We start from the raw sequence: 57,671 nt of genomic DNA, 5'->3' as shown, positions 1-57,671 counted from the left end.
ATAGCTGCTTTGCATAAAGAGGCGAAAGCACAAGGTGTCGATTTATGGCGAGTAATTTTTGATCCTAAGTTACAACCTGAGCTTTTCAAAACATCATACGGACCATACCTTAAAAAGCACATTCAATTTTCTAAAAAACGTTCGTGGGTAAGGCATGATGAACATTATCATGTAGATTTTGATATCCCATGTAAGGAATTGAATTGATGAAAAAAGTAATAGTCCTTGGAGGATATGGAAATTTTGGTAAAAGGATTGTTGAGAACCTTACCAGTATTGAAAATATAACCGTACTCATTACTGGTCGAAACTTAAGTAAGTCGTCAGCACTAGTAGCAAATCTAGAAAATACTTCAGCCGCTAAGTTAGAGCCATTAGTCATAGATATTTTCGCTGATGATTTTAAAGATCAGTTAGCTACACTTTCTCCTTACCTTGTTATTCATACCAGTGGTCCTTTTCAGGGGCAAGACTATCGTGTGCCAAAAGCATGCATTGAGTGTGGCGCTCATTATATTGATTTAGCCGATGACAGAAGGTTTGTTTGTGATATTGCTGAGTTAGACAATGAAGCAAAAGACAAAGGAGTATTAATTGTAAGTGGCGCTAGTTCAGTGCCAGGGTTATCTTCAGCCGTGGTTGAGCGCTATCAAAATCAATTTAATACAATTGACTCTATTAATTTAGCGATTGCTCCGGGGAATAAAGCAGAACGTGGATTAGCAACAGTTGAAGCCATTTTGTCCTACACAGGACATCCTCTAAATGTATTTAAAGAAGGTCGTTGGCAAGATGTTTATGGCTGGATGGATTCTAAGGTAAATGATTTTGGTGGCTTTGTTGGTAAGCGCCACTTGGCTAATGTTGATGTACCTGATTTAGAGTTATTCCCTAGCCGATATGGTGTAACGCAACAAGTTAGCTTTCAAGCAGGCTTAGAGCTTCCAATATTACATAAAACAATGGTCGGTATGGCCTATCTTTCAAAAATAGGGTTAGTAAAAAATTGGGCACCATTATCAAAAGCTATTGTTGGCACCAGTAATGTATTTCTTCCTTTTGGTAGCGATAAAGGTGCGATGGAAGTACTTGTTTGCGGTAAAGGCAATAATGGCAATGCGAAAAAAGTAAAGTGGATCTTGTATGCCCCCAAAGGCAACGGCCCATATATTCCAACGCTTTCAACCATTATTTTAGCAAGAAAGCTTTTGAGTAGTGATAAGCAAAGCTCTCAGCAGGGAACAGGCGCTAAACCGTGTGCAGGTCTGTTTGAATTAAGTGAATTCGATACTTATTTTGATGCGTTAGGTATTCACTATGAAGAACAATGGTTTTCAGAAGGAATAAGGGAGGAAGCATGATGGAGCAATATTTAATTCTTAAGCTGATCCACATTCTTGCTGCTGTTGTTGTAACAGGTACAGGTGCTGGCATTGCCTTTTTTATGTTTATGGCTAACCGCTCTAACAATCCTCAAGCGATTTATATAACGGCCAAGCATGTAATTTTAGGCGATTGGATTTTCACTACACCTGCTGTAATTACCCAAATAATAACAGGGGGGCTTTTGATGAACATGCAAGGATATTCATTTTCAGCACCATGGTTTTATTGGGTTGTGGGACTGTTTGCATTCATCGGAATCTGTTGGTTACCTGTACTTCGTATTCAATACAAATTACGTGAGCTAGCCAAAATATCTGTAGACTCAAATCATGTTACGCCTGAATTTAAGTCACTGATGAAAACATGGACGCTGCTGGGAATTCCTGCTTTTACAGCAATCATAGGTATTTTCTGGCTAATGGTTTTCAAGCCATTCCCTGTTACTTAGGCCATAAGTATGAAACAAAATAACCAAGAAAAATTATATAAATCTGCAATATATGCATTGGCCTTTTTATGGATTTTTACAGGGCTAACCTCCATTTATTTCTCCCCTGAAATTGGTTATGAAATTCTAGCAAGCGCCAATATCACAGGTTCAATGGCAGCCTATTCCGTTTATGCTGGAGGTACTTTAGATATTATACTTGGGCTTTGGCTTCTAACCTCAATAAAAACAAAGGTATGCTGCATTGTACAAGTAGCAACGATAGTGCTCTATACGTTAATTTTAACCGTTATCGATGCGAGTTTTTGGTTGCACCCATTCGGACCAATAACTAAGAATATTCCAATTATTGTGTTGATAATTTTCGTATATAGTAGTTTAAGCAAAACAAAGAGAGTTTAGCTTTATGCGTTTAAAAGGGAAGTTAATTAAGTGGGATGATGAGAAAGCATTTGGTTTTATCGTACCAAACGGTGGTGGTGACCATGTTTTCATTCATAAAAGTGCTTTTTCTAATAGACGAAGAACACCTCAAATTAAAGACATCATCACATTTTCTATCACTAAAGATAAACAAGGACGTTATTGCGCAGATGAGGCAACTTTTTCCGGTGAAAAACTAAAGAAGAAGCAAGCTAAAAGTGTTAGTAAATTTTCGATTTATTTATCTGTAATATTCTTAGTGTTAATGATGGCAGCATTAGTTATAGGTCGCATGCCTATAAACTTGGTATTGCTCTATTTAGGTGGAAGTACACTTACATTCATACTGTATGCGTATGATAAATCCAAAGCGAAGAGAGGCGCTTGGCGCACACCGGAAAGTACTCTGCATTTGTTTGCGCTTGCTGGCGGCTGGCCAGGAGCAGCTATTGCTCAGCAAACACTTAGACATAAATCCCAGAAAAAAGAGTTTAGGTTTGTTTTTTGGTTAACTGTTATCGCTAATTTCTGTGCTCTAGCTTGGTTAATGTCATCAAATGGTGAGCAGTTGATGAATATATTTAAGTAATTAGAAGCTTCGCTTTTATTTATAAGGGAATAAAATGAAATGGATTTTTATTGGTTTAATGATCATTGTGTTGTTAACCCAATGTCTCTTTTCATTGTAAGACATCTCCTACAAGAACGTAGGAAATTAATGCTTTGCTAGTGCTCTACAACCCTTTGCATTTTATTAACTAATTAAAATTTAAAGATATTTTGTTGTTTCTGATGTTTTTAAGTGTAGGTGCTTTGAAAATAAATGTAATTAATGGCTTGGTAAATAATCCGCTTTAGCTAGAATTAACAGTGTCAGGAAGACAAAGGATTTAAGAAGAGCAGGAGCTCTTGAGTAGGATGCTTGATGGATGGCCTAGGAAGGCTTATTAATAGGGATGTTGCTTAGGATAGCGCATCAGGATGATATCAGGACGATAGTTGCTAGGAAGCAAACTCAAGGATTAAATTAAGGACATTACAAGGATAGTAACAAGCTTTAGGAAGAAGTTATCACGGAAGAGGCTAGGAGGCCGCCACCTTAGGGTGAGTAACTGCACGGATGTTTCGGTTGTCAGAATGGATACTCTGCGATAAAAAATACGGCAATAGCCGTATTTTTTATGCCTATCCTTTAATTAAAATATAAATTAAGTATCTGATTGTTAAAGTTTTATCTCTACTTTTGCTTTCGTGTGCTATTTCATTCAGTCGTGTTTTTCTTTAGATCCCGAATTTAAAATATCATCAATTGTTTTTAATTCATTTTCACTAAATGTGGTGTGCTCTAACGCGGCAACTGCGTCTAAAATTTGTTCTTTTTTACTGGCACCAATTAAACAAGATGTTACGGCAGGGTTGTGCAATGTCCATGCGATTGCCATTTGAGCTAGGTTCTGTCCTCTTTCCTTAGCAAGCTCATTCAGTTTAAAAATTTTGTCTCGCTTTTCTGGGGTAATATGGTCTTCATTTAAGTGAACAATGCCTTTGTTGGCAATACGTGAGTCTTTGGGAATACCGTTTAGGTACTTACTGGTCAACAACCCTTGCGCTAATGGCGAAAAAACAATCGAACCTACGCCTTGGTCGATTAAAACATTGGTTAAGCCTCTTTCTATCCAACGGTCAAACAAGTTGTATCTTGGTTGATGAATTAATAACGGAGTACCTAAGCGCTGCATAATTTTTATCGCTTTCTCGGTATTATCTGCATCATAGTTTGAAATGCCTGCATAAAGCGCCTTACCTGAGCGAACAATATGATCGAGTGCTTGCATAGTTTCTTCAAGTGGTGTGTCAGTATCTAATCGGTGATGATAAAAGACATCAAAATAGTTGAGGTTAGTGCGAGCTAAGCTTTGATCACAACTTGCGATTAAATATTTGCGTGAACCACCATCTCCGTATGGCCCCGGCCACATGTCATAACCTGCTTTACTTGAAATAAATAGCTCATCACGATAGTGGCGTAAATCTTGTTTTAGCATTTTGCCAAAGGTAGTCTCGGCAGCCCCATAACTTGGGCCATAATTGTTTGCTAAATCAAAATGAGTTATTCCAGCATCAAATGCTGTATGCACTAGCGTTCTGGCATTTTCATAAGAATCGTTTGAGCCAAAATTTTGCCATAAACCCAATGAAAGACGAGACAGTAATACACCACTATTACCACAACGTTGGTAAGGCATGTTTTTATATCTAGATTCAGATGGAACGTAAACTTCGGTGGGGGAGTGAGTGATCATTTTTTATCTTATTTAACCAAGTTATTATTATATTAAGTGCTAGCTATACTAATCTGCATTTACTAGCGAAGGCAATTATAAAACCACAACTGCAATATTTATCAATGAACACGGTTATATTTTTATTACATATTTACTCAAACCCATACTGTGATTACTATATGGCGCCATCTGAAGAGTTAAACGATTAAAGATATGAAGAAGCAAAGTGAACTTAACTGTTTTTATCCAGCGGGTGCTAAAAGTGCTACTGAAATTGCAATCAGTAACGTTGAGCAAACTTCACGTGAAGATGTTTTCATTGGCTATGCTGTTTTGCCGTCGAGTACAACAACTGAAAAAGTTGTTATTTATCAGCTGTTGTTAGATGACAATAGTGAAGACTTAAGGCTTATTTCTGCGCGTTGTCCGCACAAAGGCGCTGATATCAGCCAAGATCCCCTCAAAGCAGATGGTAATGTTTATTGTTCTATCCATCGCCGTCCTATTTGTATTTATAGTGAATACAATCAAGCGTACTCAGTGAGTAAAAGAGGGCAAAGCTTCTTTATTGATAAAACTAATAGCTCTTAATTATCGGGTCCGCTTTAGGAAAAATAAACATTTCTGCTAAGCTATATAAGTACCGATACTAAAGGAGCAGATTATGGTTTCTTCTATTTCCTCGAATACAGGTCAGTCACCTTCTGTCGTTGAAACATTGCGTCAACAAAGCCAGCGTAACGAAGCGCTTAGAGAACAAGAGCAAGAACGTTTGGCTAGGCAAGAGAAAACTCAAGAAGAGCAGCGTGAAAAAATAGAAAACGTGAATAGTTCTCTTGGTCAAAATGTGGATATTAACGTATAAAATGTCGTTGCTTCGATAAAGGAATTCTCGCCTATTATCTTGTCTTTATATTTGCGCGCAAAAGCTAAAAAATAACGTGCGTGATGCGTTTAGTGATATCAATTTACAAACGCAAATGTCATTGGGCTTTATCGTTTTTCTCCGACTTCGGTAAATCTACTTATTTTCTCCTCATTCCTAAGCATTGCTTTGATGCTACAATTTATATAAAGTTGACCTATATAAATTATTGTTATTAAAGGTAATAGTTTATGGCACTAAACTTGGTTACATTCAAAAATAGAAAAATTATTCGAGGCCTGAAATGCTAGATTATATTGCATTGTTTATTTTGATCATTGCCGCATTAATTCTGTTTTACGGCATTATTGTTATTCACGACATCCCTTATGAGATTGCTGAAAAAAGGCAACATCCGCATGCTGATGCAATTCATATTGCCGGCTGGGTAAGTTTATTAACCTTACATGTGCTTTGGCCATTTTTATGGATTTGGTCAACCTTGTATCGTAAAGACCGTGGTTGGGGCTTTTCCAATAAGTCTCAAGCTGTAGCACCAATGCAAAGTGCTGACGGTGACAATGCTGAGCTAGCAAATGATAAAGTTGACGAGCTAAGCCAGCAAGTAAGTGACTTGCTTGAACGTGTTGCAACGTTAGAAACCCAGTTATCCAAGCAGCAAGCAACGAACGTACAAGCGGAGAATAACTAATGGATTTATTATTAATACTCACCTACGGTGCGCTGTGCATTGCCATATTCAAGATATTTAATATTCCCTTAAACAAATGGACGGTACCAACGGCTGTGTTAGGCGGCGTTGTATTGATTGGCACGCTTATTTTTACCATGAATTATAATCACCCTTATTCAGAGTTAAGCCGTGAATATTTTGTTACCACGCCAATTGTACCTTCGGTTACGGGGCGAGTCGTGGAAGTGGCGGTTGATGAAAATAGTGGCGAATTAAAACAAGGCGATGTGCTATTTAAAATTGACCCTGTACCGTTTGAAAACAAAGTTACCTCATTAAAAAGCCGTGTGTTAGTCGCTGAAGAAGATTTAAAACGTGCTAAATCGTTAATACAAAAAGGTGTCGGTAGCAGAAGAGATCGCGATTTAGCGCAAGGTCAGGTTGATGATTTAAAAGCTCAGCTTTCCAGTGCCGAGTATGATTTAAGACGCACTGTTGTTAGAGCACCAACTGATGGCTTTGTCACACAAGTAGCGTTGAGAAAAGGCGCTATTGCCGTGCAAATGCCGCTAAGACCATCGCTTGTTTTTGTGCATAAAGAAAATAACTACTTAATTGGCTGGTATCGCCAAAATAGCACTTTACGTTTAAAAGCAGGCTATGAAGCAGAGGTCGCGTATGATGCGATCCCTGGTACTGTTTTTAGCGCAAAAGTTGTTAAAGTTTTGCCTGTACTCGCAGAAGGGCAAGTTCAGCCTACGGGGAATTTAATCAACCCAATGCAAGCGCGTTATCCGGGACGAGTGCCTGTTTTAATCGCTATTGACGATGAACGTTTTGAACAATATCGCGATGCAGTGCCTGGCGGCGCTTTTGCGCAAACGGCCATTTACAGCGATCACTTTCACCATGTTTCAATTATGCGAAAAATATTATTGCGCATGTCGTCATGGATGAATTACTTGTTTCCATTTCACTAACAATTAAATATTAAGAGTTAGAGCGTGTTGATCTTTGTGGTATGAATTTTGTCCAATTTAAACGCTTTCTGATCGCGGCACTAACTTGAAGGCATAGTGGTTCTACGTCTAAAGTTAGTAACAAAGAGCAGGAAGCGTTTAAATGGATCCTTCGGACAGCGTTTGTTTGCCATTTCTACTGCGTTATCACTCATTTATGTAGAATAACTACACGACAATCGCTCTATCTTGTATAGATGGTAAATAATTCGCTGCAAAAACATACACCAAAGGTCAACACGCTCTAATAATAAAAAGGATATTTTATGCATAGTCACCCAGGAATCGTTTTAATCGTTCTGCTTATTTTGTTGTTTGGTTTAATATCGCAGTTAACGGAAAAGAAACCATTTACCGGGCCTATGTTCTTCATGTTCGCCGGCATATTAGTCGGCTCGTTTGGCTTAAATTTATTTGAGCTAAATATAGAAAGTGAAGGGGTAAAACTGCTTGCCGAATTAACCTTAATTATTATTTTGTTTGTTGATGCGACTTTAATTAATGTTAAAGATATTTTGGGTGAAAAACCTAAATATTCTATCCGGCTGTTAGGTATTGGTCTGCCACTTTGTATGATAATTGGTAGCATTACCGCTTGGTTTTTCTTTCCTGAAATTGGTATTTGGGGGGTATTACTTATTGCGTTTATATTGTCACCTACCGATGCAGCGCTCGGCCAAGCGGTAATTAAAAGCGAGAAAGTACCATTACATATTCGCCGAGTGATAAGTGTTGAAAGTGGCTTAAACGACGGCATTGCACTCCCCCCCATTTTGCTATGCCTTGCGGTACTCTCTCTTGGCACAAGTCAGGCGTTAGCGCCAGAGCAGCATTGGGGAATATTTTTTGCCAAGCAACTAATATTTGGTCCGTTAGTGGGCATTGCTGTTGGTTTAATTGGCGGTATGTTGATTGAAAAGGCAGTTGAAAAAAATTGGATGGAACCTACCTTTCAACGTTTGTCTTGCTTGTCATTAGCTATTTTATGTTATGTGTTAGCCGAATATATTCATGGTAATGGTTTTATTGCCGCTTTTTGCGGCGGTCTGTTTTTAGGCACACGCTCACTCATGATAAAAGAGCGCATGCAAGAATTTGGTGAAGCTGAAGGAACCTTCTTAATTTTATCGGTTTTTCTCATTTTTGGCATGTTAGGTATGCCGATAATTCTCGATAATTGGCATTGGAATATTTTAATTTACAGCGTGTTAAGTTTAACCTTAATTCGCGGCATTAGCGTTGCTATCGCTTTAATTGGCTCACAAGAAAAATGGCAAACCGTTGCTTTTATTAGCTGGTTCGGGCCAAGAGGTATTGCCTCTTTATTGTATGTATTAATGGTGGTTAACGAAATTGGTATTGATGGCAATGAGCAACTACTTGCTATTGTTATGACAACGGTATTTCTTAGCGTGGTTTTACATGGTATTTCCGCGGTGCCATTGGCAGCTAAGTTTGGTAAATGGTTTGATCAAAATCGCATTAAATAAGCGTTAAACGATTTACGCAAGCCACAATAAAAATCCCGATTTATAGCGCTATAAATCGGGATTTTTTGTTATCACTATTATTTCACAGAGATTGTTTCAAAAGCTTATTTTGCCAATAAATTGCTAAGTTCCTTGTTAGCAAGATAGCTATCCATTGTTGAACGTAATAATTTATAAAGTAAAATTGAACCGTCAATTTCTTCTTTGCGGTTGGTTAAACTTTCAATGTTCAAACCAAGTGGCAAGTTATACGGTAATATTGCATCTAAAATCTGCGTTAAACTATTACTGCAAATGCGAATAGATTCAAACAATGGGTTATCTGCATTGAGTATGCGCAAGCTAGTAGCTTCAGGTACGCTTACGCCTAACCAGTCAATAAATTCTAAGGTTTTTTCACTACCACAAGGTGAGAAGGTTAATATAATTCGTTGTGGTTTAATGTTCTGTTTTTGACACTCAATAGCATAGCGCGTTAATTGATCGATCGTCGCTTGTGGATTGTAAATAGCTTGCGAAATAAAGAAGTTACACCCTTGTTGATGCTTTTCAATTAAACGCAGATGTTCGTTACCTTTTCTCGCATGTCGCTCTGCGATGGTGACGCCACCAATAAAAAAGTTATTGTTATTATCAACCAAGGTTTTATAAGCATCAGCCAAAGGTAAACTGATAGAATTTTTGGTTGAAGGGCTGCCCACTAAAACGATATCGCGTACGCCAAATTCTTGCCACGCTTCATTGGCCCATTGGTCAAAATCGTCGCCGTTAGACTGAACCACGCTTTTATAGGTGATCACCGGACGAGATGACTTTTTATTTAATAACGACGAATACAGTCGCGGGTCGTGGGTGGTTTTAAAAGGAAAGGGTCTAGGTTTGCTTGTTCTAGAGTTTTCATCTTGAATATCGTAAACAATTAATCCGTCAAAATCGATGTCGCTCACTCGCTCTAAAAGTTTTTCGGCGATAGTTTCAACTTGCTCGATTGGCGTATCGCTTTTCGGAGGCGTAGTGCCAATGAAGTATACACCGCGGTTAATGTCGTTATATCGTATTCTTAGTTCTGATTCGTTATTCAAAATGATGACTTCTTGTTAGTAGCTGAGTTAAGTAAGTGATTTTTAATTTTAGACGTTTAGCCGTCTATATGATGATGCGAGCACAAATTAAAGTCAACTAACAATTCCTTCTTTCTTGTGCTTTCACGCTATATGATATTCTAACCTTGCACGATGTCAGTGAAATACAGCAAAACACTACTCTATTTGAATGGTTAATCTTGATGATTTTTGCTTAATTTTATTGAGCTGTTTTTCAATGGTTTTGGCAGTAAAAGGTTTAACAATAAAGCCGGTAACTTTTGAAGCGATGATTGATTGGATTTTTTCTTTACTTGCTTCGCATGAAATCATTAATACTGGAAGTCGTGCGAGCTTGGCGTGATTGCGGACACGCTCTAATAGTTGGTGTCCGTCTAATTTTGGCATATGAAAATCGGTAATGAGTACGTCGTAGCGCTTTTTTTGGAGCATCTCAAATGCTTGAATGCCGTCAATCGCTTCGTCGATATCGGTGTAGTCCAAACTGCGCAGAATATGTATGAGCACATGCCTCATTGAGATCATGTCGTCTGCAACGAGTATTTTCATTTTCCAAATCCTTTTGTTTTATTTGTCTAATTAACTATAAATATAGAGTAATTATTGAGTTAACAGCAAATGCATGTGCGATAAACACTAAATAAATTGTTTATGTAAATAAATAGCGTTAGTCTAACTCAGTGTCGCTATTGCCCTAAGTTAAGGCTGGCGTTTGAAGAACTAACGATCTTTGGTGGAGAAGTTATATGGAACATAAAGAGTTAACCACAGTGACGATAATTTTTTATGACAATGGTTCGTTAGAGCTTAAACATGAAATTAAAGACTATCCCAAAAATGGCGCTGGACGCATTATAATCCCTGCTGAATTTAAAGAAGATAAGTCGATTATTGCTGTTTGCTTAGGTGAAGTGACAATTATCAATAAAGTTGGCGACCGAGTGATCGCCGTTGATGTTGCCGAAGAATAACAAGTTAACTAAACAAATCTGCTAATTCATACAACTCAAAAGCGCCATTATTATGATGGCTAATGCTGACCATTTTTCTCGCCACTTTATCACCGCTAATCGGTTGATATTTATTAAGCCCCGGCATTAACGTTAACATTGTAAGTAATGGCGCAGCTAAAGACTCCCCTAATCGAAAGTTCTTTCTTATTCCTGTTAACAGTGACGGGCGAAAAATACTCACTCTTGCAAAAGAGAGCTTAGCAATTTTATCTTCCAACTCACCTTTCATCTGCAAATATTGATTTCGGCTATTACTGTTAGCGCCATTTGACGAAACTAGCAGGTAGTGATGAACACCATTTTCCGCGGCCAATTTAGCGGCTTGATATTGATAGTCTACGTCTATAACTCGTTGTTTTTCTCGGCTGCCGGCAACTTTTTTAGTGGTGCCTAAACATGAAAAAAGCATATCGCCCATAAGGCTTGCTGAATGTTGAGTTAGGTTTTCAAAATCGACGACATGATTATCAACTTTGTTATGGTGAAAGCTTGCCGGTGAACGGGTGATCGCAATCACTTTTTTAATATGTTTTGCCTGTGAAAGCTGCTCAACTACTGCGCGGCCAACTAAGCCTGTTGCGCCAATAACAATGGCAACCTTGCCTGCTTGTTCTATCATTATTTGCTCTTTTGCGTGAAAAAGGGGGCTTGTCTTGAACCATGAGCTAATGTATCAAAATAACTTGGTTAAGTTCGGTTTACTTTGTTATGGATAGGTACAATAAATATAATGAATAACCACAAGCTCGCATGCTATATTACGCTCAATTATTCCTCTTTTTATTGACATAGGTCTCCATTATGCTGTGTGCGGTTTATAAAAGCCTTAAAAAACAACAAACCTACTTGTTTGTTAAAAAACGTGACGATTTTTCTGATGTGCCAGAAGCACTAAAAACTATTTTTGGTACACCTAGTTTGGTGACGATTGTTAATCTCGCCACCAAAGACAAACTTGCCATGGCAGACATTGATAAAGTGAAAGTAAGCCTAGCAAGCGATGGTTATTATTTGCAACTGCCACCTCCTGAAGAAGACATGCTAAAAACCCATAAAGCGCAAATGGATAAATTGGTGAAAAGCAAGGAGCAGCTAGATGAGAAATAAATTGGCGAAAGGCAAGTTACTACTTTGCAGTGGATGTTTATTGGTGAGTGCTCAAGTATTGGCAAAAGATAAAGCGCAAAGCTTTGACCAGTACATCGCAGAAATTAAAACTGAAGCACAGGCAAAAGGTTTTGACGAAAGCTTAATTGAGCAGGCTTTTGCTAAGGTTGAATTTCATCAACGTGCGGTAGTTGCAGACAAAAACCAGCCAGAAAAAGTTGAAACCTTAGATACTTATTTACCTAAACGCGTACCTGATTGGAAAATTAATCGTGCGCGTGAATTGTATAAAAAACATAGCGACTTGCTAACACAAGTTGGCGAAAAGTATGGTGTTCAACCGCGTTTTATTGTTGCTTTATGGGGCTTAGAAACCAATTTTGGCAAGTACATGGGCAACTATAATGTAATTTCTGCACTATCAACCTTAGCTTATGAAGGTCGCCGTGAAGCGTTTTTTAAAAAGCAGTTGTGGGCGGCGCTTGAAATACTTGAACAAGGACATATAAGCGTTGACGATATGAAAGGCTCGTGGGCTGGCGCTATGGGGCAAAACCAGTTTATGCCAACGTCTTTTATCAGCTATGCTGTTGATGGTGATGGCGATGGCAAAAAAGATATTTGGGGCAACCAGGCCGATGTGTTTTCGTCGATGGCGAATTACTTAAAGCAAGAAGGTTGGAGTGATGAGTTAACTTGGGGGCGCCAAGTTAAGCTTCCTGAAGGTTTTGATCTGTCATTGGCTATTCCCAAAAATACCGGTAGTCGAAAAAATTGGTTAGCGGCTTGGTCGCGTACTGAAAAAACTTTAGCTCAGTGGCAAGCATTAGGCGTTCGTCGCGTTGACGGCACAGACTTACCGAATGTTGATATTACTGCGGCACTTGTTTTTCCAGATGATGAAAATGGCCGAGTATATCTTGCGTATGACAACTACAAAAGTTTAATGCATTGGAATTTATCCTACTACTTTGTGAGTTCAGTAGGGCATTTATCTGATCGCATTAAGTTTCCACCGATAAAGTAATTAACACATGACAAAAAGTTCACCAGCGCCGTTTTGGCAAACAAAATCATTAGCAGAAATGACACGCCCAGAGTGGGAGTCGCTTTGCGACGGTTGTGCTAAGTGTTGTTTGCATAAGTTTATTGATGATGAAAGCACACGTGATGACGAAGACTTATTGCCAACAGATCATTTAAAAGAAGGTGAGCAGGTCGTTTATTCTAATATAGTTTGCTCACTACTAAATGATAAAACGTGTCAGTGTACGCAATATCAAAAACGTACTAAATTGGTGCCTGATTGTGTGCAGCTAACTCAGAAAAATTTAGACGACGTGTTTTTTATGCCGCCAAGTTGTACTTACCGCCGTTTGCAAGAAGGTAAGGGCATTCCTTCGTGGCATCCGCTGCTGCATAAAGGAAAAAAATCAGCCATGCATAAAGCGGGTATGTCGGTGCGCGGCAAAGTGATTAAAGACGATGATGTTGACTTGGAAGACTTTGAAGATCACATTGTTGTTTGGCCGTTAAATGAAATTGATTAAACCAAGCTCAGGTTAATTAAAGCTAAGGTTTATCAAAGTTAGTCAAAGTTAAGCCCGGTTTAAATACCTAAATACTGAAAGCGCCCAAAATAATCCCGGTTATTTTGGGCGTTTTTTCTTTTAGTAAAGCAAGTGCAGGTTTATTTACTCAGACATAGCAAATTGTCGCTGTTGAACTATAGTCAATTGATAATCACTAACGACTGCAGAGGCTACAATGTCAGATCATCACACCTACAAAAAACTCGAATTAGTTGGCTCTTCAAAAACCAGTATTGAAGATGCTATTCAAAATGCAATTACCGAATGTGGTAAAACCATTAAGCACATGGATTGGTTTGAAGTGACCGAAACGCGCGGCCATATTGTTGACGGCAAAGTTGGCCACTTTCAAGTGACCTTAAAAATAGGCTTTCGACTGGCAGGCAGTTAATAAACATTAATTCGAGCGCATTAGTTTAAGTGTCTAAGAGATTAAGGGATTAAAGGTTTAAGCGTTTTATTGTAATGCTGGCCGTTATCAACATAGTGCTCGGCAGATTGTTTGAACATGGCAAATGCTTTGTCATCGAGTGTCTTAACAATTTTTGCTGGTGAACCGAGTACAAGGTGACCATCGGGCACTACCATATTTTCAGTAACTAAAGCATTGGCACCGATCAAACAGTTTTTACCTATTTGTGCACCGTTAAGAATGACAGCGTTCATGCCAATTAAACTGTTATCACCAACAGTACAGCCGTGAAGCATGGCTTTATGACCTACAGTAACGCCTTCGCCTAACGATAATGGGAAGCCTTGGTCAACATGTAATATGCTGCCATCTTGAATATTGGTATCTTTGCCAACGGTGACTTTATCCATATCCGCTCTAATTACAACATTAAACCAAATACTTACATTTTCAGCGATTTCAATGTTGCCTATCAAGGTAGCATTTGGAGCAATAAAGCAATTTTCGGCAAGGTTAGGTTTTAAAGTATCTAATTGGTAAATCATTATTTTATTCCTGTAAATCAATGGATTGAAATATAGTGTTTGCTTTATTTATAACGGAAAACGTATAGCAAGCGTTCGACTATTTTTTTCTTTTATGATCTTTATTATTAAATATTCCATTTCTATTTAAGTTAGATGTGTAAAAATCATGCTATTAGTGTTAAAACAGTTGTTTAATAATTACACTGATTCAATAAAAAAAATAGTTAAATTAAAAACATAATACGCAAAAACAACAAAGGGGTGTTAAGTCAGTCTTAACATTCTTCAATTACTTTAATTAAGGGTAACTTATGATTATTGGTATTCCTAAGGAGTCATTGTCGGGGGAAAATCGTGTTTCCGGCTCTCCGTCTTCAGTGAGTGCGTTAATTAAATTAGGCTTTGAAGTACAAGTGCAAAAAGGTGCGGGTATCAAAGCAAGTTTTACTGACGAAGAATTTGTACAAGCAGGCGCTACTATTGTGGCTAAAAAAGCTTGTTGGCATTCAGATATTATTTTTAAGGTAAATGCGCCAACATTAGAAGAAGCGGAACAAATGAAAGACGCTTCTTATCTTGTAAGTTTTATCGCGCCCGCGCAAAGCCCTGAATTATTAGAACTCTTGCGCACTAAGTCGATTACCACGCTTGCCATGGAAATGGTGCCGCGCATGACGCGTTCTCAGTCAATGGACGCGTTAAGCTCAATGGCAAATATTGCTGGCTATCGTGCGGTTATTGAAGCGACTCATCATTTTGGCCGATTCTTAACTGGGCAAATTACCGCCGCAGGTAAAATGCCGCCAGCGAAAGTGATGATCATTGGTGCCGGTGTTGCAGGTCTAGCGGCTATCGGCACTGCTGGTAGTTTAGGTGCTATTGTTCGCGCTTTTGATACACGCCCTGAAGTGAAAGAGCAAATCGAAAGTATGGGCGCTGAATTTCTTGAGCTAGATTACGAAGAGCCTGAAGATACCGGCTCTGGTGATGGTTACGCAAAAGAAATGAGTAAAGCTTTTATCGATGCAGAAATGGCGCTTTTTGCAGAGCAAGCTAAAGATGTCGACATTATTATCACCACAGCAATGATCCCAGGCAAACCAGCGCCAAAATTGATCACCGAAGAAATGGTGCGCTCAATGAAGTCGGGTTCGGTTATTGTTGATTTGGCTGCCGCAGGTGGCGGTAACTGTGAACTAACTGTTGCCGGTAAAGTTAACAATGTTGAAGGTGTTAAAATTATTGGCTACACCGATTTAGTCTCTCGTTTACCAAATCAGTCATCGCAGCTTTACTCAAATAATTTAGTGAATTTAACCAAGTTATTATGTAAAGAAAAAGATGGCACGTTAACCATCGATTTTGACGATCAAGTCGTTCGCAACATGACGGTAGTGAAAGACGATGAAGTCACTTTCCCACCGCCACCAATTCAAGTTAGTGCCGCCCCAGCTGCGCCAAAAGTTGCTGCCGTTGAACCGGTAAAAACGGAAGAAGAGCCTAAGAGTCAAAAGAAAAAACATATTGCGATGGGTGTTGGCGCCTTATTATTTGGCTGGGTTGCAAGCGTTGCCCCGGCAGATTTTCTTCAACATTTTACCGTTTTTGTCTTGTCATGTGTCATTGGCTACTACGTAGTATGGAACGTAAGTCACTCGCTTCATACACCATTAATGAGCGTAACTAATGCTATTTCAGGCATTATCATTGTTGGCGCCTTGCTGCAAATAGGCAGCGACGATCTCGTGATACAAGTGCTCGCTGCAATTGCAGTGTTAATTGCAACCATTAATATCGTTGGTGGCTTTGTTGTTACCAATCGCATGTTAAAAATGTTTAGAAAATAAGGAGTACTTTGATGGCGTTTTCTACAGGATTTATCAGTGCGGCCTACGTGGTTGCGGCACTACTTTTCATCTTTAGTCTATCAGGGTTAAGTCAGCAAAAAACAGCTGAAAATGGTAACTGGTACGGCATTGCGGGTATGACCATAGCGTTAGTCGCAACTATCTTAAACCCAGACGTTTCAAACATCGCAATCATCATCATTATGATGTTAATTGGTGGTTTTATTGGTTTGCATTTAGCCAAAAAAGTTGAAATGACTGAAATGCCTGAGTTAGTGGCAATTTTGCACAGTTTTGTTGGTTTAGCTGCGGTACTTGTTGGTTTCAACAGTTACTTTAAAATGACACCAGATACCTTGCATACCACTGCCCATAACATTCATTTAGTTGAAGTTTTCTTGGGTGTATTTATCGGTGCGGTAACCTTTACGGGTTCAATCGTTGCCTTTGCGAAATTACGTGGTTTAATTAGTTCGTCAGCATTAATGTTGCCACATCGTCATAAAATGAACTTAACGGCAGGTGTCTTTTCTTTCATGTTAATGGTGAGCTTTGTTGAACATGGCGGCCTAGAAACTTGGCAGTTGTATCTAATGACGACCATCGCGTTAGTCTTTGGTTGGCATTTAGTGGCATCGATTGGTGGTGCCGACATGCCTGTTGTGGTTTCAATGTTAAATTCATATTCTGGTTGGGCAGCAGCCGCAGCGGGTTTCATGTTAAGCAATGACTTATTAATTGTTACCGGTGCGTTAGTGGGTTCGTCAGGGGCGATTTTATCTTACATTATGTGTAAAGCGATGAACCGCTCATTTATTAGTGTTATCGCCGGTGGTTTTGGTACCGATGTTGTTGTTGATTCTGATGTTGATTACGGCGAGCATGTTGAAACTAACGCAGAAGCGGTAGCTGATATGCTTAAAGGCGCCAAGTCGGTGATCATCACTCCAGGTTACGGTATGGCAGTTGCTCAAGCGCAATATCCAGTATACGAAATGACCCAAGCATTAAAAGACAAGGGTGTTAACGTACGATTTGGTATTCACCCTGTGGCAGGGCGTTTACCGGGGCATATGAACGTACTTTTAGCTGAAGCTAAAGTGCCGTATGACATCGTATTGGGTATGGAAGAAATTAATGATGATTTTGCTGAAACTGATGTGGTATTAGTTATTGGTGCCAACGACACGGTTAATCCAGCAGCCGCTGAAGATCCAACAAGCCCGATTGCGGGTATGCCAGTACTTGAAGTGTGGAATGCAAAAAATGTAATTGTATTTAAGCGCTCTATGAACACAGGTTATGCCGGTGTGCAAAATCCGTTATTCTTTAAAGACAATAGCCAAATGTTATTTGGTGATGCTAAAGAGTCGGTAGAAAAAATTTATAAAGCACTTTAATGCGTTTTTAAGATAAATTTTGTTTTATTAAAAGCTTCCAAGAGGAAGCTTTTTTTATGGGCGCTGATGACAAAATCCTACTTTTGTTGTGATTTACTACGATATAATGTGGCAACTTTTATGATGAGATAAAGCTTATGTTCGACAAAACAATCGTAGACAATTTTTTAGCTGACGTTAAACCTAGTCAAACGTTATGGGCGCTGCAAGACAAAACAAGTGAAGATTGGGTGGTATTAGACTCGATTAATTTTGAAAATAGTGAGGTTATGCCGTTATGGTCTAGTGCTGAACTTGCACAGCAGCATTGTGTAGATGAATGGAAGAATTATCAACCAAGTGAAATTTCATTAGCAGAATGGTTTGAGTTTTGGCTTGAAGATTTAAATGAAGATAACGTGATTGTTGGTATTAATTGGCAAGAAGATGATAACTGCGTTGAAATGGAATTGTCTGACTTTAGCCAAGCATTAGCGGCAATTGAATCACTTAAATAATTATTCACCAAAGGCAGTGAAGCTAACCATTATTCGCCGCTTATATTGTTGATTGTATTGTTGCTAATAAACAGCTGCAGATGCGGCTGTTTTTTTTGGTAGCTATTAAAACGAGGCAATAAATACGGGTTGAGTACTTCGGTTTGCTGGCGTTGATTGGCAATGGTGAACTGGTTTTTTAGATAAAATGGGCTTAATGACGTGTTGGCAAAACAAATCATTGATGGGGTTTGCTCAAGAGCATGTTTAATTAGCTTACTTGCCAAGCCTTGATGATAAAACGCTTTATTGGTAACAAGGGCATGAAGCAGGGCATGCGGGTTATCTGGATGGATATTAGAGATAATGACCGAGGCGACAATTTCTTGTTGATGCCATATCACATAGCACTTGTCGTAGCCGATAAAGCGGGCTGAATAATGTTGCTGGCGATAAAACCGTAACACCGTTTTTTTGTCGCTTTTATCAATACTAGTTAGTGTGAATTTGCTCAATTTAGGGCACTTCTTTTGTTGAGAATAAAAAGCCAAGCGTTAGCTTGGCTTTCCCGTTTTTATATAGCTTACAACCGTAGCCTAAACGCTGGCAGTAGCATTGACAATAAGCTAAGGATTAAACGCGCAACGCCTTTTCACCACGGGCAATACCAACACAGCCTGAACGCACTACTTCAACAATTTCAGTTTCATAAGAAAGTGTTTTAATACAGGCGTTGATTTTATCGGTGTCGCCGGTGAGCTCAATGGTATAAATTTGTTTACCAATATCAATAATTGCACCACGGAAAATATCGGTAATACGTTTCACTTCGGTGCGAGACTTGTCATTCATCGCAAGCACTTTAATTAATACCAATTCACGCTCAACATGAGCACGCTCGGTTAAGTCAGTAATTTTTATTACATCGATCAGCTTGTTAACCTGTTTAACGATTTGCTCAAGAACTTTGTCATCGCCTTTGGTCGCGATGGTAATACGTGACAAGCTTGGGTCGTCGGTGGGTGCTACGGTTAAACTTTCAATGTTAAAGGCTCGCTGTGAAAACAAACCAACAATGCGTGATAAAGAACCAGGTTCATTTTCTAATAAAATTGCTAAGATACGGCGCATTATGCTTTCTCCCCTTTTTTAACCCACATTTCATCAACCGCTCCATGGCGAATTTGCATTGGATATACATGTTCGAGTTCGTCAACTAATACATCAACAAAAACCAAACGGTCTTTCATGGCAAACGCTTGTTCAAGTTTAGGCGTTAGCTCTTCTTGGGTATTTATTTGAATGCCAACGTGCCCGTACGATTCAGCTAATTTAACAAAGTCGGGTAGCGACTCCATATAAGAAGATGAATGACGGCCACCGTAAATCATATCTTGCCATTGGCGTACCATGCCAAGTGAGCGATTGTTTAATGAAATAATTTTTACCGGAATGCCATATTGCATGCAGGTTGATAACTCTTGAATATTCATTTGAATCGAGCCATCGCCAGTAATACAGATAACATGGCTATCAGGAAAGGCCATTTTTACGCCCATTGCCGCAGGAAAACCAAAGCCCATGGTGCCTAATCCGCCTGAATTAATCCACTGACGAGGTTTCGCAAATGGGTAGTACTGCGCCGCAAACATTTGATGCTGTCCTACGTCTGAACAGACATAAGCTTCGCCATCGGTTATTTGATACATGGCTTCAACAACTTGCTGAGGTTTAATTTTCGCGCCCGGTGCTGGCAATTCATAGCTAACACTGTTTACACTGCGCCATTGTTCAATTTGCTGCCACCACTGACTTAATGCTTGTTCATCTTTTTGATACCCGCTTTCTTTTAGCTCCGCTAATAATTGTTCAATAACGGTATCTACTAAGCCAACAACGGGTACATGAGCATTAATGGTTTTAGAAATAGAGGTTGGGTCAATATCAACGTGAATAATCGTTGCATTCGGGCAGAATTTTTTCACATTGTTCGTTACTCTATCGTCGAAGCGAGCACCTAGGGCAAGAATAACATCAGCATTAGCCATACTTTTGTTTGCTTCTAAGCTGCCATGCATACCCAACATGCCGATAAAGTTTGGATGCGTGCCTGAAATTCCGCCTAAGCCCATTAAGGTATTGGTGATTGGCGCGCCTAAGGTTTCAACGAGTTCAGTTAATAACTCTGCAGCATTGGCAAGTACAATGCCGCCACCAGAATATACAACTAAACGTTTCGCTTCAGAAATGGTTTTAACGGCTTTGCGAATTTGCTTCGGGTGACCCTTAACTGTTGGATTATACGAGCGCATTTGCACGTCTAAATCGATACTGTATTCACCTTTATTGTCAGGAATTAATAAGTCTTTTGGCAACTCAACAACAACTGGGCCTGGGCGACCTGTTTTGGCAATATAAGCCGCTTTGGCAATAATATTAGGAATATCTTCTAATTTTCGGCAATTAAAACTGTGTTTAACAATAGGGCGCGAACAACCAACAATATCGGTTTCTTGGAAAGCATCATCACCAATTAACCCCGTAGGTACTTGGCCAGATAACACCACCATAGGAATCGAGTCCATATAGGCAGTAGCAATACCAGTAATACAGTTAGTAGCACCTGGGCCAGATGTGGCTAGAACATAACCGACTTCACCTGTCGCACGAGCATAACCGTCAGCCATATGCGTTGCTGCTTGCTCATGACGAACTAAGACATGTTTTACATCGTCTTGCTGAAAGAGTGCATCGTAAATATCTAATACCGTGCCACCGGGATAACCAAATAAATATTTTACCTCTAACGCTGACAAGGCTTTTACTACCATTTCAGCGCCAGTATATAACTGAGTTGTCATATTATTGCCCTTTTAATTTATGTTGCCAAAAATATAAAAAAACCTCCGGTCTATACAGAGCGGAGGTTTTTTGTTGTTCGTTTACTTGTTATTTCGACACAACATCAACTCCGCGATGGTTTTACAACCACTACGACAGAGAGCAAGACATTGAGTACTAGAGTTAAAGCCATGGCTTATGCGATTCAACAAGTTAAATAATGACCCTATTTTTAAGGGGAATGACGGTGGTGTCAACTAGAAAATACAAATAATGACTATTTGTTTGAAATATAATTGGTTAAAGAATATTGACATGGTCTTTGTTTATTTATGAATTTATCCATTTGTGCCGAGTTACAATAAATCGAGTGGAACTTTAAAGATTATTTTTTGTCGATATTAATTCATAAATCATCATGTTAGTATGCGTTTACTCAATATTTCGAATGAACGAGATAACGATTAGTTACAGAATGTTATGGCTAAGCCATATATTGTGTCATTACTCGCTTTTATTAAAAGAAACGGAAGGCAGTCATGTATAAATTTAAATTATTTTTAGTGTCAATGTTGGTAGTAGTCGTTTCAGGCTGTGCATCAAGTTCAATGGCGAAAGTTGATTTTGATATTAATCCTGAAGTGGATATGAGTACTTACAAAACATTTGCTTGGATGAAAGAAAGCAAAATCTTGGTCATGTCAGAAGATCTTAATCCTGTGATGAAGGTGAGAATCGATAAAGAAATTGAAAACGCGTTCATTGCTAAAGGCTATCAATTAAGCGAAGACCCTGAAAGCGCAGATTTTGTTATTTCATATACTGTTGGCAGTCGCGACAAGATTAAAGTTGACTCTTACCCAGCATCTTATCACGGTGGTTTTGGTTGGGGACGTCGCTATCACGGCATGCATTATGGTATGTCTATGGGCACCGAAACTCGCGTACGTAACTATACCGAAGGTAAGTTGGCTTTAGATATTTATGATGTCAAAACTCATCAGCCAGCGTGGCATGGTTCAGCGACTAAACGCATCACCACAAGTGATAAAGAAAATTATGAATTAACGATAACAACTATCGTTAATCAGGTAATTGACCAAATTAAATAATTAGCCGAAATTATTTTATAATTTTAGTAGTTTAAAACACGACTTAGGTCGTGTTTTTTTATGGGCAGATATTAACTATGCGGCTATTTTAAAAGGGCAAAAGTGAAATTAATTTCCACGTATAGAACAATGAATTAAAAACATAATTAGTTTTTATTCAACAAATTACGCAAAAAAAATAATATTAGGTTACACTCGATATTAACCATTAACTTTTTTGTTTATAACTTCATGTCGCAATTTATATTTAAAGATGAAAACGAGCAAGATGAGCAACCACCTAAAGCATCAAGTAAGAAAAAATGGCGTATTTTAGTTGTTGATGATGACGATTCAGTTCATCAAGTCACAAAACTTGTTTTATCAAATACTGAGATTGAAAATAGACAGCTAGAAATCACTTCAGTGTATTCTTCTGAAGAAGCGCAAAAGGTGTTAAGTAATGACAGCAGCTATTGTATGGCGTTTGTTGATGTTGTTATGGAAACCGATCACGCTGGTTTAGAGTTAGTTGAATGGATCCGTAAAGATTTAAAAAATCAGGCGATACGTTTAGTATTGCGCACAGGTCAAGCAGGAACCGCACCTGAATCTAAGGTCATTCGCGAATTTGATATTAATGACTACAAAGAAAAAACGGATTTTACCTCAGGTAAAATGATCACCACAGTGTACGCAAGTATTCGCGCCTATCGCGATATTATGACGATACAGCGCAGCCTTGATGCCTTTAAACAACTGATCAAAGCAACCCACGATTTATTAAAAATAGAGCAATTTAAACCTTTTGCTTCTGCCGCGTTAAATCACTTACTGACCTTAATGGATGTAGAAAGTTCTGCATTGTATATTGCGCGCTCGCAAGTAGACTTCGAACTTGAACGCAGTGATATGATTATCGCGTGTACAGGTAAATATTTCTCAGAATCCTCTAGTTTAGAAAGCTCAGATATTAGCCAGAGCGTAAAAGATATTATTACCCAAGTGTTTCATTCGCAAAGCCACTTTTTAGGTGACGATTGCTTTGTTGGCTATTACGAAACAGGAGCTAACGTTGCCTCAGTACTTTATATTGAATTTGAAGACGACGCAGAACACTTTCGTGCCAACCTTGCCGAACTTTACGCCTCTAATGTTGCACTAATTTTAGAGAAAATCACCAAGCAACAAGAGGTTGAACGTACCCAGAAAGAATTATTGTATGTCGTAAGTGAATCGATTGAAGCTCGCAGCAAAGAAACTGGCGCTCACGTGCGTAGAGTTGCTGATATTTGTGAATTATTAGCGCTGAAACTGAATTTATCTACGTCATTTATTGACGCGATTAAATTGGCGGCACCTTTGCATGACCTTGGTAAAATAGGCATTCCTGAAAGCATTCTTCACAAACCCGGCAAGTTAAACGATGAAGAATGGGAAACGATGAAAAAACACGCCGAAATTGGTGGAGAACTGCTTGCAAAATCGAATTCAAGTATTTCCAAACTTGGCTCACGTTTAGCGCGCTATCACCATGAAAACTGGGACGGCAGTGGTTATCCTGAGGGCTTATCTGGTCTCGATATTCCGATAGAAGCTCGAATTATGGCGATTTCAGATGTGTTTGATGCACTAGGTTCGAATCGTTGTTACAAAAGTAAATGGGACAATGACGCGATTAAACAATTCTTAATCGAGGAGAAAGGTAAAAAGTTTGATCCGACCATGATTGAACTGTTTATAGAATCGTTTGACGAATTTGCCGCGATCAGGGCTAACTACCCTGATGAAGACTAAGCGATAAGTTAAAAGAGCTTTATCACGATGGAACTTTTAATCAAAGACATTGTTAAGGGCATATCTCGAAGCTACGGTGAAGCTTTTTTTAAAGTTATTGCGCAAAAATTAGATAAGGTCATTCATTCAGACTATACCTTTATTGCTCGTATCGATGAGCAAAAATTAGTGGCTAATACCGTCGTGCTTGTTGCCGATGGTAAATTAGCTGACAATTTTAGCTATGATTTAGCTGAAACACCTTGTCAGAAAGTCACAGAAAATAGTACCTGCATTTACCCCCGTTCAGTCGCCAAATTATTTCCTCATGATTATCTATTAGCAGATATGCAAATTGAAGCCTATTTAGGTGCACCGTTAATAAATTCTTCACAAGAAGTTATTGGCATAGTGGTGGCTCTTTATAAAGGTGAAATTACTGACGCTAAGCTCACGAAAACCTTGTTTGAGTTATTCTCTGGTCGAATTGCGGTTGAATTTGAACGACTTGACAAAGAAAATGAACTGCAACAACTCAATAACTCATTAGATATTAAAGTACGGGAGCGTACTCAAGAATTAGAAACTGCATTAGCTGATCTGCATAAAACCCAAGATAAACTCGTTGAAGCAGAAAAAATGGCGGCATTGGGTGATTTAGTCGCGGGTGTTGCTCATGAAGTAAATACGCCACTGGGGGTTGCGATAACTGCTGAAAGTCATCTTTGTGAATATTTTCAAAAGTTTAAAGCAAAATTTGAGCAACAACATTTGTCGATAAAAGACATGCAAGACTTTGTAGAAACTAATGAACAATCTCTACCTATGATCTCTCGTAATTTAGAACGGGCGAAAGAGTTGGTCATCAATTTCAAAGCGTTAGCAACTGAACAAGCTGATATTAAATTTGAACAAGTAGCGATAACCGCTTATTACCGAAGAGTTATTTCTACATTAACGCCGCTATTAAAGCGTAAAAAAGCGGTGATAAACTTTACCGGTTGTGACAATGATGTGATAAATACGTTTCCTGGCTGCCATGCGCAACTGCTGACTAATTTAGTGACCAATAGCATCCAACATGGATTTAGTAATGTTGCCAATGACAATATAATCACGATAACTCTTAGCCATGAAAACGACAGCTTTGTTGTAAATTATCAAGATAACGGGCAGGGCATAAATAGTGAAAATCAGTCTCGAATTTTTGAACCTTTCTATACCGCATCCACAGATCCAACCAGTACAGGATTAGGTTTATCAGTAGCTTATAATCTAGCCTCTCATCATTTAAAAGGCAGCCTTGAATTTATACCTACTCAGCATGGTGTGCATTTTAAATATTGCTTTACATCATTAAGCGGCCAATCTTGTTGAGATAAGCTTGCAACTCGTTGTGGTTGCTATCACTATAATCATATCGATAATTCATCTTAATAGGATAGCCGATGTTCCATCATAAAAAAGGCAGTTTTACCGCATGGATGTTACGTTTAAGAAAAATTATTCGTTGGCCATTAATGACCTTTCGCGAAGCAGAAACTTGTTCACAGCATTCATTTGAAGTTGCCTTGATCAGTCATCAAATTGCCTTAATTGGCCAAATCAAATTTGCGCGTCAATACGACCCTTCAAAAATCGCCATTTCAGCCCTTTACCATGAAGCGGCAGAGTCAGGAGGTGTTGGCGATTTACCTAGCCCGTTAAAATACTATAATCCTGAATTTACAGCCCAAATTAAAAAAATAGAAAGTGAAGTAGAACAATCTATGGTTTACGAAGGGTTACCTGATTATTTGCAAACGGCTATGGCGGACTTTGTTATTCAAAGCAATATCGATACTGAGGTTAAAGCAATCGTTAAAGCGGCAGATGATCTAGCCGCCTATCACTATAGTTTGGCTGAGCTAAGTGGTGGTAATAAAGAATTTACGGTTGCCAGTAAGGTATTAAAAGACAGAGTAAATAAGCATTGTCAGAATTGGCCTGAAGTTAATGAGTTTTATCAATCGCAATTTCCTGCCTGTATGCAAACCTTAGATGAGTTATCTAAACCAGATTAAGTTAATAGGCTAAGGTAAGCTTAAAGGCGCTAACAGCTAAAATTCCTGCCATTGTTCAAATCGAGGGTGATACATTTTAGCTTGTTGATAATATTTTTTGATGGTGCCATTTTCATGCAGAATACGAATACCCTTTGTTAAAGCTTGGCTGACTTTTTCACTGTCAGCATGGTTTCGTGAAATCATAAAATGCCGGCTGTTTGGTAAAGTAATAATGATATTGGGAACAGGAGCCAGTTCAATACCTTGATAATACTTCAGCATGTTTTCCCTACTTGGTAAATCTAACAGGGTAAAGTCGATATCGCGGTGTTTAATTAATTTAAAAATAGTTGGGTAATTGTAGGTAGTAATAATATGTTTGAATCCCAATTGAGTTAATTTTTCTTTGTCATACTTCCATCCAGACGCCAGAACAGCCCTTAGCTCTTTTAAATCATCGAGATTATTGGCAGACATTAATTTTTGATTGCTTTTTAAGCCATACATTAATTTTTTAAAATTCCCTTTTTTAATGATCGCGGTAGATAGTTTTACGTCATCGGACACTGAGCCCTCAGAAATTATGCGCGGCGACGCAACAATTTCACCGTGTTTTAATAGCAAAAACTCGCGCTTTAAGTTTGGAACAATAAGGTAGTTTAGTTTTGCGGTGATCCCTCCTGCGATCAACGCTTGCTGAAAAATAAGTAAATCGGCCACAGTACGCTTTAAGAAAGCTTGCTCTTTTTTTACCTTAAATTCTTGTTGATATGCGTGATATTCCGACAGTAAGGTTTGTGTTATTGGAATATCAATAACCTCATTTGCCTGCCCGTTAAAGCTAAGCAGTAAAAAGATGAAAAAACCTATGAAATTGTTGTTCATAAATGAATAGATGCTTGTACCAAACTCAATTTATTATTACTTTAATTGTAGCGGGTTAAATGAAATTAGATTGCTTTTTAGCGCTTTAATCTCATTACATTTTTAACTTTTCTTGAGTTAATAAAAAAGCCCAACAAATTTGAAATTGTTGAGCTTTAATAATGGTGTTACTTACTGACTCTTAGTTTACTGACTCTTAGTTTACTGGCGATAGGTGGCAAAAAAGTTTTTCAAACGCTCTAAAGCCGGTATTAGTTCATCACTGTGCGGTAAAAATACTAAGCGGAAGTAATTTTTTTCTTTCACATTAAAAGCACTACCGTGTACGAGCAAAATCTTTTCCTGCTTAAGCAAGTCAAGGATCATTTTTTCGTCATCTTTTAGGTTGAACTTTTTCGGATCAACTCTCACAAATAAATACAACGCGCCCATCGCAGGATTACAAGATAAACCGTCAATGTCGTTGATCATTTCATAGGCAATATTACGCTGCTTAATTAAACGACCATCACCACTAATTAATTCGTTAATACTCTGATATCCACCTAATGCTGTTTGAATGGCATGTTGGCAGGGCACATTGGCACATAAACGCATCGACGATAGCGTATTTAAACCACTAATGTAATCTTCAGCATGTAACTTAGGGCCTGTTATCACCATCCATCCCGCACGAAAGCCAGCTATACGGTAATTTTTTGATAAACCACCCATGGTGATCACTAGCACATCATCGCATAAACGCGCTGTTGGAATGTGTGTCGCGCCATCGTACAAAATTTTGTCGTAAATTTCGTCGCTGAAAATAATCAATTGATGTTTGCGAGCCAAAGCAATTATGCCTTGTAAAATTTCTTCTGAATAAACTGCACCCGTTGGATTGTTTGGATTAATCAATACAATCGCTTTGGTTTTACTGTTTATTTTTTTCTCCATGTCTTCCAAATTTGGAAACCATGCATTTTTTTCATCACACTGATAATGCACGGGCTTACCGCCAGAAAGCGCCACCGCGGCTGTCCAAAGTGGGTAGTCAGGTGCTGGGATCAACACTTCATCTTCATTATCTAGCAATACTTGCATCGCCATGACGATGAGTTCACTGACACCATTACCGATATAAATATCGTCAACACTGACATTTTTAATGTCTTGTTGTTGAAAATACTGCATAACTGCAACACGAGCAGAATAAATGCCTTTTGAATCACTATAGCCTTGTGAACGAGGCAAGTTATGGATCACATCTTTTAAAATATCATCAGGTGCCTCAAAACCAAATGGGGCTGGGTTACCAATATTAAGCTTAAGAATTTTATGGCCTTCGTCTTCTAAACGACGCGCTTCTGCGGCTATTTGTCCACGAATTTCGTAGCAAACATTTTTAAGCTTTGATGATTTTTTTATCTCTTTCATGAGTAATTTCTTTTCTTAGTGATCATAGTGAGTGTGTTTATACCTAAGCCTTTTGGTAAATCCCGTTAACTGAAATAGCTAACGGTTTAATTAAGTTGGTACATCTTCTATTGTTGCCAAAAACAACAAATATTGAAATAGTTACTTGTAATTATTTTACCGATTTAACTATTTTTTATTGCTGCATTTACTTTTTGCGGAAATGTTTTCAAAATAAGCTAACTTTAATGCCGTGATTGAGAGTTGTGTGAAAGGATTTGTTAAATGGATATCAATGCTGATCTTGATTGTTTGTTCACTTTTTACCTTATTTTTATACCTGATCATTGATGATCACCCACAAGTATCGCAAGTAAGTAGCCTAGATATTGCATCTGCTCAACATACCAAGCAGTCGCTTAAGCGTATTTATCGGTCATTAAAGTCATCAAATAATGCGCCAATTATATTAACGACACAAGAAATTAACAGTTTATTGTCGCTAGGCCATCGCGCGGTTCCACAAATAAAAGCCAATAGCGCCCTGTCAACGGATGTTGCAAGGCTGACAGTATCGATAGAATTGCCAATAACGGGTTATTATATTAATGCATCGACTTTATTGTATTCTTCAAAAAATGGCATTGAGCTTGGTGATACTTCGCTTGGCTCGGTGTCTTTTTCAGGAAACTACTTACTGAAAATTTTCGAGTTTTTGCTGAATTTTTATGGTGAAGGAAATTTAGGCACTGAATTATTTTCAACAGTGAGCCGTGTTAACATTTCACCGTCAGGGTTAACTTTACATTATCAATTGCCAGATACAGCGCTTGCCAGCTCTGGTAATGGTTTACTCAGTTTAATGAAATTAAGAGATCAGTGGCAAATTTTTGGCAAAGCCAATCAGGTGCAATTTTATTTTAAACAGCTCGCAGAGTTTGCTGAACAGAATAAAAGCATGACACTCATCGACTATATCGCGTTTGTGATTGAGCAAGCCAAGCTTAAAAGCGATGCGCGTTATCTGACCATGGTAAAAACTGAGCACAGTCCGCAAGCTTTTGCTCAACAAGAAAATAGTGCGGCACTTACCGCGTTAGTTTTATATTTTGGTGACGATAAATTTGAATGGTTAATTGGCAACATATCAAAGCTTTCGAGTAAAGCGCGCAAAAACCAGCAAATGTTACGAGCAAAGGTGACGCTAAATGATCGTGTAGATTTGCAAAAACATTTTGTTTACTCGATGGCGTTGCAGTTATTTGCAAATGTTGCTGCAAGTGATGCGATAGGGGAATTTAAAGAGCTAATCGATGCCAATGTTGGCGGCAGTGGTTTTAGCTTTGCTGATTTACTTGCTGATAGGGCAGGTACGCGTTTTGCGCTTTATGCGACTAAAAGTGAGCAGCATGCCCAAAAGGTACAACAACATTTCTCACTATTTTTTACTGAACAAGACCTTATGCCGGTGCATTTAGGCTTACCGGAAGGTATTCGTCAACAAGACTTTAATCGTTTGTATTTAAATACCGGCTCGGCAGCTTATCGCAATATGGTTGAAAATATTGACCAACGTCTGATGGCTTTGAATCTTTATCAATAAGGTTTTCTATTAAAAATAAGCGTAAAAAAAGGATAAAAACCTAAGGTTTTTATCCTTTTACCGTATCGCGTTAAAATTAATACCGCGCTAAATTTAATTCTGTGTTAAATCTACCGCTGCGCCTAAAATCGCGTTAACGCGAGGTACGATTAAAACAAGTTAGCAATTTCGCTAATATCAATCAGTGATTTTTCACCTGTTTGACGATTTTTTAATTCAACTTGTTGTGCATCTAGGTTGCGTTCACCAACGATTAACAATAACGGCGTGCCCATTAATTCATGATCAGCAAACATAACGCCCGGGCGCTCTTTACGATCATCAAATAAGACTTCGATGCCAGCATCAGATAACTCTTGATAAAGTTTTTCAGCCGTTTCTTTTACTCGTGCAGACTTTGCCATATTCATCGGTACAATCGCTACTTGAAATGGCGCAATCGCTGTTGGCCATTTAATACCGTATTTGTCATGGTTTTGCTCAATCGCAGCAGCAACAATACGCGACACACCAATGCCGTAACAACCCATGGTTAATATTTGATGTTTACCAGCTTCGGTCAATACACCACAGTTCATCGCTTGTGCATATTTTTCACCTAGTTGGAAAATGTGACCAACTTCAATCCCACGCTTGATAACAATGTTACCTTGGCCACATGGGCTTGGGTCGCCTTCAACCACATTGCGGATATCTTCAACTTGATAATTTTGACAATCACGATCCCAGTTTACACCAGTAAAGTGAACGTCGTTTTCATTGGCGCCACAAACAAAATCAGCTAAGTGTGCGGCGCTGCGGTCGACAATGGTTTGAATTGTGAGTGCTACCGGACCAATTGAGCCGATATTACACCCTAATACTTCTTCAACTTGCTCGTCGCTTGCTAATGTTAATGGACTAGCAACACCGGCAATTTTTTCAGCTTTTATTTCATTTAACTGATGATCGCCTCGTAACACTAATGCCACTAATGGCGCTTTTTCGCCTTCCGCACTTTCACCTAAGACGATAAGCGTTTTAACAATTTCTTGCTCTGAGGCACTTAAAAACTTAGCCACTTCAGCAATGGTTTTCACATTAGGCGTAGCAACTTGCGCTTTTTCTTTACTTGGCGCTGGGCGTTCGCCTGCTGGCGCTAAGGCTTCGGCTTTTTCAATATTCGCAGCAAAGTCGCTAGCGTCGCTAAAGGCAATATCATCTTCACCTGAGTCTGCAAGTACATGGAACTCGTGCGATGCTTCACCACCAATAGAACCGGTGTCAGCAATAACTGGGCGGTAATCTAAACCTAAACGTTCAAAAATACGACAATAAGCGTCGTACATGGTTTGATAGGTTTTTTCTAAACACTCATCACTTAAATGAAATGAGTATGCATCTTTCATTAAAAATTCACGACCGCGCATTACACCAAAACGAGGACGAATTTCATCTCTAAATTTAGTTTGAATTTGGAATAAGTTAAGCGGCAACTGTTTGTAGCTGCTAAGTTCATTCGCCACTAATTTGGTGATCACTTCTTCGTGTGTTGGCCCTAAAACAAAAGGCCTGTGGTGACGATCTTTTAATCGTAACAGCTCAGGGCCGTAGTCTTCCCAACGACCAGACTCTTCCCACAAATCAGCCGGTTGAACCATCGGCATTAACACTTCAATAGAGTGAGCTTTTTCCATTTCTTCACGAACAATGTTTTCTACTTTTCTTAATACTTTTAAGCCAGTGGGTAGCCAAGTATATAAACCTGAAGCGACGTTACGCACAAGACCTGCTCGTAACATTAATTGATGACTGATAACTTCAGCACTTGCTGGAGTTTCTTTTAAAGTAGAAAGTAAATATTGGCTAGTACGCATTAGGAAATGGTTCCGTCAAAAGCATGAAAATAAAATTGCCGCTATTCTAGCAGGGCGCTAGAGAAGGAAAAAGCACTAAATAGCTAAGATAGGTGTTATCTTGTCATTTTTTTTACAAATACCACCACAAAGAGGGCAATGGTAAAGCTGCCAGTAAACGCTTCCATGGCGGCAATAGCCCTTGAAAAGCCAATTGGCGTAAAATCGCCATAACCTAAGGTAGTAAAAGTCACTACTGAATAATAAAGGCATGATAAGAAAATATGGCAGTTTTCAGCAACGCTTTTTTCAAAAGACATGACGTATAGTTGATCTTGATAATTGAGGCCTGACAACGCATACAACACCGCACAAATAATGATCAAGATAATCGATAATAAAATAATGCGTACAGGGTTTTCACCATAACCACAAAATAAATCAATAATTTTTGACGTTAATCGTTTTAGGCTAAGTGGCGGCAATTGCATGCGCCGCATGGTGAGTTCGCGATGAATGAATTGCCCCGCTAAACTAAATATACCTTCGCGTTCCGCATGTTTGCGCAGATCGCGATATATTTCTTCTGCTTGCTCGAAATAGTCGATAGCGCTGGCATGATCGTGATCGCGCAAGGCTTGTTTGGCTTGGTCTTCTTGTTTTAGCTTTTTGCCAAACTGGATGTTTTCAATCTTGGTTTGTGTCCATTTAGCGCCTAATAAATTGGTTTTTTCTAACGTTGCGCAATTTAAATTAGCATTGGCTAAATTGGCTTTCATTAAGCTGGCACCAGAGAGGTTAATATTAAATAGATGACCATTAGATAAATCAGCACGATAAAAGTCGGCATAGCTAAAATCGTAGCCGGTTTTACTGCCGTGATTAACTAAATCAATACCACTTAAGTTAGCGCGCTGTAAAATAATGCCGCGCAGTAAACCGCCTTTTTTAGCATAGGTTTCAAGCGCCACTTTAACTGATGAACTTGATTTATCGACGGTTTTATCGTGCCAATAGCAAAATCCTGACGCGTTACTTTGCTCTAAGCAGGTCGCGCCATCAGGGTCTTGGTATTTGCAGTTTTTAGTTTGTTCGCTCATTTGTATCAGTATAGAATAAAGTGATAAATATCACCCAGTCATGTTGAAAAACATAAGCTTTAATATTTAGTAAGTGAAATATTAAAGCTGTGTAAATCTAAGCATTCAAACCTAAAGGGACTCCAATGAAGATTACTTGTATCCAAGCCGACTACCACAACGATAAGCATGGTGAAGATTTACTTTTTCTCCTCAATGCTTACGCGCAAGATCCAATGGGCGGTGGCGAGCCATTAGCTCAATATACCCAAGAGCATTTAATCAGCGCACTACAAAAAGCAAACATGGCGTTTAGCGTAATTTGCTATGTGGGTGATCAACCAGCGGGGTTAATTAACTGTATGGAAGGTTTTTCAACATTTGCCGCCAAACCTTTAGTTAATATTCATGACGTTGTTGTTGCGCCTAAGTTTCGAGGGCAGAGTATTTCAACCATAATGCTGGCGGAAGTTGAAAAAATTGCCAAAAACAAAGGCTGCTGCAAGTTAACTTTGGAAGTTTTACAGGGAAATGAGGTCGCACAAAAAGCCTATCAAAAAGTCGGTTTTAGTGGTTATGAACTTGATCCGACCATGGGCCAAGCGGTATTTTGGCAAAAAAAATTGTAAATAATAAGTTAAAGCATAATCGCTAAATTATACTTAAAGTCGTCACTGAGTCTGGTTAATAATTTATAACGAAGCAATCATAGTATGCGCGGTTAAAACTGTTATAATCCGCGCAATTTTATTTTGGTTATTGTTGGGTGTGTAAATGAGTGTTGATGCAATTGGATTATCGGCTGAATTATTAAAGGCAGTAAAAGGTTGTGGTTATAAGAATTTAACACCAATACAGCAGCAAGCGATCCCTTTGATCCGCTCGGGTCACGACTTGTTAGCGAGTGCGCAAACGGGAACAGGAAAAACAGCAGCCTTTACTTTACCCATTCTAGATGCACTTGCTAAAAACACTACCAGCGTGCCGGGCTCTTCATTACGTGCCTTAATTTTAACGCCAACACGAGAATTAGCAGCACAAGTGGCTGAAAACGTAAGTACTTACAGTGAGTTTTTACCGTTAAAGTCTGGCGTAATTTATGGTGGTGTTAATATGCCAGGACAAACTAATATGCTTAAAGCTGGGCTTGACGTATTAGTGGCGACGCCGGGTCGCTTGTTAGAGCATGTCGAATTAAGAAATCTCGATTTATCTCATATTAAATACCTTGTGTTAGATGAAGCCGATCGCATGTTAGATATGGGCTTTTTAAAAGACATTGAAAAACTGATGTTGCTGATGAAACAAAAACATCAAACTTTAATGTTTTCAGCGACTTTTTCAAATAAAGTCAAAACGCTTGCCAAACAAATATTAGTGACCCCTAAAACCCTAGAAGTGGCTAAGCAAAATGCGACTTCAGGTAAAGTAAAACAATCGGTTTATTGGGTATCAGAGCAACGCAAACGTGAGCTATTGTCTGAGATCATTGGTGTTAATAACTGGCAACAAGTTATGGTTTTTGCAGGCACTAAAGAAAGTGCAAACGAGCTGGCAAAAGGTCTAGAGCTTGACGGCATAAAAACCGCTTTGTGCCACGGTGATAAAAGCCAAGGGGCGCGCAACAAAGCCCTTGAAAAGTTTGTTAATGGCAGTGTTAGAGTGCTTGTGGCAACCGATGTTGCTGCGCGTGGTATTGATATTGACAACTTACCTTATGTGGTAAACTTTCATTTACCGTTTCTTGCTGAAGATTATGTCCACCGCATTGGTCGAACAGGCCGCGCCGGAAAAAATGGCACCGCAATTTCTTTAGTGAGTCCAAAAGATGAAAAGTTTTTAGGTAATATTGAAGCATTAATTGGCAGAACGTTTGAGCGCATTATTGTGCCAGGTTACGAGTTAGACCGTCCATTACCAGCGCAATACCAAGACGAAGCGCCAAAGGCTGAAAAGAAAAACCGTTATCAAGCGACGAAAGAAAAAAATCAACGAATTGCTAAGAAAAATAGTCAAACTAAAACGGCAACGACTGTTAACAAAAAGACTAAAAAATTAAGCAAGAAGAAAAAGCTCGCCAAGAAGAATAAACGTTAGTTTTACGTTGTGTACACATGAACGAGCTAGTTGATATTGAGATCCCATTTGATAAGCGCCATCACTGTTGGTTTTGTGGTGAGCCTTCGTCAACTTGCTTTGTTTTTCCCAATCAAGTCAGTAATGCATTGGGGGCATTGCATCAACAGATAAATGTACCAAGCTGTGTGGAATGTCATCGTTGGGCAGTACAGGCGGAGGCGAAATCGATTTTTGCCGTTAAACATCTCGTCAAACAAAAATTGATGTACAAATATCGAAAAGATCTCGCCATCGGGTTAAATTGGACTAAACAAGAACTTGCTAACAGTGGTTTTGAAGGGGGCAATTTTGCCAGTTTTCAAAAAAGTGCTTGGTTTATGTTCGAGGTGGCTCAAGGACGTGTTAACTACTTAGGTTGGCCTATTGTGGTTAACGGCGTTGCATTGGAACTCGATGAAGATGCCACACAGTTTATTTTTGATGGCGTGACTTACCCGTCAATTGACGATGCCATAGCGCACTATTGCCACGTATTTTATTTAGATAAAAAATATTTTATTAAAGTTTTATATTTATTGGGGCAAGGGCAATTTGCCAAGGCGGTAAGATTTTGCCGCTTGCTTATTGACGCATCTGCAAATGAAAAGCAACAAGCTTTTGTCGAACTACTGAATGAACAAGCATAAAAAGTTCGACTAGCTTTTTGATGAAAGTAAATTTATGCCATGCTCATTTTTGCACGATATAACGCTTTGTCTGCGCGCTCGAATAAACTTTTTTCTGAGTCTGAACGGTTCATAAATGTATGGCCTAAACTGCAAGTGACCTTGTATTTTCTTAACGTTAGGTTGTTTTTTAACGCGATATTTATACGTTGTTCAATCGCTGAAAGCGACTTTTCACAGGCATCTTCAACAATGATTGAAAACTCGTCTCCGCCAAACCTAAATATACTGTCTGAGTCTCGCACAGACGCTTTTAAAGCCGATGAAAACTGTATTAGCACGTCATCACCAACTTTATGACCAAAGTTATCGTTAATGGCTTTAAATTTGTTCAAATCGCAGACAATTAGCCCCAATTGTTGATGCTGACGCTTTGCATGATGCATCGCGCGTTTTAGTTGTTCGTCAAAATAGCGACGGTTACCTAACGCGGTTAAACCGTCTTGCATCGCTAATGATAAAGCGCGTTGATATTGTAAGGCGTTACGTAATGGATAAAGTAAACATTTATGCAATGCATTTAAGCGACTAATATCACTAATATTAATCGGCTTTTTAGCGCTATATGACAACACACCTAAGAATTCATTATTTACTTTTAAATCAAAGTCGTGCTGATGCTTAGCTTTTTTTCCACCACGAATAGAGGCGAAGGCAATTTCATTTTTAAAGCAAAGGCTTGAAAAATCTACCGTTTTTGTTGCTTCCATCGCAAAAATATTGAGCAACTTGTCAATCTCAAGAGTAATTTGTAATTGTTCAATAAGTTCACTACGACGCTTAGACTCGTGATCAGAACTATTAGCAAAAAGCCTAAAAGCATTGAAATCAGCATATTGTGCATTGTCTATATCTAGTGTTTGCATACAGTCACCTTAACTTTTGTTGTCACACTGTCGAAAGCAAGAACTATTCCTATTTTGTAATTTTGTCTGTTACATTTTTAACCTTTTGAAAATTGGCAAAAATTATATCGCTAAAAAATCGTCTAAAATTAAAACTAAATACGATGACAAGTTTTTGGCGGCAGAGGATTGCCGATTAACGTAACTATCTAATGCATATTCACTTTGGTTTATATATCATAATGTTAAACCTATAGTGACTCAGCTATACTTATTCAGCAGTAGCAAAAGGAATTTATGTGTCTCATTTTGTAGAAATTCTTGCAATTTTAACCAGTGCGGTAGTCATTGTTTGGCTATTTCGCCGCTTGCACTTGCCTGCCATTCTTGCCTATTTAGTTGCCGGAATGTTGGTGGGAGAGCATGGTTTTTCGTTTGTTGTTGATCAAGATAACTATGAGCACTTTGCCGAACTCGGCATTGTATTTTTACTGTTTACCTTAGGGTTAGAGTTTTCTGTTCCTAAATTAATGGCTATGCGGCATTTAGTGGTGTCGGTCGGAAGTTTGCAGGTCGGCATTTCATTAGCTATTTTTACACTGTTTGCTTGGTTTTTGGGGCAAAGTTTCGCAAGCTCTTTAACCATAGGTAGTATTCTAGCGCTTTCTTCTACCGCCATTGTTATCAGGCAACTTAGTGAAACTGGCGCAATGAAACGAAAAGCCGGGCAGATTTCTGTGGCGATTTTACTGTTTCAAGATGTCGCTGTTGTTCCCTTTCTTATTATCATTCCTATGCTTGCGCTTGACGGGCAATCTTCAATGTTTTTGGAGTTACTTTTTGCTTTAGTCAAAGGGGTCTTTGTTGTTGGCCTTCTTTTATTTACCGGCAAATGGTTACTGCCACGGTTATTTAATTTGGTCGCACAGGTGCGCACAGACGAACTTTTTGTGCTTACAACCTTGTTGGTAACTTTAGTCGCTGCAGCGCTTACCCAGTGGTTTGGTTTATCTATGGCATTAGGGGCATTTCTGGCTGGTATGATGTTAGGAGAGAGCCAATACAAACATCAATTAGAAGCTGATATCAGGCCATATAGAGACATCTTGCTTGGTCTGTTTTTTGTTACCGTTGGCATGAAACTCGATATTAGTATTTTGTTATCTTCACCTTTAATGGTGTTATTTGTCATGGTTGCCTTTATGGCAATAAAAGTGCTGGTAATTAAAAGCCTGGCAGTAAAAGCCGGAGAGTCTGCAAAGGATGGCTGGGCCTCTGGTTTTATGTTGGCACAAATGGGCGAATTTGGTTTTGTACTTATTGCGTTAGCTAATCAATTTAAGATCATACCGGTTGATGTTGCCTCAATATTGCTGGTATCTGGTGTAATTAGCATGGCAATAACACCTTATATGATTGATAACGCGAGAAAGTGGGCACTTTGGCTTAATCAAGAAAAACCTGAAGATACAGAGTCGTTAGAGCAGCTTCCTGATAATAAAGATTTAAAAGACCATGTAATTATTTGTGGTTTTGGCCGGATAGGGCAAACAGTAAGTCGATTTCTAAAACAAGAAAAAATACCTTTTGTCGCGATTGATATTGACCCACTAAGAACAACTAAAGCACGTGAAGCGGGTGAAAATGTATTGTTTGGCTCATCAAGGCAAGCTGAGCTATTACATGCTGCGCATTTGTCTGAGGCGAAACTGGTTGTTATTGCGTTTGGTGAAGATCAGCAATCGATAGAGATCATAAAAAAAATTAGAAGTTTGTCGCCAGATGTTCCAATTTTGGTTAGAACACGAAATGATGATCAGCTTGATAACTTGCAGGCTGCTGGCGCGAATGAAGTGGTACCAGAGAGTTTAGAAGGCAGCTTAATGTTAGTGTCGCAAGTGTTATCATTGACCGGTGTGCCATTTTCCCGAATTCTAAGACGCGTGCAAAAAGAGCGTAAGAATCACTACAACCACCTACATGGATTTTTCCAAGGTGAGCATACCGATATGAGCCCAGAGGCTATAGATCGCATTGAATTTGCTCACGCTATTTTGCTCACCGAAGATTCGTATGCATGTGGTTACTCAATTCGTTCACTGAATATGGCAAACTCAAAAGTCGCACTTATTGCAATGCGCCGAGATGGAATTGAATGTGAAGAGCCTGAATTAGATACCGTATTGCAATCGCAAGATACCATTGTTGTAAGAGGCAAGCCGTATCGTGTTGAGTGTTTTGAACGTCTTGTTCATGAAGGGCATTAAAACGTTTTTAAGTACAAGTTAAATGCGAAGAAAATCGCGAATTTGCACTTCTTGCTCCATTGCATCTTCGAAGCCGAGTTTAATGAGTTGTCGACAGTAGTTTTTCTCAAATAATAGATAACTGACAATACTTGATTCAGCATCGTTAGTAATACCCGCTGAGCGAAGTAACAGTTTTATCGATAAAGGCAGTTCTTGAAAATAATCAACTGCCATCGCATTAAAGTCATGGCTGGGGTTGATCATTAAACTATTGATATGAGTAAGCCCCGATTGCCTTTTTTCAGGCGGGATTAACGCCACGGTTTGGTTAATACGTTCCATGCGTTCTAAATCACTTTGCAAGGTATCAGAAAAAATCGTATCTAATAAATGACCCGCTATTGTTGATGTCGTTGGCGGATGCGGATTATTCTCTTTAGCATGAATCGGCTCTTTCGGCTGCTCTACACCGACCACTAATAAATTCTTTGCGCCTAAATGAATTGCTGGGCTTAGCGGCGAAAGCTGATGTATTGAACCATCACCAAAGTGTTCTTGCCCAATTTTAACTGAAGGAAAAACCAGTGGAATGGCAGAAGACGCCATTAAGTGCTCGCTATTTATTTGACTAGGCTGTCCTCGACGTTTTGCTCTAAACCAAGGGGCAATGTTGGCTTCTGACTGATAGAAACTAATTGAGTCACCGCTGCTATAGCTTGATGCTGTAACAGATACCGCTGATAAGTAACCGCGTAATATATTATTGTCAATACGATTAAAATCGATAACCTTATTGAGTAGGTCTCGAAGTGGCGCATTGTTTAATAAACTGCGTGATTTTTTATTGGCGTAGTCTGCTTGGAAACTTGCCAACATACCGCTAAAAATATGACCAAAAACATTGTTAGCATTACTATGATAAATTTTATTGGTATCGAGGTTTTTCCAAACCCACTCTAGCTTTTTCACGCCTAAATGAAAGCACGATGCATAACAGGCTAATGCCGTGGTATTAATAGCGCCAGCAGACGTGCCACAAATAATAGGGAATGGAATACCGTGGTTCCTTGGTACAAACTTGGCGATGGCTGAAAGCACACCAACTTGGTAAGAAGCTCGAGCGCCGCCGCCAGTAAGTACTAGGGCATTTTGACTGTCTTTGTAGTTTCTTTTAGTCGACATAAGCGATAGTTTATTACCTAAGATGCTGATTTAATATAGTGAAACCAAATGGCGGTATTATTGAAACAGATAAATGTCCGTGAATTTATTTTTAAAATTGAGTTTATTAAAAAACCTAATGTTCTTCTTTGAGTTTAATCAGTTTTTGGCTAGCTTGCTAGGTAGAGTTGAAGTTTAAAATGAGAATTTTCGATATTTTTTATTTTACTAATCAATAGGTAATTAAAAAGAAGAGTTTAATTACTAATACCAATTTGGAATGACTATACCTGCAAAAATTTAGCATAAAAAAAAAGCCAACATAAGTTGGCTTTTTTAAATGACAGAGAATTATTAAAATGAAAACATTACTTGTAACGTCTACCTTTTAATAATGTTTAGCTGCTAACGCGTTTGTTAGCGGCGTCTATCAATGGTTGCGATCCGTTCTGAATAAGTGCCAAGTTCTCTGAAACAACTTTCTTTGGTAATTTACTAATCATCAAAGAACCCGTTTTAACTGAACCTTTAGTAGCAGCGAATTCTAACAAGTTTTTCCCATTACACTGTATACCGTCGAAGATACTACGAATTTTTAATTTGTTCGTCTTTAAAAAAGAACGCATGCGTTTCTTATCGTCAGCAGCTACGTATTCACAAACGCTTTGAGCGATGTTTGCAGCCGATGCCTGAGGAGCTGATACAACAGACGTTAATGTTAAAGCAGTCATGGTTGAAACTAGTAATAATTTTTTCATTTTAATAACCTTAAATATTTTTAAATTAGTTAATAAAAGAAAAAACCACTGGATGTACCTATTAACTCGGTAACTCCGCTGCCATGGGTTTCCTAGAAACCTGTAGGCCGGTGGTTTTGCGTAGCACGTTTTCGCGTGCCTTGCCTTTTCTTTGTCACCTTTAGTATTACCAATTTGTAGTTGAAATGCAATAATCTGTAACAATTATATGCGTCTCGTATGGTATTTTGTGTTTATAGCTATAAAAATCAAAAGGTTAGCTGTATAAGTATCTCGCCTGTTTTTTAACAAATCCTGTAGGAATTCTAGCTACAGGGCGTGTTAACTTATTAAATTAAAAAACAATTGTTAATGTTTTGTAAATCAAACATTCATCTCTGGAACAAGTTCAGGGATCACCAATTCACCTTCGGTTAGTTTTTGTATTTCTTCAACACTTACGCCAGGTGCCCGTTCCAATAAATGAAACTTATTGTCTTTGATTTCAATAAAGGCTAAATCGGTTAAAACGCGTTTTATACAACCTTTGCCTGTTAAAGGTAGGGAACATGTTTTAAGCAATTTAGATTGACCATGTTTTGAAGCATGGGTCATGGTCACTATAATATTGTCAGCCCCTGCAACTAAATCCATTGCACCGCCCATGCCTTTAATTAATTTACCTGGGATCATGTAAGAAGCAATGTTACCGCTAATATCAACTTCAAATGCGCCTAGTACCGTTAAGTCGACATGTCCGCCACGGATCATCGCAAATGACTCTGCTGAGTCAAAAATAGAAGCGCCTTTTGCCATAGTGACAGTTTGTTTGCCTGCATTGATAAGATCAGCGTCGATTTCGTCTTCTGTTGGAAATTGGCCCATGCCAAGTAAACCATTTTCAGACTGCAACATCACTTCCATGCCTTTAGGTACATAATTAGCGACTAACGTTGGAATACCAATGCCAAGGTTTACGTAATAGCCGTCTTGCAGTTCTTGGGCAACACGTTTTGCAATTTGTTCGCGAGATAAAGCCATGTGGTACTCCTTATGCAGATTGTTCAGCTGATGGTTGGGTAGTGCGTTGTTCGATGCGTTTTTCGAAACTGCCTTGAATAAGACGATTAACATAGATACCGGGTGTGTGGATCTCGTCCGGGTCTAAATCACCCACTTCAACAATTTCTTCAACTTCAACGACGGTAATTTTTCCCGCGGTTGCTGCCAATGGGTTAAAATTTCGAGCGGTTTTTCGATAAACTAAGTTTCCGTATCTATCGGCTTTCCACGCTTTTACTATGGCAAAGTCACCAGTAATTGCGGGCTCTAAAATATACTGCCTGCCATTAAATTCGCGCTCTTCTTTACCTTCAGCAACCGGCGTTCCGTAACCTGTGGCAGTATAAAAAGCGGGAATGCCAGCACCGCCAGCACGCATTTTTTCAGCTAATGTGCCTTGAGGGGTGAGTTCTACTTCTAATTCGCCGCTCATCATTTGACGTTCAAATTCAGCGTTTTCGCCAACGTATGACGCGATAATTTTTTTGATTTGGCGATCAGGTAGTAATACGCCTAAACCAAAATCATCAACACCACAGTTGTTTGAAACGAGTGTTAAACCACGGGTGCTTTTGCGTTTTATTTCAGCGATCAAATTTTCTGGAATACCACACAAACCAAAACCGCCTGCAAGCACGGTCATGTTATCTTCTAAGCCAGCGAGGGCTTCTTCATAGCTAGTAACTACTTTGTCAAATCCTGCCATTATTGTCTCCCATTCTTGTTTTATTGCACTTGTGCTCTAAATGCTTGCGATACTTTTGAAACGGGCTTTTTACCCAGTAGATCGCTGATGAACCAGCCGGCTGTAAGTGCTTTGTTAAAATTTATATTGGTTTGAATATTTAAACCGTTAAGTAGGTATAAAACATCTTCTGTAGCAACATTCCCCGAAGCCCCTTTGGCGTATGGGCAGCCACCTAAACCTGCAATTGCGCTATCAATGGTGCTAACACCAAATTGTAATGACGCGTAGATATTGGCTAGTGCTTGGCCATAAGTGTCGTGAAAGTGCACAGCAAGTTTGTTCAGTGGTACTTTTTTGCTAACTGCCGTTAGCATTTTTGTGACTTTTTCTGGGGTTCCGACTCCCACGGTATCGCCAAGCGATATTTCCGCGCAGCCCATTAATAATAATTGCTCAGCGACCTCGGCAACTTTTTCTGCAGAAATATCGCCTTCATATGGACAGCCGAGTACACACGACACATAGCCGCGTACGGGGAGATTGTGTTTTTTGGCTGCAGCCATAATCGGTTTAAAACGCGCAAGGCTTTCTTCAATAGAGCAGTTAATATTTTTTTGGCTAAAACTTTCAGAGGCGGCGCCAAAAATGGCGACTTGCTTTGCATTTACACTAACGGCTGCTTCAAATCCCTGCATGTTTGGCGTAAGTGCTGAATAACATACCTTTGCTTGGCGATTAATTTGTTCAAACACTTCGCCAGAATTGGCCATTTGTGGCACCCATTTGGGCGAGACAAAACTGCCGCTTTCAATTTCAGCAAACCCTGCATCAGCAAGCTGTTCAATTAAAGCGACTTTGTCGGCAACGCTGATCAACTGTGCTTCATTTTGCAGGCCATCTCGTGGGCCAACTTCAACAATTTTTACAAATTTAGGTAAGTGCATCTTTATTGCCTACTTTGATTATTCATCGACGCTGACGGTGAGTAACTGTGCGCCGCCGTCAACCATTTCACCGGCTTGAAAAAATATTGCTTCTACAGTGCCGCTTGTTGTGGCTCGAATAGTGTGCTCCATTTTCATCGCTTCCATGATCATCAATGGCTGATCTTTTTCGACTTTATCGCCGACATTAATCAGTACACTGACCATAGTGCCGTTCATTGGCGCAGCAAAATCATTATTACCTTGGTTATCTTCTGCGTCGCCACAATCAGGCAACACATGAACAAAGTTAAAGACACCATTTTGATGAAACAAACTAATATGACTATTTTTCTGATCAATTCGCTCGGTAATTGTCGCTGAACTTCGGTAACCATCAATACTGGTATAAAGCACATTGCCTTCAATATTGCCTTGGCAATCCAGCGTTTGTCCGTCGACGGTAATTAAGTAATAGCTGCTACTACCTTGACGTTTTTGCTCAACTTGCACCTGATATTCGACATCGTTGTGCGCTAACGTGATTGGGTAGATATGCGCTTCGTTTAATCGCCACGCATAAGTAGTATTCCAAGGGGAGAACGGGTCGTTGGTATTTTTTGCTTGCGCTTTTGCTTGTTGTTCCATCGACAATACTAAATACAAAGCTGCCATTGGCAATTCACCGGCAAGTGCTTGTTCATTATCGTGAAAAATAATACGTTGGTTGTTTTCAATAAAGCTCGTGTCAATTTCTTCGTTAATAAAAGGCTGACAAGTCGCAAGGTTATAAAGAAAATCGATGTTAGTGGTAACACCGTTAATGCGGTATTCCGATAACGCTTTTGCTAAACGCTGCAATGCTTTTTCGCGATTTTCATCCCAGACGATAAGCTTAGCGATCATCGGATCATAAAAAACACTGACCTCGTCGCCTTGGCGCACTCCGGTATCGACACGTACAAACTTACTTTCAATAGGCGGCTGTAAAAAGCTTAATTTACCGGTTGCCGGTAAAAAGTCATTATTAGGATCTTCGGCATAAATTCGTGCTTCAAAAGCATGGCCAATCAACTTTAATTGGTGTTGTTTTTTCGGTAAGGTTTCGCCAGCGGCTACACGGAATTGCCATTCGACCAAATCTTCTCTGGTGATCATTTCAGTAACCGGATGCTCTACCTGCAAGCGGGTATTCATTTCCATAAAGTAAAATGATCCGTCAGCGTCCAGTAAAAACTCAACGGTACCGGCGCCTTGATAACCGATAGCTTGCGCAGACTTTATGGCAGACTCACCCATTTTTTGACGTAACGATTCGCTCATGGAAAATGCGGGGGCTTCTTCAATCACTTTTTGATGGCGACGTTGAACCGAGCAATCGCGTTCAAATAGGTACACTGCATTGCCGTGGTTATCGCAAAATACTTGGATCTCAACATGGCGTGGCTTGATCAGGTATTTTTCAACCAACATGGTGTCGTCGCCAAATGAAGATTTAGCTTCTCGTTTAGCGGCGGCAAGCCCTTGATCAAATTCATCTGCCGACCACACTTGGCGCATGCCTTTACCACCACCACCTGCCGTTGCTTTAAGCAGTACGGGGTAGCCCATATCGTCGGCTGCTTTTTTAATGATCGCAGGCGATTGGTCGTCGCCATGGTAGCCAGGCACCAGAGGAACCTGTGCTTTTTCCATGATGTTTTTAGCTGCTGATTTTGAACCCATCGCTTCAATAGCGCCCACTGGCGGGCCAATAAAGACAAGGCTGTGTTTTTGGCATAGTCGACAAAATTCAGCGTTTTCTGATAAAAAACCATACCCAGGGTGGATCGCTTGAGCGCCGGTTCTTAGCGCCGCATCAACGACTTTTTCTGCCAGTAAATAACTTTCTCTTGACGGCGACGGCCCTAAATAAATGGCTTCGTCTGCCATGTTCACATGCAAGGCATTGGCGTCTGCATCTGAATATACTGCAACCGTTAAAATACCCATTTTGCGGGCGGTTTTTATGATACGGCAGGCTATTTCACCACGATTAGCAATGAGAATTTTAGTAAACATGGTGTTTATCCTTTAGTGTTGTTTGCAGGTATTGAAGCATTTGTATTATCAAGCCAAGCCGCTTGTCTTTTTTCAAAAAAGCTCGTTAAGCCTTCTTGGCCTTCTTCACCAACTCGAATGGCGGCGATACGTTCACAGGTATCGTTAACTAATTCGTTATCTATTTCTTTGTCTGCGACATCAAATGCTAATTGCTTCGCTGCTTTAACTGCGTGTGGTCCGTTGGCAAGTAGGGTTGAAATCATCTGCTCAACACTCGCGTCTAATTCAGTTAATTCAACGACTTCATCCACTAGACCTATTTGCTGAGCTTTTTGAACATCAAATCGTTCGGCAGTTTGAAAATAGCGTCTCGCTGCTTTTAAGCCAATGGCAGCAACAACATAAGGGCTGATGGTGGCAGGAATTAGCCCTAGCTTTACTTCGCTTAAGCAAAAGCTTGCTTTGTGGCTGGCAAGGGCAATATCACAGCAGCTCGTTAAACCAACCGCGCCACCAAAAGCTGCGCCTTGGATTTTTGCGATAGTTGTTTGTGGTAAATAATTAAGCGCTTTTAGCATTTGCGCTAAGGCGTTCGCGTCACTTAAATTTTCTTGATAAGAGTAAGTGGCCATGCGCTTCATCCACGCTAAATCAGCACCGGCTGAAAAACTTTTGCCGTTTGAGGCTAACACCATAACGCGTATGGTGTTGTCTTGCGCTATTTGGTCAAATAACGCGGTCAACTGCGCAATAATATCGTCGTCAAAAGCGTTATGTTTTTCTGGGCAATTTAATGTGACGGTAGCAACACCGCGGCTATCTAAATTAAATAGAACTTTATCAGTACTCATAGATAACTCCTACATTCTAAAGACACCGAACTTGGTGTCATCTATGGTTTTGTTTAATGAAGCTGAAATAGCTAAGCCAAGTACTTGGCGTGTATCGGCAGGATCGATGATGCCATCATCCCAAAGTCTGGCTGAGGCATAATAGGGGTGACCTTGATGTTCATAATCCTCAATAATAGGTTGTTTAAATGCGGCTTCTTCTTGCTCAGACCATTGTTGGCCCAACTTTTCTTTTTGGTCGCGTTTTACTTGCGCTAAAACACCAGCTGCTTGCTCGCCACCCATTACCGAGATACGGGCATTTGGCCACATAAATAGGAACCTTGGGTCGTAAGCGCGGCCACACATACCGTAGTTACCAGCGCCGAAACTGCCACCAATTAAAACGGTAAACTTTGGCACTTGCGCGGTAGCAACGGCAGTCACCATTTTAGCGCCATGTTTGGCAATTCCACCGGCTTCATATTGTTGACCAACCATAAAACCTGTGATGTTTTGTAAAAACACCAACGGAATTTTTCGTTGCGCACAAAGCTCAATAAAGTGCGCGCCTTTTTGTGCAGATTCACCAAATAAAATGCCGTTGTTGGCAACAATGCCCACCGGGTAACCGTAAATATGGGCAAAACCACAGACTAAGGTGGTACCATAAAGTGCTTTAAATTCATCAAAGTGACTTGCGTCAACGATGCGAGCAATAATTTCACGTACATCAAAAGGTTGACGTGAATCCTTTGGCACAATGCCGTAAATTTCATCACAATCGTATGCCGGTTCAACCACACTTTTTATGTTAAGTTGCATCGGTTTAACGCGATTTAGGTTATCAATGGCACTGCGCGCGATTTGCAATGCGTGATGATCGTTTTGAGCATAATGGTCGGCAACGCCAGAGGTGCGACAGTGCACGTCAGCGCCGCCTAAATCTTCAGCACTTACCACTTCACCTGTAGCAGCTTTTACTAGCGGCGGTCCGGCTAAAAAGATGGTGCCTTGTTCTTTAACAATAATTGACTCGTCTGCCATGGCTGGTACATAAGCACCGCCTGCGGTACAAGAGCCCATGACAATCGCAATTTGTGGGATCGCTTGTGCTGACATATTGGCTTGGTTGAAAAATATGCGGCCAAAGTGTTCTTTGTCCGGAAAAACATCATCTTGGTTGGGCAGGTTTGCACCGCCTGAGTCAACCAAGTAAATACACGGCAAATTATTTTCTTGGGCAATAGCTTGTGCGCGTAAGTGTTTTTTAACCGTAAGCGGATAATAGGTACCACCTTTTACGGTGGCATCGTTAGCAACAATAATACATTCTTGCCCTGATACTCGGCCGATGCCGGTGATAATGCCTGCGGCTGGCACATTGTCTGGATAAACGTCGAATGCGGCAAACTGTGACAATTCTAAAAACGGCGAGCCGGGGTCGAGTAGGGCGTTAATACGATCTCGTGGTAACAGCTTGCCGCGAGATAAATGGCGCTCTCTTGATTTTTCTCCGCCGCCTTGTTTGATCGCATCTAGTTTACTTTTTAGATCGTCAACTTGTGCTTGCATATGGGCGCTATTATCAAGAAAATCTTGTGCGCGCGGGTTAATTTTTGAAATTATTTTAGCCACAGGAAACCTTTTTAAAATTAATTGCTAAGCCTGGTTAATTAAGCTGACTCGGTAAAGAGTTCACGACCAATTAACATGCGACGAATTTCTGAGGTGCCGGCGCCAATTTCATACAATTTTGCGTCACGTAATAATCGCCCAACCGGAAATTCATTGATGTAACCATTACCACCTAAAATTTGGATGGCATCTAGTGCCATTTTGGTCGCTAGTTCTGCACTGTATAAAATAACGCCAGCAGCGTCTTTTCGTGTTGTTTCACCGCGGTCACAGGCTTGAGCTACGTTATAAACGTATGAACGGGCAGCATTCATTTGAGTATACATATCGGCTACTTTGCCTTGAATTAATTGAAATTCGCCGATAGATTGACCAAATTGTTTGCGGTCATGAATGTAAGGTACTACGTTATCCATACAAGCGGTCATAATGCCCAAAGGTCCGCCAGATAAAACTACACGTTCGTAATCTAAACCGCTCATTAATACGGCAACGCCTTTGCCTTCTTCGCCAAGAATATTTTCAGCAGGCACTTCACAGTCTTGAAATACTAATTCACAAGTATTTGAACCACGCATACCAAGCTTGTCGAGTTTTTGATGTCGTGAAAAACCAGGGTAATCACGCTCAACGATAAATGCAGTAATGCCTTTTGAGCCCGCATTAACATCAGTTTTTGCGTAGATAACATAAGTATTGGCGTCTGGACCATTGGTGATCCACATTTTGTTGCCATTTAAAATGTACTTATCGCCTTTTTTGTCGGCGCGAATTTTCATGCTAACAACATCTGAACCCGCATTAGGTTCACTCATGGCCAACGCGCCAATATGCTCGCCTGAACAAAGCTTAGGTAAGTATTTGAGTTTTTGTTCGTGACTACCATTACGGTTGATTTGATTAACGCATAAATTAGAGTGAGCACCGTAACTTAAACCGACTGACGCTGAAGCGCGACTGATTTCTTCCATGGCAATAACGTGTTCGATATAACCTAAGCCACTACCACCATATTGCTCAGGAACCGTTAAGCCTAATAGCCCCATATCGCCAAACTTTTGCCACAAATCGTTTGGAAATTCGTTATCAATATCGATTTGTTCAGCACGAGGTGCTATTTCATCGCGAGCGAAAGCATTGACTTGGTCGCGGATCATATCGACCGTTTCGCCTAAGTTAAAATTTAATGTTGAATAACGTGAAATCATGGTGGTTCCTAATCTATTTAATTATTGCTGTTCGTTTTCTTTAATAGCTTTAAGTGTGCTTTTACAATTATCTTCTAAATTGGTTAGCTCCATTAAAACCACTTCTATATCATCAAGTTGCTGATTTAAATCTGCTTTTTTCTGCTCGATAATATTCATCATTAATTCAAGCTGACTAACGCTACTTTTATCCGCGTCGTACAGTTCAAAGATTTTTCCAGTTTCTGCTAAAGAAAAACCTAAACGCTTACCACGTAAAATTAACTTTAGACGAACTCTATCTCTTTGGTTGTAAATTCGCGTTTGGCCTTTGCGCGTAGGATTAATCAAACCTTGGTCTTCATAAAAGCGAATGCTACGCGTGGTAATGTCGAACTCTTTTGCGAGTTGACCAATAGAGAATGTTAGTGGGTTAGTCTTTGCCATAGTTTTATCAATTATAATTTTGAATAAAATCACTTTACCGTAAGTTTACGTAAACGTAAAGTTTTTGTGGTGTTCTAAAATATTTGCGGTAAGATAAGGACAAATGTTTAGCTATTAACCGAGCTGGACTAGAATAATTATCAGTGACTATTAAAAGTATCTTCAAGGAGAATCACATGTCTAGCAACGATCCTATTGTTATTGTTTCAGCAGTTCGCACCCCAATGGGGGGCTTTATGGGCGGATTGTCATCAGTAACGGCACCTGAACTTGGCGCAACGGCAATAAAAGCTGCCGTTGAGCAAGCAAGCATAGTGGGTGAAGATATAGACGAAGTGATCATGGGTTGTGTATTGCCGGCTGGCTTAAAGCAAGCGCCAGCAAGGCAAGCGGCATTAAGTGCTGGCTTAGGCTTGTCAACGGTTTGTACCACGATTAATAAAGTGTGTGGTTCAGGCATGAAAGCTGCGATGCAAGCGCACGATGCAATTATTGCGGGTTCTATTGAAGTTGCGGTTGCAGGCGGTATGGAAAGTATGAGTAATGCGCCATATATGTTACCAAAATCTCGCATGGGTATGCGTATGGGACACGGTGAGGTGCTCGATCACATGATGCTTGACGGATTAGAAAATGCTTACGACGGTATTTCGATGGGATGTTTTGCGCAACAAACTGCCGATGAAAATGATTTTAGTCGTGAAGAAATGGATAATTTTGCCCTTCGTTCGTTAAAGCGTGCTAACGAAGCGATTAACAATGGCGACTTCCATCAAGAAATAAGCCCGGTTGCTGTTAAGAGTCGCCGTGGTGAAATTATTTTTGATACCGATGAACAACCTGCTAATGCGCGCCCTGATAAAATTCCTTCATTACGCCCTGCATTTAAAAAAGACGGTACTATTACTGCGGCAAACTCAAGTTCAATTTCAGATGGTGCTGCGGCCTTAGTGATGATGAAGTTATCTGAAGCGCAAGCACGTGGTTTAACACCTTTATGTAAAGTTGTCGCTCATGCAACGCATGCGCAAAAACCTGAAGAATTTACCGTAGCACCCGTTGGCGCTATTAATAAAGTGCTAGACAAAGCGCAATGGTCGACGACTGACGTTGATTTGTTTGAAATTAATGAAGCATTTGCCATGGTGACTATGCTAGCCGTGAAATCGTTAGACTTAGATGAAGAAAAAGTGAATGTAAATGGTGGTGCTTGTGCGTTAGGTCATCCTTTAGGCGCTAGTGGTGCCCGCATTATGGTAACTCTAATTCATGCGCTAAAAAACAAAGGCTTAACTAAAGGTCTTGCGTCACTTTGTATTGGTGGTGGCGAAGCTACCGCAATTGCGGTTGAGATGTTTTAACGCGACATTTTAAGTTTTACATATTTTCAAAATAAAAAGGCTGCTGTTAAAGCAGCCTTTTTGGTCTGTGCACACCAAGCATTCCAGTACAACAGGTATAAATAGAAGGTGATTTTTTACTGATGTCGCGAGTCTCTGTATTGCTTGGGCGACAAACCGATCATCTTCTTAAACAAACGAGAAAAATAATACGGATCGTTATAGCCTAATTCACTGGCGATAACTTTTACCGCCAGATCCGAGTTATCTAATTTATTACAAGCATATTGAATTTTCATATTAATAAAGTGCTGAATTGGCGAACTGTCGGTGAGCTCTTTAAATTTTTTTGAAAAATGAAATTTAGATAATTGCGCATGTTCCGCTAAGGTCGATAGGTTCAGCTCTTGATGTATATTATTGCGCATCAATTCCTCAATAGCGGCAAGATTGAATTTTGAGCTACGGTTAAAAATAACCAATCTAAGCTGTAATGCCAAATAGCTGAGCGCTTGTTGCAGTACATGTACTGCGTGAATAACATTGGTTGCGGTGTAACCACGTCGACCCAATTCAAGCAGGTTGTCAAAGTCGGTAACAACATTGGGCAATGTGCCTACCTGCGCTAGCCCGTCATCCATTTTCATCAATAGTCGCTGCGCAAAATTTTCAGCCAAATTTCCTGAAAAATTGAGCCAATAAATAGCCGCGTTACTTTGCATTGAATTATTGTGCGTCTTGTTTGATTTTTCACTAAAAAAGGTGAAGTGATGATTTGGTTCGATAATAACAAGATCGCCATGTTTTACTTTTCTAGTTTTATTTTTATAAAACAACTTTCCGTTGGTGTGATGGCAATAAAAAAGCCAGTAGTCTTTGCTGATACTTTTACTAAATGCGTCATTTTTAAAATGTGGCTGCTTACCAAGAGATATTGGATATAAGCCATTTGTTAACGGATGAACCTTTAGCTTGTCTAATAAAAACATCGGAATAAGCAAGCGAATATCGGTAATGTTGTTCAAATTTTCAGACATATCTTTAGACATAACGTATCTGCGGTAATGGTTAATGTTAATAGATTTATAAAATAACAATTTAGTCCATCATTATGGCAATAAAATCAATGTTAAGCCACAGCCTGCTGTGTTTAAATTTGACTAATAATTTAATGTAAATAGCAATGTTGCACTAGTATTGGTTGATGTAGGATTTTTTTGTCTTGAAAATTGCCAAAACCCCCAACTGCAGTGCTTAACGTTTGTTATTAACCAAGAACAACATGAGTATGACTAATGAATAGCCCAAAGTATCAGTTAAAAAATAAAATTCGCATTGTAACGGCCGCGTCACTTTTTGACGGTCATGATGCCGCGATTAATATTATGCGTCGAATTTTGCAATCAAGTGGTGCTGAAGTGATCCATTTAGGTCACGACCGTAGTGTTGAAGAAGTGGTTAATACGGCGATTCAAGAAGATGCCAATGCCATTGCGATGACCTCATATCAAGGTGGTCATAACGAATACTTTAAATACATGTACGATCTTTTAAAAGAGCGTGGTTGTGAGCATATTCGCATTGTTGGCGGCGGTGGCGGCGTAATTTTACCCGATGAAATTGCCATGCTACAAGACTACGGCATTACACGTATTTATTCGCCAGATGACGGACGAGCACTCGGTTTGCAAGGCATGATCGACGACATGCTTAAACGCTGTGATTTCAAAACGGGCTTAAATGTTGAAAAAGATGATGTTCAAAGTTTGCGAAATAATGAAAATCAGGCAGAGCAAAAGCAAATTATTGCGCGCTTAATCTCTGCAGCTGAAAATGCCCGAGATAAATATCCAACAGAATTTTCAGAAATCGAAGCACTAGCTGCTTCAAGCGCCACGCCAGTATTAGGCATAACTGGCACAGGTGGTGCGGGTAAATCATCATTAGTTGATGAACTTATTCGACGTTTTTTGATGGCAGATGAAACCAGCAAAATTGCGATTGTTTCGGTTGATCCCTCAAAACGAAAAACGGGCGGTGCATTATTAGGCGATAGAATACGCATGAACGCGGTGAACAATGATCGTGTTTATATGCGTTCACTTGCCACGCGCCAGTCAAATTTAGCCTTGTCGGTTTATGTAAATGATACTCTGCAAATTTTAAAGGCGTCTGACTTTGATTTAATTATTTTAGAAACGTCAGGCATAGGTCAGTCGGATACTGAAATTGAAGAGCATTCAGACGTATCGTTATATGTCATGACACCAGAATACGGTGCGGCAACCCAGTTAGAAAAAATCGATATGCTTGATTTTGCCGATATTATAGCGGTGAACAAGTCTGACAAACGTGGCGCACTTGATGCGTTGCGTGATGTGAAAAAACAATACAAACGAAATCGCGGCTTGTTTGAAGCAGGTGATGATGAAGTGCCTGTGTTTGGCACAATTGCGTCACAATTTAATGATCGCGGTATGACCGAGTTATATAACGCGGTAATTACCGAGCTGAATGAAAAAACACAATCTCAAGTTGGCCAGTTACTGAGTTTAGCGAATACTTTAGCCGATAAATCGAGCGTTATTCCAAGTTCACGTGTACGTTATTTATCTGAAATTTCTGAAAATAATAGAAGTTATGATGCTTGGGTAGAAAAACAAGCTAAGGTCGCGCAGAAACTTTATGGTTTGCATAAGGCGATTGAAGTTGCGCAAGAAAATTCAGAACACAGTTCAACAGAAGGTTCAGCACAAGATGACAACGGTGCATCGCTTGTCGAACAACTTCAAGGTTTATATCAGCAAGTTGAGCTAGATTTTGATCCGAAAAATAAAGTGATTTTAGATAAGTGGCCTGAAAAAGTTAAACGTTATCAAGATCCTGTTTTTAAATTTAAAGTGCGAAATAAAGAACTTGCTATCGAAACCCACAGCAAATCTTTATCTCATACCGATATTCCTAAAGTGTGTTTACCTAAATACCAAGCATGGGGCGACTTACTTAAGTGGAATTTACAAGAAAATGTGCCGGGCGAATTCCCTTATACGGCAGGTCTTTTCCAGTTTAAACGTGAAGGTGAAGATCCAACGCGTATGTTTGCAGGTGAGGGCGGCCCAGAGCGAACAAATCGCCGTTTCCATTACGTTTCTAAAGGCATGCCTGCTAAGCGCTTATCGACAGCATTCGACTCGGTAACTTTATATGGTAATGACCCCGATATTCGCCCTGATATTTACGGGAAAATTGGTAATGCAGGTGTATCCATCTGCTGTTTAGACGACGCTAAAAAATTGTATTCTGGTTTTAACTTAGCTGATCCTATGACCTCAGTGTCAATGACCATTAACGGGCCTGCGCCAATTTTATTAGGTTTTTTCTTAAACGCAGCAATTGATCAACAATGTGAACTGTATATCAAAGAACACAAATTGGAGAAAAAGGTAGAAGCAAAAATCGTTCAACTATATAAAGGTAATGAAAATGCCCGTCCACGTTACCAAGGGGAATTACCTGAAGGAAATGATGGTTTAGGTTTAATGCTGCTTGGCGTAACAGGCGACCAAGTATTGCCGGCTGATATTTATCAAGATCTAAAAGCACGTACGTTAATGGCAGTGCGTGGCACAGTTCAGGCTGATATTTTAAAAGAAGACCAAGCGCAAAATACGTGTATATTCTCAACCGAGTTTGCCTTACGTTTAATGGGCGACGTGCAAGAGTACTTTATTGATAAAGGTGTGCGAAACTTTTACTCCGTATCTATTTCGGGCTATCACATTGCAGAAGCTGGTGCGAATCCGATTACGCAATTAGCATTGACGCTAGCCAATGGTTTCACTTTTGTTGAGTACTATTTAAGTCGCGGTATGGACATTAACGATTTTGGCCCAAATTTATCGTTTTTCTTCTCAAATGGTATCGATCCTGAATATGCGGTTATTGGTCGTGTTGCTCGTCGTATTTGGGCAAAGGCAATGAAAAATAAATATAACGCCAATGCACGTGCGCAAATGCTTAAATACCATATTCAAACCTCAGGTCGTTCACTGCATGCGCAAGAAATCGACTTTAATGATATTCGCACAACCTTACAGGCACTTTACGCGATATATGATAACTGTAATTCGTTGCATACCAATGCTTATGATGAAGCTATCACCACGCCTACAGAGGAAAGCGTGCGCCGCGCCATGGCAATTCAATTGATCATTAACCGTGAGTTAGGTTTGGCAAAAAATGAAAATCCGATTCAAGGCTCTTTCATTATTGAAGAGCTAACCGATTTGGTTGAAGAAGCGGTATTAACCGAGTTTGACCGCATTAGTGAACGTGGTGGTGTACTTGGTGCAATGGAAACCATGTATCAGCGTAGCAAAATTCAAGAAGAAAGCCTGTATTACGAAAACTTAAAGCATACTGGTGAATTCCCTATTATCGGTGTAAACACCTTCTTAAGTTCAAAAGGATCTCCTACGGTATTGCCGCAAGAAGTTATTCGCGCAACCGAAACTGAAAAAAATTATCAAATTGAAATGTTGGCTAACTTACACGGTGCGAATGAGCAACAAGTGGCACAGCAACTTGCACAACTGCAACAAGCGGCAATTAATCATGAGAACATTTTTGAGTTGATGATGGACGCGTGTAAAGTCTGCTCGCTCGGTCAAATTGTTCATGCATTGTTTAACGTTGGTGGTCAATATCGCCGCAATATGTAGTGATATTTGAAATGAAGGTTTGATAACGATTCACATCATTACGGAATAAAATTTAGTGACTGACAATAAAACTGATAATCAGCAAGTGCTTTTTAAAACCGTCTCCTGTCAAAACGGGAGCGAAATTGCCATCGCCACGTTAAATGATCCTACTTCGCTAAATGCACTTAACCTGTCGATGGTTAAGTGTTTGTTCGAAAAATTGTCGAATTGGCAACAGGATGACAATATTGCCGTAGTGATAATCGACGGGGCAGGAGATAAGTCGTTTTGCGCGGGTGGTGACGTGGTCAGTTTGTACCATGATTTAGTCGCTAAACAAGAAAGTGGTGTATCTGAAGTTGATGAAAATATTGCAATAAGCGATAAAAATATCGCTAAAAGTCTGGCTGCTGAATTTTTTACTCAGGAATATCAGCTTAACTTACTCATTCATCAATTTACCAAACCGCTTTTAGTGTGGGGGAATGGTTATGTTATTGGTGGCGGTATGGGATTGTTTGCGGGAGCAAGTCACCGCATAGTCACTGAACGTACATTAATTGCGATGCCAGAAATCACCATAGGTCTATATCCCGATGTTGGCGCCAGTTATTTTTTAAATAATATTCCTGAGCCTTTTGGTTTATTTATCGGTTTAACCGGTACGATGATTAATTCTGCTGATGCACTTTACCTAGAACTTTCAAATGGGTTTATTTGTCAAAATGAAAAACACGCTTTTATCGAACAGTTGTGTTTGCAGCCGTGGCAAAATAATCAACATGACTATGTTCGTTTAACAGAAATAGTGAGCCAGTTTAGTGGCAGCTCTATCACTGCTTTGCCAATAAGTGACATAAAAGAGCATCAAAGCGCGATTAATCAGCTGATGTCAGGAAAAAATATTAATGAAATAGACTTAGTATTCGAGAGCGCGGTATTTACCAGTAAATTTTTAACCACGGCACAAAAAAAATACCAACAAGGTAGCGCGTTAAGTGCAGCGATAATTTTTCAGCAGCTGAAAAATTGCAAAAATGCCGCGTTGGCAACATCATTGACTAAAGAGCTTCATTTATCACTGCGTTGTTGTCAATTTACCGAGTTTACTGAAGGGGTAAGGGCATTATTAGTAGACAAGGATAAGCACCCAAAATGGGCTTATAGATCAGTTGTTGATGTCCCTCCCCATTTATTATCTTGGTTTTTTAGTGAGTTAAATTCAATTACCACTAGCTATGATGCATAAATTATTAGAATTTTAGAATAGGAATAAATATGAACTTAACAGACAAAGTGATTGTTATTACGGGTGGCGGTCAAGGCTTAGGTCGAGCAATGGCAGTTAGTTTGGCAAATTCAGGCGCAAAGTTAGCCTTGGTCGATTTAAATGAGCAGCTATTGGAAGAAACAGTCCAACTAGTGCAAGACGCCGGGGCTATGGCAAAGTACTATATTGCTAATGTCACCAATGAGCAGGAAGTAGAATCGACTTTTAATCACATTAAAAATGATTTTAAAGTGATTGATGGTTTGATCAATAATGCCGGAATTTTACGAGATGGCATGTTAATCAAAGCGAAAGACGGGCAAGTTGTTAAAAAAATGTCATTAGAGCAATTTCAATCGGTAATTGATGTCAATTTAAGTGGCGTTTTTCTTTGTGGCCGAGAAGCAGCTAGTCATATGGTTGAATCTGGAACTAAAGGTGTGATCATCAATATGTCATCTATTGCACGAGGCGGAAATATCGGTCAAACAAATTATGCTGCATCTAAAGCAGGAGTTGTCGCTATGACAACTACTTGGGCTAGAGAACTTGGTAGGTTTGGTATACGTGTTGGCGCTATTGCCCCTGGGGTTATACGCACCGCTATGACCGATGCCATGAAACCTGAAATGCGAGACAGGTTAGAAAAAATGAAAGCCGTTGGTCGATTAGGTGAAGCTGATGAAATAGCTCACACTGTTAAATATATTTTTGAAAATGAATTCTTCACAGGCCGTGTTGTTGAAATAGACGGTGGTCTATCAATGTAGTTTTGTTAATAGTCTATCGCTTTCTTTTTTGCTCATAACAATTTGCGAAACTAAAACCAACTAAAATAAGCTTAACTGAAATAAATAAGATACTCGCTGTAGGAATTTCAGCGAGTATTAAATGTAAGTATATGCGCTAAATGTGCCTAACCGTCACATCTAATTTGGCTGTTTTTATCTTAAAACCCCTAACATGAATAAAAAATAAGTTATTACTGTGTGTTATTTGAGCGTATGAACTATAATTGCTAATTCTTTTAAAAAAAGAGTTGACGCCAAGATGAAAATGTCTAAAATGCGCATCCAGTTTCCAGGGGCAACCTAAGAGACGGAAGTA

Annotated in this window: 55 protein-coding genes and 1 riboswitch (1 of these 56 running past the window's edge); of the genes, 31 read left to right on the top strand and 24 right to left on the bottom strand. The window is 39.5% G+C overall.

All coding sequences use genetic code 11. The features are described from left to right. The 5 genes in view from ACRRSQ_RS08840 to ACRRSQ_RS08820 are tightly spaced (at most 9 nt apart) and all read left to right on the top strand, a layout consistent with a single transcriptional unit that may run on beyond the window. On the top strand, positions 1-207 hold the 3' portion of the coding sequence (locus tag ACRRSQ_RS08840) for a penicillin-insensitive murein endopeptidase (protein ID WP_440875373.1). It extends 480 nt beyond the left edge of the window; only the last 207 of its 687 coding nucleotides appear in the window; its start codon lies beyond the left edge, outside the window; the stop codon is at positions 205-207. Beyond that, complete coding sequence (locus tag ACRRSQ_RS08835) at positions 207-1,361, top strand: saccharopine dehydrogenase family protein (protein WP_440875372.1); 1,155 nt, start codon at positions 207-209, stop codon at positions 1,359-1,361. Before ACRRSQ_RS08840 ends, ACRRSQ_RS08835 begins: the two co-directional genes overlap by 1 nt. Beyond that, positions 1,358-1,834, top strand: a complete 477-nt coding sequence (locus ACRRSQ_RS08830) for a DUF2269 family protein (RefSeq protein ID WP_440875371.1) — start codon at positions 1,358-1,360, stop codon at positions 1,832-1,834. The genes ACRRSQ_RS08835 and ACRRSQ_RS08830 overlap by 4 nt, the downstream gene beginning before the upstream one ends. Positions 1,835-1,843: 9 nt before the next feature. Further along, entirely contained in the window at positions 1,844-2,236 is a 393-nt protein-coding gene (locus ACRRSQ_RS08825) for a DoxX-like family protein (protein WP_440875370.1), read from the top strand. Positions 2,237-2,240: 4 nt separating this feature from the next. Then, positions 2,241-2,846 carry a DUF1294 domain-containing protein gene (locus tag ACRRSQ_RS08820; RefSeq protein ID WP_440875369.1) on the top strand — a complete coding sequence of 202 codons (606 nt, stop codon included), beginning with the start codon at positions 2,241-2,243 and terminating at the stop codon, positions 2,844-2,846. Positions 2,847-3,522: 676 nt separating this feature from the next. Here the strand turns inward: ACRRSQ_RS08820 and ACRRSQ_RS08815 are convergent. After that, entirely contained in the window at positions 3,523-4,560 is a 1,038-nt protein-coding gene (locus ACRRSQ_RS08815) for an aldo/keto reductase (RefSeq protein ID WP_440875368.1), read from the bottom strand. A 195-nt stretch (positions 4,561-4,755) separates the two neighbouring features. Between ACRRSQ_RS08815 and ACRRSQ_RS08810 the strand changes: the two genes are divergently transcribed. The 5 genes from ACRRSQ_RS08810 (at position 4,756) to ACRRSQ_RS08790 (ending at position 8,610) form a co-directional block, all read left to right on the top strand. After that, entirely contained in the window at positions 4,756-5,133 is a 378-nt protein-coding gene (locus ACRRSQ_RS08810) for a Rieske 2Fe-2S domain-containing protein (protein WP_440875367.1), read from the top strand. A 73-nt stretch (positions 5,134-5,206) separates the two neighbouring features. Next, positions 5,207-5,407: a hypothetical protein gene (locus tag ACRRSQ_RS08805; protein WP_440875366.1), complete on the top strand. Its 201-nt coding sequence runs from the start codon at positions 5,207-5,209 to the stop codon at positions 5,405-5,407. Between the two features lie 304 nt (positions 5,408-5,711). Further along, positions 5,712-6,119, top strand: coding sequence for a DUF3302 domain-containing protein (locus ACRRSQ_RS08800; RefSeq protein ID WP_440875365.1), 408 nt, complete (start codon positions 5,712-5,714; stop codon positions 6,117-6,119). Further along, on the top strand, positions 6,119-7,081 hold the full coding sequence (locus tag ACRRSQ_RS08795; protein WP_440875364.1) for an HlyD family secretion protein: 963 nt from the start codon (positions 6,119-6,121) through the stop codon (positions 7,079-7,081). Before ACRRSQ_RS08800 ends, ACRRSQ_RS08795 begins: the two co-directional genes overlap by 1 nt. A 305-nt stretch (positions 7,082-7,386) precedes the next feature. Beyond that, the gene (locus tag ACRRSQ_RS08790) at positions 7,387-8,610 is read left to right on the top strand and encodes a cation:proton antiporter (RefSeq protein ID WP_440875363.1); all 1,224 of its coding nucleotides are present in this window, start codon (positions 7,387-7,389) and stop codon (positions 8,608-8,610) included. 104 nt (positions 8,611-8,714) lie between these two features. Here the strand turns inward: ACRRSQ_RS08790 and ACRRSQ_RS08785 are convergent, their stop codons facing one another. Continuing rightward, complete coding sequence (locus ACRRSQ_RS08785; RefSeq protein ID WP_440875362.1) at positions 8,715-9,692, bottom strand: hypothetical protein; 978 nt, start codon at positions 9,690-9,692, stop codon at positions 8,715-8,717. Positions 9,693-9,869: 177 nt separating this feature from the next. After that, positions 9,870-10,262: a response regulator gene (locus tag ACRRSQ_RS08780; RefSeq protein ID WP_440875361.1), complete on the bottom strand. Its 393-nt coding sequence runs from the start codon at positions 10,260-10,262 to the stop codon at positions 9,870-9,872. A 197-nt stretch (positions 10,263-10,459) separates the two neighbouring features. Here ACRRSQ_RS08780 and ACRRSQ_RS08775 point away from each other — a divergent pair, with 197 nt between their 5' ends. Beyond that, positions 10,460-10,684 carry a TIGR02922 family protein gene (locus tag ACRRSQ_RS08775; protein WP_440875360.1) on the top strand — a complete coding sequence of 75 codons (225 nt, stop codon included), beginning with the start codon at positions 10,460-10,462 and terminating at the stop codon, positions 10,682-10,684. Between the two features lie 4 nt (positions 10,685-10,688). Here the strand turns inward: ACRRSQ_RS08775 and ACRRSQ_RS08770 are convergent, their stop codons facing one another. Then, the gene (locus ACRRSQ_RS08770) at positions 10,689-11,345 is read right to left on the bottom strand and encodes an NAD(P)H-binding protein (RefSeq protein WP_440875359.1); all 657 of its coding nucleotides are present in this window, start codon (positions 11,343-11,345) and stop codon (positions 10,689-10,691) included. A gap of 182 nt (positions 11,346-11,527) precedes the next feature. On the opposite strand from ACRRSQ_RS08770, the gene ACRRSQ_RS08765 reads away from it, so the two are divergent. The 4 genes from ACRRSQ_RS08765 (at position 11,528) to ACRRSQ_RS08750 (ending at position 13,816) form a co-directional block, all read left to right on the top strand. Further along, the gene (locus ACRRSQ_RS08765; RefSeq protein WP_440875358.1) at positions 11,528-11,833 is read left to right on the top strand and encodes a YcgL domain-containing protein; all 306 of its coding nucleotides are present in this window, start codon (positions 11,528-11,530) and stop codon (positions 11,831-11,833) included. After that, positions 11,823-12,860 carry a lytic murein transglycosylase gene (locus ACRRSQ_RS08760; RefSeq protein WP_440875357.1) on the top strand — a complete coding sequence of 346 codons (1,038 nt, stop codon included), beginning with the start codon at positions 11,823-11,825 and terminating at the stop codon, positions 12,858-12,860. The genes ACRRSQ_RS08765 and ACRRSQ_RS08760 overlap by 11 nt, the downstream gene beginning before the upstream one ends. Positions 12,861-12,867: 7 nt before the next feature. After that, complete coding sequence (locus ACRRSQ_RS08755) at positions 12,868-13,383, top strand: YcgN family cysteine cluster protein (protein ID WP_440875356.1); 516 nt, start codon at positions 12,868-12,870, stop codon at positions 13,381-13,383. Positions 13,384-13,600: 217 nt separating this feature from the next. Further along, on the top strand, positions 13,601-13,816 hold the full coding sequence (locus ACRRSQ_RS08750) for a dodecin (protein WP_440875355.1): 216 nt from the start codon (positions 13,601-13,603) through the stop codon (positions 13,814-13,816). A 41-nt stretch (positions 13,817-13,857) separates the two neighbouring features. Here the strand turns inward: ACRRSQ_RS08750 and ACRRSQ_RS08745 are convergent, their stop codons facing one another. Then, positions 13,858-14,382 (bottom strand): gamma carbonic anhydrase family protein, encoded by a 525-nt coding sequence (locus ACRRSQ_RS08745; protein ID WP_440875354.1) that lies wholly within the window; start codon positions 14,380-14,382, stop codon positions 13,858-13,860. Positions 14,383-14,675: 293 nt separating this feature from the next. Between ACRRSQ_RS08745 and ACRRSQ_RS08740 the strand changes: the two genes are divergently transcribed. From ACRRSQ_RS08740 to ACRRSQ_RS08730, 3 genes are all read left to right on the top strand, one after another. Then, positions 14,676-16,211 (top strand): Re/Si-specific NAD(P)(+) transhydrogenase subunit alpha, encoded by a 1,536-nt coding sequence (locus tag ACRRSQ_RS08740; protein ID WP_440875353.1) that lies wholly within the window; start codon positions 14,676-14,678, stop codon positions 16,209-16,211. 11 nt (positions 16,212-16,222) lie between these two features. Beyond that, complete coding sequence (pntB, locus tag ACRRSQ_RS08735) at positions 16,223-17,611, top strand: Re/Si-specific NAD(P)(+) transhydrogenase subunit beta (RefSeq protein WP_440875352.1); 1,389 nt, start codon at positions 16,223-16,225, stop codon at positions 17,609-17,611. 137 nt (positions 17,612-17,748) lie between these two features. Beyond that, the gene (locus ACRRSQ_RS08730; protein WP_440875351.1) at positions 17,749-18,108 is read left to right on the top strand and encodes a DUF2750 domain-containing protein; all 360 of its coding nucleotides are present in this window, start codon (positions 17,749-17,751) and stop codon (positions 18,106-18,108) included. Positions 18,109-18,137: 29 nt separating this feature from the next. Here ACRRSQ_RS08730 and ACRRSQ_RS08725 read toward each other — a convergent pair whose 3' ends face one another. The 3 genes from ACRRSQ_RS08725 to ACRRSQ_RS08715 form a co-directional block, all read right to left on the bottom strand. Further along, a complete protein-coding gene (locus tag ACRRSQ_RS08725; RefSeq protein WP_440875350.1) occupies positions 18,138-18,602 on the bottom strand; it encodes a GNAT family N-acetyltransferase in 465 nt (154 codons plus the stop codon). Positions 18,603-18,720: 118 nt separating this feature from the next. Further along, on the bottom strand, positions 18,721-19,218 hold the full coding sequence (gene ilvN / locus ACRRSQ_RS08720; RefSeq protein ID WP_440875349.1) for an acetolactate synthase small subunit: 498 nt from the start codon (positions 19,216-19,218) through the stop codon (positions 18,721-18,723). Continuing rightward, on the bottom strand, positions 19,218-20,948 hold the full coding sequence (locus tag ACRRSQ_RS08715) for an acetolactate synthase 3 large subunit (protein ID WP_440875348.1): 1,731 nt from the start codon (positions 20,946-20,948) through the stop codon (positions 19,218-19,220). The genes ilvN and ACRRSQ_RS08715 overlap by 1 nt, the downstream gene beginning before the upstream one ends. A gap of 519 nt (positions 20,949-21,467) precedes the next feature. Between ACRRSQ_RS08715 and ACRRSQ_RS08710 the strand changes: the two genes are divergently transcribed. The 4 genes from ACRRSQ_RS08710 (at position 21,468) to yfbR (ending at position 25,858) form a co-directional block, all read left to right on the top strand. Continuing rightward, complete coding sequence (locus ACRRSQ_RS08710; protein WP_440875347.1) at positions 21,468-22,040, top strand: DUF4136 domain-containing protein; 573 nt, start codon at positions 21,468-21,470, stop codon at positions 22,038-22,040. 231 nt (positions 22,041-22,271) lie between these two features. Then, a complete protein-coding gene (locus ACRRSQ_RS08705; RefSeq protein WP_440875346.1) occupies positions 22,272-23,816 on the top strand; it encodes an HD domain-containing phosphohydrolase in 1,545 nt (514 codons plus the stop codon). A 27-nt stretch (positions 23,817-23,843) separates the two neighbouring features. Beyond that, entirely contained in the window at positions 23,844-25,172 is a 1,329-nt protein-coding gene (locus tag ACRRSQ_RS08700) for an ATP-binding protein (protein ID WP_440875345.1), read from the top strand. 71 nt (positions 25,173-25,243) lie between these two features. After that, the gene (yfbR, locus tag ACRRSQ_RS08695; RefSeq protein WP_440875344.1) at positions 25,244-25,858 is read left to right on the top strand and encodes a 5'-deoxynucleotidase; all 615 of its coding nucleotides are present in this window, start codon (positions 25,244-25,246) and stop codon (positions 25,856-25,858) included. Positions 25,859-25,894: 36 nt separating this feature from the next. Here yfbR and ACRRSQ_RS08690 read toward each other — a convergent pair whose 3' ends face one another. Beyond that, positions 25,895-26,725, bottom strand: coding sequence for a hypothetical protein (locus ACRRSQ_RS08690; RefSeq protein WP_440875343.1), 831 nt, complete (start codon positions 26,723-26,725; stop codon positions 25,895-25,897). Between the two features lie 201 nt (positions 26,726-26,926). Further along, positions 26,927-28,141 (bottom strand): pyridoxal phosphate-dependent aminotransferase, encoded by a 1,215-nt coding sequence (locus tag ACRRSQ_RS08685; RefSeq protein ID WP_440875342.1) that lies wholly within the window; start codon positions 28,139-28,141, stop codon positions 26,927-26,929. A gap of 274 nt (positions 28,142-28,415) precedes the next feature. Between ACRRSQ_RS08685 and ACRRSQ_RS08680 the strand changes: the two genes are divergently transcribed. Continuing rightward, complete coding sequence (locus ACRRSQ_RS08680; protein ID WP_440875341.1) at positions 28,416-29,723, top strand: hypothetical protein; 1,308 nt, start codon at positions 28,416-28,418, stop codon at positions 29,721-29,723. A 149-nt stretch (positions 29,724-29,872) separates the two neighbouring features. On the opposite strand, the gene ACRRSQ_RS08675 is transcribed toward ACRRSQ_RS08680, so the two are convergent. Then, entirely contained in the window at positions 29,873-31,579 is a 1,707-nt protein-coding gene (locus ACRRSQ_RS08675; protein ID WP_440875340.1) for a proline--tRNA ligase, read from the bottom strand. A gap of 95 nt (positions 31,580-31,674) precedes the next feature. Further along, positions 31,675-32,658, bottom strand: a complete 984-nt coding sequence (locus tag ACRRSQ_RS08670) for an ion channel (protein ID WP_440875339.1) — start codon at positions 32,656-32,658, stop codon at positions 31,675-31,677. 125 nt (positions 32,659-32,783) lie between these two features. On the opposite strand from ACRRSQ_RS08670, the gene ACRRSQ_RS08665 reads away from it, so the two are divergent. From ACRRSQ_RS08665 to ACRRSQ_RS08655, 3 genes are all read left to right on the top strand, one after another. After that, complete coding sequence (locus ACRRSQ_RS08665; RefSeq protein ID WP_440875338.1) at positions 32,784-33,266, top strand: GNAT family N-acetyltransferase; 483 nt, start codon at positions 32,784-32,786, stop codon at positions 33,264-33,266. Positions 33,267-33,411: 145 nt separating this feature from the next. Then, complete coding sequence (locus ACRRSQ_RS08660) at positions 33,412-34,734, top strand: DEAD/DEAH box helicase (RefSeq protein WP_440875337.1); 1,323 nt, start codon at positions 33,412-33,414, stop codon at positions 34,732-34,734. 17 nt (positions 34,735-34,751) lie between these two features. Next, the gene (locus tag ACRRSQ_RS08655; RefSeq protein WP_440875336.1) at positions 34,752-35,402 is read left to right on the top strand and encodes a hypothetical protein; all 651 of its coding nucleotides are present in this window, start codon (positions 34,752-34,754) and stop codon (positions 35,400-35,402) included. Positions 35,403-35,434: 32 nt separating this feature from the next. Here ACRRSQ_RS08655 and ACRRSQ_RS08650 read toward each other — a convergent pair whose 3' ends face one another. Then, on the bottom strand, positions 35,435-36,307 hold the full coding sequence (locus ACRRSQ_RS08650) for a GGDEF domain-containing protein (RefSeq protein ID WP_440875335.1): 873 nt from the start codon (positions 36,305-36,307) through the stop codon (positions 35,435-35,437). Between the two features lie 278 nt (positions 36,308-36,585). Between ACRRSQ_RS08650 and ACRRSQ_RS08645 the strand changes: the two genes are divergently transcribed. Continuing rightward, a complete protein-coding gene (locus ACRRSQ_RS08645; protein ID WP_440875334.1) occupies positions 36,586-38,553 on the top strand; it encodes a cation:proton antiporter domain-containing protein in 1,968 nt (655 codons plus the stop codon). Positions 38,554-38,571: 18 nt separating this feature from the next. On the opposite strand, the gene ACRRSQ_RS08640 is transcribed toward ACRRSQ_RS08645, so the two are convergent. From ACRRSQ_RS08640 to ACRRSQ_RS08595, 10 genes are all read right to left on the bottom strand, one after another. Further along, entirely contained in the window at positions 38,572-39,717 is a 1,146-nt protein-coding gene (locus tag ACRRSQ_RS08640; RefSeq protein WP_440875333.1) for a patatin-like phospholipase family protein, read from the bottom strand. 377 nt (positions 39,718-40,094) lie between these two features. Beyond that, entirely contained in the window at positions 40,095-40,454 is a 360-nt protein-coding gene (locus tag ACRRSQ_RS08635) for a DUF3718 domain-containing protein (RefSeq protein ID WP_440875332.1), read from the bottom strand. Positions 40,455-40,519: 65 nt separating this feature from the next. Further along, positions 40,520-40,609: riboswitch (cyclic di-GMP riboswitch) on the bottom strand. Between the two features lie 208 nt (positions 40,610-40,817). Beyond that, positions 40,818-41,474 (bottom strand): 3-oxoacid CoA-transferase subunit B, encoded by a 657-nt coding sequence (locus tag ACRRSQ_RS08630; RefSeq protein WP_440875331.1) that lies wholly within the window; start codon positions 41,472-41,474, stop codon positions 40,818-40,820. 10 nt (positions 41,475-41,484) lie between these two features. Then, on the bottom strand, positions 41,485-42,201 hold the full coding sequence (locus ACRRSQ_RS08625) for a CoA transferase subunit A (protein WP_440875330.1): 717 nt from the start codon (positions 42,199-42,201) through the stop codon (positions 41,485-41,487). A 20-nt stretch (positions 42,202-42,221) separates the two neighbouring features. After that, entirely contained in the window at positions 42,222-43,127 is a 906-nt protein-coding gene (locus ACRRSQ_RS08620) for a hydroxymethylglutaryl-CoA lyase (RefSeq protein ID WP_440875329.1), read from the bottom strand. 18 nt (positions 43,128-43,145) lie between these two features. Further along, the gene (locus tag ACRRSQ_RS08615) at positions 43,146-45,167 is read right to left on the bottom strand and encodes an acetyl/propionyl/methylcrotonyl-CoA carboxylase subunit alpha (RefSeq protein ID WP_440875328.1); all 2,022 of its coding nucleotides are present in this window, start codon (positions 45,165-45,167) and stop codon (positions 43,146-43,148) included. Between the two features lie 5 nt (positions 45,168-45,172). Next, a complete protein-coding gene (locus tag ACRRSQ_RS08610) occupies positions 45,173-46,000 on the bottom strand; it encodes an enoyl-CoA hydratase/isomerase family protein (RefSeq protein ID WP_440875327.1) in 828 nt (275 codons plus the stop codon). 9 nt (positions 46,001-46,009) lie between these two features. Beyond that, positions 46,010-47,617 carry a carboxyl transferase domain-containing protein gene (locus ACRRSQ_RS08605; RefSeq protein ID WP_440875326.1) on the bottom strand — a complete coding sequence of 536 codons (1,608 nt, stop codon included), beginning with the start codon at positions 47,615-47,617 and terminating at the stop codon, positions 46,010-46,012. Between the two features lie 38 nt (positions 47,618-47,655). Further along, complete coding sequence (locus tag ACRRSQ_RS08600) at positions 47,656-48,825, bottom strand: isovaleryl-CoA dehydrogenase (RefSeq protein ID WP_440875325.1); 1,170 nt, start codon at positions 48,823-48,825, stop codon at positions 47,656-47,658. Between the two features lie 21 nt (positions 48,826-48,846). Further along, positions 48,847-49,251, bottom strand: a complete 405-nt coding sequence (locus ACRRSQ_RS08595; protein WP_440875324.1) for a MerR family transcriptional regulator — start codon at positions 49,249-49,251, stop codon at positions 48,847-48,849. 176 nt (positions 49,252-49,427) lie between these two features. Here ACRRSQ_RS08595 and ACRRSQ_RS08590 point away from each other — a divergent pair, with 176 nt between their 5' ends. Next, positions 49,428-50,612 (top strand): acetyl-CoA C-acyltransferase, encoded by a 1,185-nt coding sequence (locus tag ACRRSQ_RS08590; protein WP_440875323.1) that lies wholly within the window; start codon positions 49,428-49,430, stop codon positions 50,610-50,612. Positions 50,613-50,728: 116 nt separating this feature from the next. Here ACRRSQ_RS08590 and ACRRSQ_RS08585 read toward each other — a convergent pair whose 3' ends face one another. After that, positions 50,729-51,640: an AraC family transcriptional regulator gene (locus ACRRSQ_RS08585; RefSeq protein ID WP_440875322.1), complete on the bottom strand. Its 912-nt coding sequence runs from the start codon at positions 51,638-51,640 to the stop codon at positions 50,729-50,731. A 246-nt stretch (positions 51,641-51,886) separates the two neighbouring features. On the opposite strand from ACRRSQ_RS08585, the gene ACRRSQ_RS08580 reads away from it, so the two are divergent. From ACRRSQ_RS08580 to ACRRSQ_RS08570, 3 genes are read left to right on the top strand one after another with little or no spacing between them, the layout of a single operon-like run. Next, a complete protein-coding gene (locus ACRRSQ_RS08580; RefSeq protein ID WP_440875321.1) occupies positions 51,887-55,312 on the top strand; it encodes a methylmalonyl-CoA mutase family protein in 3,426 nt (1,141 codons plus the stop codon). Positions 55,313-55,367: 55 nt separating this feature from the next. After that, positions 55,368-56,543, top strand: coding sequence for an enoyl-CoA hydratase/isomerase family protein (locus ACRRSQ_RS08575; RefSeq protein ID WP_440875320.1), 1,176 nt, complete (start codon positions 55,368-55,370; stop codon positions 56,541-56,543). Positions 56,544-56,572: 29 nt separating this feature from the next. Then, positions 56,573-57,334 (top strand): SDR family oxidoreductase, encoded by a 762-nt coding sequence (locus ACRRSQ_RS08570; RefSeq protein WP_440875319.1) that lies wholly within the window; start codon positions 56,573-56,575, stop codon positions 57,332-57,334. The last annotated feature ends 337 nt before the right edge of the window (positions 57,335-57,671 follow it).

The sequence above is a fragment of the Thalassotalea sp. PLHSN55 genome, from assembly GCF_052030545.1.
Lineage (GTDB): Bacteria > Pseudomonadota > Gammaproteobacteria > Enterobacterales > Alteromonadaceae > CANMXU01.
This window is presented reverse-complemented; position numbering and strand designations above follow the sequence as displayed.

Bases quoted from the DNA above. Each gene is read 5' to 3' on its own strand.
- ACRRSQ_RS08835 (WP_440875372.1), top strand. From the start codon at position 207: ATGAAAAAAGTAATAGTCCTTGGAGGATATGGAAATTTTGGTAAAAGG.
- ACRRSQ_RS08830 (WP_440875371.1), top strand. From the start codon at position 1,358: ATGATGGAGCAATATTTAATTCTTAAGCTGATCCACATTCTTGCTGCT.
- ACRRSQ_RS08825 (WP_440875370.1), top strand. From the start codon at position 1,844: ATGAAACAAAATAACCAAGAAAAATTATATAAATCTGCAATATATGCA.
- ACRRSQ_RS08820 (WP_440875369.1), top strand. From the start codon at position 2,241: ATGCGTTTAAAAGGGAAGTTAATTAAGTGGGATGATGAGAAAGCATTT.
- ACRRSQ_RS08815 (WP_440875368.1), bottom strand. From the start codon at position 4,560: ATGATCACTCACTCCCCCACCGAAGTTTACGTTCCATCTGAATCTAGA.
- ACRRSQ_RS08810 (WP_440875367.1), top strand. From the start codon at position 4,756: ATGAAGAAGCAAAGTGAACTTAACTGTTTTTATCCAGCGGGTGCTAAA.
- ACRRSQ_RS08805 (WP_440875366.1), top strand. From the start codon at position 5,207: ATGGTTTCTTCTATTTCCTCGAATACAGGTCAGTCACCTTCTGTCGTT.
- ACRRSQ_RS08800 (WP_440875365.1), top strand. From the start codon at position 5,712: ATGCTAGATTATATTGCATTGTTTATTTTGATCATTGCCGCATTAATT.
- ACRRSQ_RS08795 (WP_440875364.1), top strand. From the start codon at position 6,119: ATGGATTTATTATTAATACTCACCTACGGTGCGCTGTGCATTGCCATA.
- ACRRSQ_RS08790 (WP_440875363.1), top strand. From the start codon at position 7,387: ATGCATAGTCACCCAGGAATCGTTTTAATCGTTCTGCTTATTTTGTTG.
- ACRRSQ_RS08780 (WP_440875361.1), bottom strand. From the start codon at position 10,262: ATGAAAATACTCGTTGCAGACGACATGATCTCAATGAGGCATGTGCTC.
- ACRRSQ_RS08775 (WP_440875360.1), top strand. From the start codon at position 10,460: ATGGAACATAAAGAGTTAACCACAGTGACGATAATTTTTTATGACAAT.
- ACRRSQ_RS08770 (WP_440875359.1), bottom strand. From the start codon at position 11,345: ATGATAGAACAAGCAGGCAAGGTTGCCATTGTTATTGGCGCAACAGGC.
- ACRRSQ_RS08765 (WP_440875358.1), top strand. From the start codon at position 11,528: ATGCTGTGTGCGGTTTATAAAAGCCTTAAAAAACAACAAACCTACTTG.
- ACRRSQ_RS08760 (WP_440875357.1), top strand. From the start codon at position 11,823: ATGAGAAATAAATTGGCGAAAGGCAAGTTACTACTTTGCAGTGGATGT.
- ACRRSQ_RS08755 (WP_440875356.1), top strand. From the start codon at position 12,868: ATGACAAAAAGTTCACCAGCGCCGTTTTGGCAAACAAAATCATTAGCA.
- ACRRSQ_RS08750 (WP_440875355.1), top strand. From the start codon at position 13,601: ATGTCAGATCATCACACCTACAAAAAACTCGAATTAGTTGGCTCTTCA.
- ACRRSQ_RS08745 (WP_440875354.1), bottom strand. From the start codon at position 14,382: ATGATTTACCAATTAGATACTTTAAAACCTAACCTTGCCGAAAATTGC.
- ACRRSQ_RS08740 (WP_440875353.1), top strand. From the start codon at position 14,676: ATGATTATTGGTATTCCTAAGGAGTCATTGTCGGGGGAAAATCGTGTT.
- pntB (WP_440875352.1), top strand. From the start codon at position 16,223: ATGGCGTTTTCTACAGGATTTATCAGTGCGGCCTACGTGGTTGCGGCA.
- ACRRSQ_RS08730 (WP_440875351.1), top strand. From the start codon at position 17,749: ATGTTCGACAAAACAATCGTAGACAATTTTTTAGCTGACGTTAAACCT.
- ilvN (WP_440875349.1), bottom strand. From the start codon at position 19,218: ATGCGCCGTATCTTAGCAATTTTATTAGAAAATGAACCTGGTTCTTTA.
- ACRRSQ_RS08715 (WP_440875348.1), bottom strand. From the start codon at position 20,948: ATGACAACTCAGTTATATACTGGCGCTGAAATGGTAGTAAAAGCCTTG.
- ACRRSQ_RS08710 (WP_440875347.1), top strand. From the start codon at position 21,468: ATGTATAAATTTAAATTATTTTTAGTGTCAATGTTGGTAGTAGTCGTT.
- ACRRSQ_RS08705 (WP_440875346.1), top strand. From the start codon at position 22,272: ATGTCGCAATTTATATTTAAAGATGAAAACGAGCAAGATGAGCAACCA.
- ACRRSQ_RS08700 (WP_440875345.1), top strand. From the start codon at position 23,844: ATGGAACTTTTAATCAAAGACATTGTTAAGGGCATATCTCGAAGCTAC.
- yfbR (WP_440875344.1), top strand. From the start codon at position 25,244: ATGTTCCATCATAAAAAAGGCAGTTTTACCGCATGGATGTTACGTTTA.
- ACRRSQ_RS08690 (WP_440875343.1), bottom strand. From the start codon at position 26,725: ATGAACAACAATTTCATAGGTTTTTTCATCTTTTTACTGCTTAGCTTT.
- ACRRSQ_RS08685 (WP_440875342.1), bottom strand. From the start codon at position 28,141: ATGAAAGAGATAAAAAAATCATCAAAGCTTAAAAATGTTTGCTACGAA.
- ACRRSQ_RS08680 (WP_440875341.1), top strand. From the start codon at position 28,416: ATGCTGATCTTGATTGTTTGTTCACTTTTTACCTTATTTTTATACCTG.
- ACRRSQ_RS08675 (WP_440875340.1), bottom strand. From the start codon at position 31,579: ATGCGTACTAGCCAATATTTACTTTCTACTTTAAAAGAAACTCCAGCA.
- ACRRSQ_RS08670 (WP_440875339.1), bottom strand. From the start codon at position 32,658: ATGAGCGAACAAACTAAAAACTGCAAATACCAAGACCCTGATGGCGCG.
- ACRRSQ_RS08665 (WP_440875338.1), top strand. From the start codon at position 32,784: ATGAAGATTACTTGTATCCAAGCCGACTACCACAACGATAAGCATGGT.
- ACRRSQ_RS08660 (WP_440875337.1), top strand. From the start codon at position 33,412: ATGAGTGTTGATGCAATTGGATTATCGGCTGAATTATTAAAGGCAGTA.
- ACRRSQ_RS08655 (WP_440875336.1), top strand. From the start codon at position 34,752: ATGAACGAGCTAGTTGATATTGAGATCCCATTTGATAAGCGCCATCAC.
- ACRRSQ_RS08650 (WP_440875335.1), bottom strand. From the start codon at position 36,307: ATGCAAACACTAGATATAGACAATGCACAATATGCTGATTTCAATGCT.
- ACRRSQ_RS08640 (WP_440875333.1), bottom strand. From the start codon at position 39,717: ATGTCGACTAAAAGAAACTACAAAGACAGTCAAAATGCCCTAGTACTT.
- ACRRSQ_RS08635 (WP_440875332.1), bottom strand. From the start codon at position 40,454: ATGAAAAAATTATTACTAGTTTCAACCATGACTGCTTTAACATTAACG.
- ACRRSQ_RS08630 (WP_440875331.1), bottom strand. From the start codon at position 41,474: ATGGCTTTATCTCGCGAACAAATTGCAAAACGTGTTGCCCAAGAACTG.
- ACRRSQ_RS08625 (WP_440875330.1), bottom strand. From the start codon at position 42,201: ATGGCAGGATTTGACAAAGTAGTTACTAGCTATGAAGAAGCCCTCGCT.
- ACRRSQ_RS08620 (WP_440875329.1), bottom strand. From the start codon at position 43,127: ATGCACTTACCTAAATTTGTAAAAATTGTTGAAGTTGGCCCACGAGAT.
- ACRRSQ_RS08615 (WP_440875328.1), bottom strand. From the start codon at position 45,167: ATGTTTACTAAAATTCTCATTGCTAATCGTGGTGAAATAGCCTGCCGT.
- ACRRSQ_RS08610 (WP_440875327.1), bottom strand. From the start codon at position 46,000: ATGAGTACTGATAAAGTTCTATTTAATTTAGATAGCCGCGGTGTTGCT.
- ACRRSQ_RS08600 (WP_440875325.1), bottom strand. From the start codon at position 48,825: ATGATTTCACGTTATTCAACATTAAATTTTAACTTAGGCGAAACGGTC.
- ACRRSQ_RS08595 (WP_440875324.1), bottom strand. From the start codon at position 49,251: ATGGCAAAGACTAACCCACTAACATTCTCTATTGGTCAACTCGCAAAA.
- ACRRSQ_RS08590 (WP_440875323.1), top strand. From the start codon at position 49,428: ATGTCTAGCAACGATCCTATTGTTATTGTTTCAGCAGTTCGCACCCCA.
- ACRRSQ_RS08585 (WP_440875322.1), bottom strand. From the start codon at position 51,640: ATGTCTAAAGATATGTCTGAAAATTTGAACAACATTACCGATATTCGC.
- ACRRSQ_RS08580 (WP_440875321.1), top strand. From the start codon at position 51,887: ATGAATAGCCCAAAGTATCAGTTAAAAAATAAAATTCGCATTGTAACG.
- ACRRSQ_RS08570 (WP_440875319.1), top strand. From the start codon at position 56,573: ATGAACTTAACAGACAAAGTGATTGTTATTACGGGTGGCGGTCAAGGC.